A 57,671-nucleotide genomic window follows, 5' to 3' on the forward strand; every position below is an offset into this window, starting at 1 on the left:
ATGTCGATTGCCGAATTACCAAAGATAGTCATCCAGAACAGCGTGAAAGCGGTAGGGATTAACAATACACCTAATACAAATTCGCGCAGGGTTCGGCCAAAAGAAATGCGGGCAATAAATAAGCCTACAAACGGAGCCCAGGCAAGCCACCAACCCCAGTAAAAAATAGTCCAGCCGCCGATCCAGTCGGTTTTTTGATAGGCAAACAGGTTAAAGGTATTTCGCACAATATCACTCAGATAAGCGCCGGTATTTTGCAGGTAAGCCTGCAATAAAAATACCGTCGGGCCAAGCACCAGTACAAACCCCAGTAGCACGATCGCCATCACCATGTTGGTTTCAGATAAACGGCGAATGCCTTTATCGAGTCCGGTCATGACCGACACAATCGCCATGCTAACGACCAACGCCATTAATACTATTTGCGTCATGGTGGTATTCGGGATTGCGAATAAGTAACTCAGTCCAGCATTTATTTGACTCGCCCCGAGGCCAAGGGAGGTCGAAATACCAAATATGGTTGCCGTGACAGCTAAAACATCTACCACGTCTCCCTGCCAGCCATAAATTTTATCGCCGATAAGTGGGTAGAGCGTTGAGCGCAGCGTGAGAGGCAGTTGATGGCGAAAGGCGTAATAACCCAATACTAATGCCACCACCGCATAAATAGCCCAGGCGTGCAGCCCCCAGTGAAAAAACGTCATTTTCATGGCTTCGCGGACCGCTTCTACGGTGTTAGCGTCTGCCGTAGGCGGCGTCATAAAGTGCATAAGCGGTTCGGCTACGCCAAAGAACATCAAGCCTATTCCCATTCCGGCTGCAAACAACATAGAAAGCCAGGTAAGAATCGAAAATTCGGGTTTCGCATGATCAGGACCAAGACGAATGTCGCCATAGTCAGAAAAGCCAATGTAAATAACGAACAGCAAAATCACTGCAACGGTTAAAACATAAAACCAGCTGAAATTATCAACCACACTTGCTTGCATATCTGAAAACAAGGATTCAGCGGTTCCCGGCATTATTACGGCAAACAGCAGCAATATAATAATCGCCGCAGAAGCAGACAAAAATACCGGCTTATTTAACTTGGCTTGCGCGGCAACGGTGTTTTCAGGCGTATTCGAATGGCTCAAATTAATTCCTAATATCGTTATGTGTATGTCTGGACCTGAGTAGAATATACAACAAATCAGCGCGGCAAAAAACTGTCTGTCGAATAATTAGTGTATTGTGTATTTTGTGATCCTGTTGTTGTTGATTTTCGTAGAGTAATCTCGATCTGGCACAAAACTGTGTCCCGCATAATAGTTAGTGCAGAAATATAATTTTTGTTCTGTTAAACTTTAAAAAGAACAATATAGATTAATAAAAATTATTACAGCTCACTTCAAATCAAATAGGATCTTAGATCTATGAGAAAAACACACTTAAGTTGTGCAGTCATTGCTGCTTTGGCATCGAACGGCGCGTTAGCGCAATCGAGCGAATCAAAAGCGACAATTGAGACCATCGAAGTAACTGCTACTAAACGTACCGAGTCTATCCAGTCTGTCCCGGTGGCTGTGTCAGCGTTAAGCGGCAGTGCCCTTGAAAACATGGGCATCGACAACTTCCAGGACTACGTTGAGTTTTTGCCCAACGTGGTATTCCAGGGAACTGGCCCAGGCCAGAATGAAATATATATCCGTGGTGCAGCAACCACACAATCAAGCATTACGCTGTCTTCTGTACAGGCCTTGCAACCGTCTGTCGCGTTTTATCTTGATGAAATGCCTGTTTCTATGGCGGGTCGTAACCTTGACGTTTACGCTACCGACGTGGAGCGTGTTGAGGTATTGCCGGGACCACAGGGCACGCTGTTTGGTGCCAGTTCTCAGGCCGGTACCGTACGTCTAATTACCAAAAAGCCTGATCACGCCGGGTTTGCAGCTGGTTTCGATACCAGCATCTCAACCACCAAAGGTGGTGATATGAGCAACTCGGTTGAAGCTTATATTAATATTGCACCAACCGATAATTTGGCCTTCCGCGTAGTAGCTTACAACGATAAGCAAGGCGGCTGGATTGATAACATCGAAAACGATCCTAATAACGGTGGTTATATTGGCAGTGCAGTAGTTATCGACCGTATTTCTGGCGGTGCCTTACAAGGGCAGGGTATAGACCCGGTCGCCATGGATAACCAACGCGTAACTAATGGCTTAACACGCAGTGAAGCACGCGTAGTCTCTCCACGTAACAGCCAGCACGTTGAAGACAACTTTAACGATGCAGTGTATTCCGGTGCGCGTTTTGGCCTGTCTTATATCATCAACAACCAGTGGGATTTGTTGCTGCAACATACCGCGCAAACGCTGGATACCGAAGGTGTATTTGCTTACGACCCAACAGTGGCAGGTGAGAGCTCAGCAATACGTTTTCAGGCAGATGAGAACTCAGACGAGTTTGGTTTAACTACCTGGACCCTCAACGGTAGTCTGGACATGCTCGATGTGGTGTATACGGGTGGTTACCTGGATCGCGAAATCGATACCCTGACAGATTATACCGGCTACACCAACGGCGGACTTTTCTCTGCTTATTACGTTTGTACCCACTATGAGACGCCGGATAACCCCAATGACGCGCGGTGTCTGGACCCTACCAAATATTATAAAGAAGACACTACCAGTACCCGTTTAACCCACGAGCTGCGTATCGATACCACCATGGATACCGCATGGCGCTTAACTGCAGGTGTGTTCTATGATGAACAGGAAGTGGCTTCTGTAGGTCAGTTTAAGATAGCCAGCCCGGAAATTTTTGAAAACCTGGCAAGTTCGTGGAACGCGCTGGCAGGTGATAAAGGCATTAACAGTGACGGCGGTCCTTTCTCGCCGGAAATCAGCTTTGTTAACGATATTACCCATACCATTGAGCAGATTGCTGTATTTGGTCAGCTGGAATACGACTTAACCGATAGCTTAACTGCCAGCTTTGGTGCGCGTTGGTATCAGATTGATGATATCTACCGCGGCGCAACCTCTACCCGTGACGTCACCAGCCGTCTTGAAGCCTACGGTCAGGGCGTAATGGATCCGTCTGTGTATGATGGCTTTAACCTGGATGGCCAGGGCGTTGTCGATGCCATTCAAAATGGTCAGCTGGATATCAGCCTGCTCGATGATGACGGCGTACTGACCGTTGATGACACCATTCTTAAGTTTGGCCTCGACTGGACAGTGAGCGATGACGTGCTGTTGTTTGCCAACTACTCAGAAGGTTTCCGTCCGCCGGTAACAAACCGTTTAGGTGGTGATGCCGCGGCCAATCAGTCTGGTGCCTTTGAAGGTTTCCGTATTCCGGTATATTCCACCACGGATACCCTGGATAACTACGAAATTGGTATGAAGGGTGATTTCCTGGATGGCATCGTACGGATCAACGCAACCGGTTACTACTCAGAAATCTCTGACTTACAAACTTCGCGCTTTGACCCCACAAACATCAGCTTCTTAGTATTTACCGATAACGTCGGTGATGCCGAAGTCAAAGGTATTGATGCGGATATTACCTGGCTGGCCACCGATGATCTGGTAGTGAATGCAGCATTCAGTGTACTTGATACCGAATTGGTCAGTATTAACCCAGAGCTGGAAGGTATTGCACCGGGCGTTGGTAGCAGATTGCCTTACTCTGCAGAGTTCTCAGGTAACGTAAATGCGCGTTATTACTTTGAGCTTGACGGCGGTCGTCAGGGCTTTGTGAATGCGTCAGTGTCTTACACCGGCGACCGTTTAGCCGGCATGGTCATGGACGCTTACGTAATGGAAGATGCTACGCAGTTAATCTACGGCGCGGGCTCTGGTCTTAAAATCGAAGACGAAGCAGCCGTGTTTGATGGTATAGGGTATACAGACGCTAACGGCAATGCATTCCGCGGTGGACGCTATGTGCAGGAAAGTTATCTGATCAGTAATATATCCGTGGGTATGTCAGACGATAGCTGGAAAGCAGAGCTGTTCATCGACAACGTGTTCGACGAGTCAGCCATTCTGAATATCGATACCCAGCAGTTTACGCCTAAGGTTGTTACCAACCGTCCGCGTACTGTAGGTGTTCGCTTCTCGTTTGATTACTATTAATAACGAGGCTATTCACGCTTAGTTGTTAAATGAGTAAGCAATCAGATAAAACGGCAGGCTTCGGCCTGCCGTTTTTTGTGGTAATTTGGGCATAATGTTTTTAAAAACGTCACATAACAACGATACAAAACTATGACGACACAGGATTTCCAGCAACAAATTAATGCGATAAAACGCGCCGTGCAGGGCTCTCAGTTGAGCCAGGCAACCGCGATGGTTGAGCAACTCAAGGCACGGTCGCTGGTGGCAGCGCAACGCGTTGAAGTACTCTATTTAGCCGCCGTTATTAATCGCCTCAGTGGTAGTCATGCAGCGGCGATTTCCGAGCTCAACGAATTACTTGCTTTGCGTCCTGATCACGGCCGCGCTTTTCAGGAGCTGGCATATAACCATCAGGCGACTGGCGATGCTCAACAGGCCGCCAGCGCGTTCTACCGGGCAACGCACTATAACCCGGCGTTACTGGCCAGCTGGAAGCAGCTACTGGCCATTTACCGCCAGCATAACGATGCTGCGGCTGAGCAGTTGGCCAGTCAGCAGATTGACTATTTGCAAGGCTTACCGCCACCAGTGCTTGGCGCTTATGATCTGATGTACGAAAAACAGCTGGGCGCAGCTGAGCAGGTATGCCGGCAGTTTTTACAGCAAAACAAGCACCACCCTGAAGCCATGCTGCTGTTAGCCGAACTGGGTATACAGCACAAGGTGTACCACGACGCCGAGTTCCTCCTCGAGAGCTGCGTTGAGCTGTATCCGGATAACCTGCGCGCAGTGATCAGTTACTTAAGTTTGCTCGCCAAGCTGGGTAAACATCAAAAAGTGGTCACAATCAGCGACAAGCAACTGAGTCGTTTTACTGACAATCTGCAAATCATGATGGCCAGGGCCAATGCACTGCTGGGATTAAATCAAACCGCACAGGCTGTCGATATGTTTAACGCCTTACTGGCCAGTGATGCCGATCGCCCGGCCGTATGGCTGGCTCTGGGGCATGCCTATAAAACCACCGGCGATACCGATAAAGCGACCCATGCCTATTTGCAGGCCGCGCATTATCATCCGCAATTTGGCGATGCTTACTGGAGTCTGGCCAATATGAAGTCTTATCGGTTTGACGACCAGTCCCTAGCTGAAATGGTCACTATTGCGCAGCAACCCTCAATCAGCATTGAGGACAACATCCACTTATGTTTTGCCCTTGGTAAAGGCTTTGAAGACAGCCAGGACTACGAAAAATCCTTTGCCTACTACAGCAAAGGCAATCATCTGAAATTACATTCGGTGCAGTATGATATTCGCCGCGCTGAGCAGGCGATTGAGGCACAAATGAAAGCCTGTCAGCCTGAGCTGTTCAGCGCGAAAAGCGGTGGCTTTCCGGCCCCCGATCCCATTTTCATCGTGGGTATGCCCCGTGCCGGCTCCACCCTGTTAGAACAAATACTGGCGTCACACAGTGATATTGACGGCACGATGGAGCTGCATAATATTCTCAGCCTGGCCTCGTCGGTGAGTGGCCAAAAGAAGCCGTATCCGTTTTGTTTAGCCGATCTTAGCACTGAGCAGTGTTATCAGTTGGGTAAGCAATATATTGAACAAACCCGTTACTACCGGGGTACCGGGTCGTTTTTTATCGATAAAATGCCCAATAACTTTATGCACATCGGCTTTATTAAACGTATTTTACCCAATGCGAAAATTATTGATGCACGGCGCGACCCCATCGATTGCTGCTTTAGTAACTTTAAACAGTTATTTGGCGAAGGGCAGGAGTTCTCTTATGGCCTCGATGAAGTCGCACGGTATTACAAAGCCTATATAAAACTGATGGACCATTGGGAAAGCGTGTTATCCGGTGAGGTATTGCGGGTTCAGCACGAGGATGTGCTGGATGATTTGGAAGGTCAGGTAAAACGCATGCTTGATTATCTTGGGGTGCCGTTTGAACCCGGCTGCCTTAACTTTCATCAAACTGAGCGGTTAATAAAAACGCCCAGTGCCGAACAGGTGCGCCAGCCCATTAACCGCCAGGGGCAGGGGCGTTGGCAGCCGTATCAGGCACAGCTGGCGCCACTGCTAAAGCATTTTGATAATGCCTGATGGCGCGCTTCGTTTAATACTTACGCCGCTGTAAGCCGGTTTCGGCCAGTATTTTGGCCGAGATCTCTTCAATAGAAAACTTGGTACTGTTCAGGAAAGGGATTTTTTCTTTGCGGTACAGGTTTTCCACTTCCCGTAATTCCATCCGGCATTGTTGCAGCGACGCGTAGCGGCTGTTAGCCCGGCGTTCCGAACGGATCTGGCTCAGCCTCGCCGCTTCGATGGTTAAGCCAAATAACTTTGACTTAAACTGACGCAACGCTGGCGGTAGCTTTAACATGTCGCCCATATCGTCTTCGGTAAACGGGTAGTTTGCCGCTTTTATCCCGTATTGCAGGGCCAAATAAAGGCTGGTGGGGGTTTTGCCAGAACGGGAAACCCCAACTAAAATGATATCAGCCTCATGGTAATCTTTTAAATTGGAGCCATCGTCGTTTGCCAGAGCATAGTTCACCGCTTCGATACGAATATCATAGGTTTTTTCGTGAATACTGTGGGTGCGGTGTTTCTCGGGCTTTGATGGCACACCAATGACTTTTTCCAGTGGCGCTACAAATTGGTCGAGAAAATTGTAGTTAATCCCTACAGAACGGGCAACGACACGACGGACGTCAGGGTTTACTACTGTGTAAAAAACGAGCGGCCTCTCTCCGGTGTCTTGAAAACTTTCAGATATTTTCTCGATCACTGCGTAGGCTTGTTCTTCGGTTTCAACAAAAGGAATTGTCTTATGATTGAATTCTGTAGGGAAAAGTGACAGTAAAGCGTGGCCAAACACCTCTGCAGTGATGGCAGTGCCATCGGATATGTAAAATGCGGTGCGCACAACAACTCCTTAACTTTGTCGTAAATTTATTACGAAATGAAATAAAATTTTACTTTTTTATAATCAACATTTTAGAATTTCCGTATGGAAAAGCCAGTCTGAATTGATGTTTGCGATTGTCTTAACCTCTACCCTACAAGTTCACAGTAAGTGAACGCAAAAAAATGTGACAAGCTGGAGGCTTAAAAGTGCAAGAATACGTACTTTGGTATCAAGAGTTAGGCATGCACGATGTTAATCGTGTGGGCGGTAAAAACGCATCGCTCGGAGAGATGATTTCAAACCTGGCCAATGCTGGTGTAAAAGTACCCGGAGGATTTGCCACAACAGCTTATGCATTTAATGAGTTTCTCGAACAAAGCGGATTGGATGCCAAAATCCATGAGGTTCTCGACGCCCTCGATGTTGATGATGTCAGCGCCCTCGCTGAAGCCGGTAAAAACATTCGTCAGTGGATTGTGGATACGCCTTTTCAGGGCAAACTCGAAGAAGAAATCCGCAGCGCGTTTGTCGATTTACAAGGCGACGCCGGCGAACAAGCCTCCTTTGCTGTGCGGTCATCGGCCACCGCCGAAGACATGCCCGACGCGTCGTTCGCAGGTCAACAGGAAACTTTTCTTAATGTAAAAGGCTACGAAGCGGTCATCGAGGCAGTCAAGCACGTGTACGCGTCGCTGTTTAATGACCGGGCTATCTCGTATCGGGTACACCAGGGCTACGATCACAAAGGCGTGGCGTTGTCGGCTGGCATACAACGCATGGTACGCAGCGACATTGCATCCTCCGGAGTCATGTTTACCATCGATACCGAATCGGGCTTTGACGATGTGGTATTTGTCACCAGTTCACTCGGTCTTGGCGAAATGGTCGTGCAGGGAGCCGTAAACCCTGACGAATTTTATGTTCACAAGCCAACCCTCGACAAAGGTAAGCCGGCCATCGTGCGCCGAAACCTGGGCAGTAAGCTGACCAAAATGATTTACTCTGCCGACCAGAGTCATGGCAATCAGGTCACCATTGTTGATATCGACCCTGCTGAAAGTAAACAGTTTTCACTTACCGACGATGAAGTTATGGCGCTGGCGAGACAAGCGCAAATCATCGAAAAACACTATGACCGGCCGATGGATATCGAATGGGCTAAAGATGGTGTAGACGGCGAACTGTATATTGTTCAGGCGCGTCCGGAGACGGTACGCAGCCGTGAAGATGCCCAGTCTATTGAGCGCTTTCAACTTAAAGGCACTGCCGGGATTATCTGTGAGGGCCGCGCTATCGGTCATAAGATTGGTGCAGGTGTTGCCAAAGTGCTTGGCTCCATTGATGAAATGGACAAGATTCAAGCCGGTGATGTACTGGTGACCGACATGACCGATCCCGACTGGGAACCGATCATGAAAAAAGCCGCTGCTATTGTCACCAACCGTGGAGGCCGTACCTGTCACGCCGCGATCATCGCCCGTGAGCTGGGTATTCCGGCAGTAGTCGGCTGTGCCAATGCCACCGAATCGATTGCGACCGGCGACAAGGTGACAGTGTCTTGTGCTGAAGGCGATACCGGTTACATTTATAATCAGGAACTGGAGTTCGACGTGACCACATCACGCATTGACTCAATGCCGGATTTACCCCTGAAAGTCATGATGAATGTGGGCAACCCGGATCGGGCTTTCGATTTTGCCCGACTGCCCCACAAGGGCGTTGGCCTGGCACGGTTAGAATTTATTATTAACCGCATGATTGGGGTTCATCCCAAGGCGCTGCTTAATTTCGATAGTCAGCCGCCAGAGCTGCAGTCCGAAATTAACGACATGATTGCCGGTTATGAGTCGCCCACCGAATTCTATATTCAAAAACTGGTAGAGGGTATTTCTACCATTGGTGCGGCCTTCTCGCCGGAAAAAGTCATTGTGCGGATGTCAGATTTTAAGTCTAACGAGTACTTTAATCTGGTGGGCGGCTATCAATACGAGCCAGACGAAGAAAACCCCATGTTAGGCTTCCGCGGCGCCAGTCGGTATATTTCCGAGGACTTCCGCGATTGCTTTGCGCTTGAGTGCGAAGCCATTAAGCGGGTACGTAACGACATGGATTTAACCAACGTTGAAATTATGATCCCCTTTGTGCGTACCGTGGAAGAAGGTCAACAGGTTATCGAACTGCTCAAGGGGCAGGGGCTGGTGCAGGGCGAAAATGGCCTGCGCGTTATCATGATGTGTGAGCTGCCATCCAACGCGTTACTTGCTGATAAGTTCCTCGATATCTTTGACGGTTTCTCGATTGGCTCTAACGATTTAACCCAGCTCACACTGGGACTGGATCGGGATTCAGGGTTAATTGCCCATTTATTTGAAGAGCGTAACGAGGCGGTAAAAGCACTGTTGTCCATGGCTATTCAGGCCGCAAAAAGGCGTGGCAAGTACGTCGGTATTTGTGGGCAGGGGCCGTCTGATCACGAAGACTTTGCAGCGTGGTTGGTAGACGAGGGTATCGATTCGGTTTCACTCAACCCTGATACCGTGGTTGAAACCTGGTTGTATTTAGCTGAACAACACAAGTAGACACCTGAGTCGCCATTAAATACCAGTGCTGTTATAAAACTGAGGCCTGTATAGTCCTCAGTTTTTTATTTTTGCAGCGGGGGTGACCAATCAATAACCCAGAGCGAGCCTATAGCTAATTTAGCTAAAGTACGTCGTTCATAGGTAATGTTTATACTTTTGTGTTCATAAGCCCGTTGTATATTTGAATTTTAATACAGAAGTGCTCAGGTTATCGAAAGTTAGTTTTTGATGACATATTCAGATAAACTCGCATGGTCCTGTGTGAAATTGTGAACAAACCGCGTAATCAAGGCCTGGGGTCGTACAGAGTGGATGTGAAGAGAGTCGCAGAACTGGATGGTGTAAGAGGGCTCGCTGCTATTGCCGTTGTGATTTACCACTATTTTTATCGTTATGATGAACTGTACGGTCACGACTTTACATTATCGAACTTCTTTGAGCTCAGCTATTATGGCCATTTCGGTGTTCACTTATTTTTCATCGTAAGTGGGTTTGTAATTTACTGGACTATCTCGCGATCCACGAATCCATTAGATTTCATTTGGTCACGCTTTAGTCGGCTCTATCCCCCTTTTTGGGTTGCTTTAATAGTAACCTTTGTTGCTTTGGCTGTTTTTTCTCTGCCTGACAGGGAAGTTGATGTCAGCACTTTTTTGCTAAATTCACTTATGTTTCATGAGTATTTAGGCGTGAAACATGTTGATGGGGTTTATTGGACACTCACCCTGGAGCTAGCCTTTTATTTTTGGGTGTTAGTTATTTTCTGGACTGGCAACATCCAGTATATTGAAAGAATATTGATAGTTTGGATGTGCTGCGCAACGATATTAACACTGCAATACGTTGATATTCAGATTATCGGCAGAGTCAGAAAATTTCTACTCCTCGATTATATTGAGCTTTTTGCCGCTGGAATTTGTTTTTATAATTATAAGTCAAAGACATATACCCGCCTGACTCATGTTGTTATGACATTGTCTGTTATGTCATTGTATTTTAGCTACTCGGTTAAAACTGCGACTGCTTTGTGCGTTTTTTATTTGCTTTTCATGCTAATCACTATCGACAAGGCGAAGTTTCTTAAAGTTAAATTATTAACTTACTTTGGTTCTATTTCATACGCACTGTATTTAGTGCATCAGAACATTGGCTATATCGTAATCCGTAAATTCTACGCGCAGGGTTTAAATCCCTTTTTGGGGATATTGTTGGCTTTTGCCTTATCGATACTTATTGCCAGCCTTATTATGTTTTATATTGAGCGGCCAAGTTTACGCGTGCTACGAGGCTTTTATAAAAATAATGAGAAAGTACATTCATTGAGAGACAAATTTAAAAAACTGACATAGCCAAACTATGCTCACAGGCTGGTTACGCAAGCGCGACTTGCGTTGGCGAATGGTTAAGCAGAGCTTAGTAAAGCTCTCACTTGCGGCGCGTAAAAATGAGTGGGAGAGTTTTATTCTTTCGACAATGGCGACAACTATCGAATGCGCGCTTTTCGTAATTTACGGTTGAGCAGAATTTGATCCAGGCGGCGCGCTGAGCGGCTCATCTGGCGCTGAAAAAACATTAACCAGCTGCGGGCTCTGGGCCAGTCATAACTCATCAACAGGAGGCCGCCAATCACCAGTAAAATTGAGCCAGGCAAAAGTGTAAGCACCAGGCCGCCTAAAAACAGCACTGCTCCTAAGGTTAATCTCAATACTTTTAATCCATGCCCTGTCATTGTTATTCCTCGTTAATCCACGCAGTTTTCTGAGCCTATTATGATCGAATTGCGCATAAAACCAATATTAAAACTGTAAACAAAAGTAACTGAACAATGGCTGAAGCCGGTGTGCAGCGCTGATTGATACATTAATTACCGTATTTGAACTGATTATTCCAGCGTAACGGATTTTTGTTTAAAAATTATATACAAGCCCTTTAGACTCGTTAGGAGCATGGGTATACTTGGCCACCTATTGATGTGTGAGAGACCCGCTTTGAATTTACCGGTAATTCCTGTTGAATCAACTCTTTCTGACGTATATCAGGCTTATATCGATGGTCTGCGAAAGTCTTCGTTTGCTGGCGATATAGAGTATAGCTATGGTAGCCGCCTGGCAGTGGCTACCGATAACTCGGTGTATCAAAAGCTGCCGCAGGCGGTAGTGCACCCAAAAGGTGTTAACGATTTACAAACGCTGGGGGAGTTGGCCAATCAACATCCGGCGGTTAAGTTCAGCGCCCGGGGAGGCGGTACCGGAACCAACGGGCAAAGTCTTACCGATGGCATTGTGGTAGATATGTCGCGGTACATGAATAAAGTACTGGAAATAAACCCCGAAGAAGGCTGGGTAAGAGTCCAATCCGGGGTAGTGAAAGACGCATTAAACGACGCGTTACGACCGTTTGGTTACTTTTTTTCGCCGGATCTCTCTACCAGTAACCGCGCCACCATTGGCGGTATGATCAGCACCGATGCCTCAGGTCAGGGCTCACTGGTTTACGGTAAAACCAGCGATCATGTGCTGGAGCTTACCTCTGTGCTGGGCAACGGTGAAATTCTTCATACTCAACCGATCAGCGTTTCCGAAGCCGAGGAAAAGGCCACGCGCAGTGACACCTATGGCCGTATTCTGCGGCAGGTGTTAAATACTTGTCGTGGTAAACGGCAGGAAATACTGGCTAAATTTCCCCGCATGAACCGGTTTTTAACCGGCTACGATTTAGAACATGCATATGACGCTGATAATCAGCGTATCGATGTTAGCCGCTTAATTACCGGCTCTGAGGGCTCGCTGGTGATGGTGGCCGAAGCCAAATTATCGCTTACCCGGATCCCTAAACATACCGCTCTGGTTAATATTAAGTACGACTCATTTGAGTCGGCGCTGCGCCATGCGCCGCGTATGATTGCCGCTAAGGCTACATCGGTAGAAACGGTTGACAGCAAAGTGCTTAATCTGGCGCGCACCGATATTATCTGGCACTCCATTGCAGAGCTAATCACCGATGTGCCTGGCAAGGACATGCTGGGCCTGAATATGGTGGAGTACAACAGCAACGATATCAACGAGATAGAAGAGCGCATCGCCAGGCTCGAAGAAGAACTCACCGCCGCGGCCAAGAGCGGAGAATATGGTGTAATAGGCTATCAGCTTACGTTTGAACGCGCTGATATCAATAAAATTTACGCGATGCGTAAAAAGTCAGTCGGGCTGCTTGGCAATACCAAGGGTAATAAAAAACCTATCGCCTTTGCTGAGGATACCGGTGTGCCACCAGAGAACCTGGCCGATTTTATTATGGAGTTCAGGGCGCTATTAGATAGCCATGGCTTGCAGTACGGTATGTTTGGCCACGTTGATGCCGGCGTGCTGCATGTTCGACCCGCCCTGGATTTATGTGATGTTGAGCAAGAAAAGCTGATGCATCAGATCTCTGATGAAGTGGTTGCGCTGGTGGCGAAATATGGCGGCCTGATGTGGGGCGAACACGGTAAAGGCTACCGCAGCGAATATGGCCCCGCTTTCTTTGGTGAGGAGCTGTTTGCTGAATTAAGGCGCATCAAGGGCGCGTTCGACCCGGCGAATAAGATGAACCCGGGTAAAATATGCACGCCGATTGCCAGCGACGATGAGCTGGTGAAGGTCAGTGATGTGAAACGTGCCACCTTCGATCGCACTATTCCTGTTGCCTTTAAAGAGGCTTTTAAGCCTGCTATGGACTGTAACGGCAATGGCCTGTGTTTTAACTACGACACCACCTCACCCATGTGCCCTTCGAGTAAAATTACCCGTGACCGCAGGCACAGCCCCAAAGGCCGGGCAGGTATGATTCGCGAATGGTTACGCTTGCTGGCACAACAGGGTGTTGATGCTGCAAGCTTAAGCGCTGACCAGTTTAAAACCAGTTTTTACACGCGCTGGAAAAATACCCGCAGCAAGGAGCAGGACTTTTCACACGAAGTGCTGGAAGTCATGAATGGCTGTCTGGCGTGTAAATCCTGTAGCAGTCAGTGCCCGGTTAAGGTGGATGTGCCCGAATTCAGAGCGAAGTTTTTATCGATATATTACCAGCGTTATTTGCGTCCGCTCAAAGATCATTTAGTTGCCAATGTTGAAAAGCTGACGCCGATGATGGCTAAATTCCCGCGCATCACCAACCTGTTGATGGACAATCGCGTGAGTCAGTCGGCGCTTGAGAAAATCGCCGGTTATGTGGATGCGCCGCCCTTATCAGTGCCCACACTGGCAAGCCAGGCGCAAGCAGTGGCGACTACCTTTGACATGGCGAGCCTGCGCGCGATACCCGACGCTGAGCGCGGCGATTATGTGCTGATTGTGCAGGATCCCTTTACCAGTTTTTACGATGCACAGGTTGTGGCCGATTTTGCCCGGCTGATTAAAGCATTAGGTAAAACACCGGTATTGCTGCCTTTTAAACCTAACGGTAAGCCGATGCACGTGGCAGGATTTTTAGACAAGTTCGCTGAGACCGCATCGGATACCGCCAGCTTTTTAAACAGTGTTGCTGAGCTAAACATTCCTATGGTGGGCGTTGATAGCCCGTTGGTGCTGTGCTATCGCGATGAGTACAAAGCTCTGGGCGCGGCTCGCGGCGACTTTACGGTGCATACCGTGCACGAATGGCTGGCTGAAATCCTGGCCGCCGAAAAGGCCTTTGATTTGCCGGACGCTGAGAGAGCTAACAGTACTACCATGGCACTGTTTGCCCATTGCACCGAAAAGACCGCGCTGCCAAAAACCGAGCAAATCTGGCAACAGGTATTTGCTAAAGTGGGCCAGCCGGTGGATGTTATAAAAGTAGGGTGCTGCGGAATGGCAGGCAATTACGGCCACGAAGCACAAAACAAATCTAACTCATTGGGTATTTACGCCATGAGTTGGGAGCAGGCGGTATCACGCTATAAACCGGCACAGATAATGGCAACCGGCTATTCGTGTCGAAGTCAGGTTAACCGCATAGAGAATTTTAAACCGCAACATCCACTCCAGGTGTTGCTGCAATGTATAACAAAAAAGTAGCTAACTATGACAGCAAATGCATTAACAGAAGAACAAATACAGGCCTGGGCCAGAGAGCAATTTCAGCGGGCGAATAAATTTCTTGCCGAACGCGGGATCGTATACGACAGCGTGTTTGCTGAAGATTGCCGTTATCTGGTGCCGTTTGTTGCGGTATGGAAAATTAAAGCGCTGGACAAACAGGTGTACTGGGTAATAACCGGCGACGTACCGCTGGACGTAACCTATTTTGACAGTGCTGACAACGCCCGTGAGGCGATGAAGTATTTCTCCATGCACTGGCAGCTCAAAGCAGAGAACCTGGAAGTGAATAATACCGCTAACGACAGCAGCCAAACCGAATACATCGAACTGCTGCGTACCAAGGCTGAGCAACTTTATGCACTGCAAGACAACGACGCTATGTGGGGAACAGGTAGCGCGAACTAGTGGTTAACGGCGCTGATGCTCCCCGTTAATGAATGTGCCTGACATCAGGGGCGTCAAACTGTTGTCTCTGGCAAACCATTTTCTGCATGGGGATTCCCGCTTCCATAAAGACGGGGCCAACAGGTTTGAACCCTTTTTGACGGTGATATTCAACACGATCCAGTGCCGACTGAACATGGATTTGCTCAATGTTTTGGCTGGTAGCCTGTTTGAGAAGTGCGGCGAAGAGGGTGTTGTATACCGAGGTGTTACGGTGTTTTGGCAGTACCGCTATACGGCCTATTTCACCATGCTGGGTTAACCGTGCCGTGGCGATAGGGTGATCGTCCTGACTCAACAACAAAACATGAAATGCTTTGTTGTCCAGTTCGTCGAATTCGGCGCTCTCCGGTAATCGCCATTCAAGCACAAATACCGCTTTGCGCAGCGACTTAAGCTGCGCCTGTGCCTCTTGCCAAAGCACACGCTGAACCTTATACGCCATTGCAGGCCTCCTCGATAAAGCCAATACTGACACGGGACTATACAGCGTATGATATAAACTAAACCTTGGTTGACAGCAGCGTAGTCATCGTAAATTTAATTATAATCCCAGTACCCCATATTTATCAGTGTAGTGAAAGTACAAAAAATATCCAGTTTGTCCGGGGCAGACGCCATATCACTGCGACTGACGGTGCTTTGGGCCATCAAGGTACGCATTACGCCATGGTTGTCGGGTGAAAATTTAACCGGTTCGCCATTCACAAAACACCAACCCGGATAATCGTCACAAAGAATTGGCCTGCAACCCGGACGCTTGTGTATTAAGCCATCATTATCAATATGTTGCTGAAGCTGTTCAGGTAAAAGCGCGGAGTCTGAATCAGGTTCAAGACCCTGATCGCTTAATAGTTTAAGCAGGGTAAAGGTAAAGCTGTTGTCGTCAATGGCGGTGTGTAACAGTTGTTTAAGCTGTGTGATTTCATCGGTGTTAATGCAAGGAGAGTCCTCGGTGGCCGCTCTTGAAGGGTCGCTGTAACGCAGGGGATCGCTGTCTGCAGATTGCAAATGCTCAGCCAGATAACCCGCCAACTGAGACTGATCCGGGGCTCTGAATCCAATGGAGTAGGTTAGCGCCGACTCAATGGTACTGCCATCGTGGGGCCAACCCGGTGGTATATATAAAATATCACCGCTGGTAAGCTCGCAGTCGATCACCGGTTCAAAGGGTTCAACCTGACACAGCCCGGCCGCGGGCTGCGTTGCCTTACTGCTTTGTGGACTGCCTACACGCCAACGTCTGCTGCCCTTTCCCTGTACTAAAAACACATCGTATTGATCGACATGTGGGCCAACACCGGCGCCTTCTACCGCGTAGCTAATCATTAAGTCATCAACACGCCAGTTGGGTATAAAATTAAACATCGTCATTAATTCGCTGGCGTCGTCAACAAGCTTATCGACGCCCTGGACTAATAACGTCCATTTGCCCTCACAGGCCGAAAAGTCCTCGAAGGGGCCCTGCACGACACTCCATTGATTGTTATGAAAGCGCACAATTCTGCTGTCTAAGTCCGGCTCCATCGCCAGGCCAGCCAGTTCGTTTTCGTCCAGTAGATCTGTAAAGCCGGGCAGGGCAGCGCGCAATACGCAGGGCTTTTTTTGCCAGTAGTCGCGCATAAATGAATCAGGGCAAATTGCTAACACGTCGGGATTCTCACTAGTAAAATTTAATCTGATTATACGCATTTCAACTTTTGTGTGCGCGCTTGTGTGGCGGGCTTATTGCGCCAGTTCAAAGCAATGTGTCAGATTAGGATGCTTGGCACTCGTTAACGGCTTTCGTGTAAGCACTGAATGCTCAGCCAAATACGCCATGGTATTCGGGCACAGCGAAATCACCCCTTGTGGTGATACCTGCTCGAGATAGGCGGCGATGTTAACGGTTTCTCCCCATACATCAAAAAAAGGTTTTTCAATACCAATAATGCCTGCGGTAACCGGCCCTGTGGCAATACCAATGCGTACTTTACAGTCCAGTTGCTTACGGTTACCGGCTTGTGACACAACCTTGAGTAACCCTCTGGCAAAGCGCAGCATTTCGTTGCAGCACTCGGTGACTGACGCCGGTTGCATGCCACACACAGCCATATATTGATCGCCATTGGTTTTTATTTTCTCAATAGCATGGCGCGTGGTCAGCGCATCGATAGCCGAATACAGAGCATTGAGGGCCTGCACTACCTGAGCATCACCCAGTTGCCGGTTTAATGCGGTGTAGCCGTGCAGATCGGCAAACAAGACACACATATGCGAATAGCGTTTGGTGGTGCCGCTGGCCCACAGCTCCCGTGGTTTATCCGGATTGTGCGGTAATAAAGAATGCAGCGTTGCCTGTGAGGTTTTATGTGCGCTACGCAGGTGTTGCCAGCGATCCATGGCCTGACGACGCAACACCGCATAGATAGCCAGGCACAGTCCACCCAGGGTGATGTCATTGGTGACAATTAAAATACTGGCAGGCTGGTTGGGCTGGTACTGACTGGCGCTACTTAATACAAATAGCAGTATCGCGCCGAGTAATGCGATCAGTTGAGCGCTTCTTTCCTGGCGGGTAAATACAAAACCGGTAATCACCACAGCCAGTAAGTAAAAATAGTGAATGTTACTCAGATCCGGCCATAACCAGCCGGTCCAGCACAGATAGCTGTAATAGAGAGTGAACAACACCAGTTTAAGAGACCGTAAACTCAGGCGCTGTTGCCAGGCAATAAGCAAAAACAACATGCCGAAATGGGCCAGCCAGTTGCAGTAACGCGCCGACCAGGGAGTGGCAAATAACCACAGTGCAGGTAGTTGCAGCAGGAGCGCTACGGTAAATAGCGTCAGCGTGAGGTGCAGGGTTAACCTGACATGCTCGCCGGTATGGCCAGGCACTGCTGGCTGAAAAAAAGAAAAGAACATGGTAACTCCGCAGCGACGGGAGTTACCAATCTTACCAACTGTTTATTCGCCGATTAACTGATCGACAAGCCGGATCGCATCGCCAATGTAGGCTTGCGGGGTGAGTTGTTTAAGCTGCGCCTTAGCTTCCTGTGGCATGTCCAGGTTATCGATAAATTCAGCGATGACCTCAGCATTGACCTTTTTACCGCGGGTAAGCTCTTTGAGCTTTTCATAGGGTTTTTCGATGCCGTATCGACGCATAACCGTCTGGATTGGCTCAGCGAGCAGTTCCCAGTTACTGTCGAGTTCATCAAGCAGGCTTTGTTCGTTGACTTCGAGTTTACTGATCCCTTTTAATGATGCCTGATAGGCGATCACTGCATAACCGACACCCACACCCAGATTACGCAGTACGGTTGAATCGGTCAGGTCGCGCTGCCAGCGCGAGATAGGCAGTTTTGCCGCCAGATGGTCGAAAATCGCGTTGGCAATACCAAGGTTACCTTCCGAGTTTTCAAAATCGATAGGGTTAACCTTATGCGGCATGGTAGATGAGCCAATTTCGCCGGCAACGGTTTTTTGCTTAAAGTGACCCAGCGCTATGTAGCCCCATAAATCACGGTCAAAGTCGATTAAGATGGTATTAAAGCGTGCGATGGCATCGAACAGCTCGGCGATATAGTCGTGCGGCTCAATTTGCGTGGTATAGGGATTCCAGCTGATCCCCAAACTGGTCACAAACTGCTCTGATACAGCATGCCAGTCGAGCTCAGGATAGGCCGACAGGTGCGCGTTGTAGTTACCTACCGCACCGTTGATTTTACCTAACAGGCTAACCGCAGCGATTTGATCGCGCTGACGCTGCAGACGCACGGCTACATTCGCCATTTCTTTACCCATGGTGGTGGGCGAGGCCGGCTGGCCGTGGGTGCGCGCCATCATCGGAATACTGCGGTATTGGCGGGCTAAATCCTTGATGGCGTTAATGAGCTTATCGCAATAGGGTAAAATGACCGTTTCACGCGCTTCACGGCACATCAGAGCGTGCGACAGGTTGTTGATATCCTCTGATGTACACGCAAAGTGAATAAATTCACTGATGGCGTTTAGTTCGCTGTTATCAACAACTTTTTCTTTTAAAAAGTACTCTACGGCTTTAACGTCGTGATTGGTTGTTCGCTCAATTTCTTTAATACGGCGTGCGTCGTCAACAGAAAACTCCGCCACAATAGTGTCGAGTAACTTGTTCGACTGTGGAGAAAATGCCGGTACTTCGGCGATGCCTTCCAGGCTCGATAGTTTTTGTAACCATCTTACTTCTACTTCAACCCGGTACTTTAGCAGTCCGTACTCACTAAAAATGCCGCGAAGTTCGCTGCTTTTAGCGGCATACCGACCATCGACCGGAGAAATCGCCGTTAACTGGGATAGTTCCACCTTGTGCTCCTCAATCAGTTCATTAATCTCAGCGCCTGTTGGGCACTGCGCAGAATAGCTTTACGTTTAAAAATAATTTGGCGTCGTTGCCCGCCTAATTGTCGCCATAATACCGCGGCTCTGACACCGGCTAACAGTATTGCCCGTACCCGGTGCTGATTAAGCGTCTGGCTCAGGCAGGCAGAGTTGCCGGCGATCTGAATTTTGGGAGCCAGAGGGCTGACGACGTCAGAATAAATACTCGCTAAGGACGCCAGTATTTGCGGACTTTCAAAATCGGTATGAGCTAACTGACGCTGCACGTGGGAAATACGCTCGCCTAATTCGTTCATGGCTTTTTTATGGCGGGCCAGTTTACGTTCGAGGCCCAGAATACTGGCGATATACCGGGTTAGTTCGGTATCTTTTTTCGAGCTGTGATCGCCTAACTGAGTAACGATAACCTGAAAACCGGTTTTAAGGTTATCCAACTGGCCAAATATTTGTTGCGTGGTGTCCGCGTCGGTTACCAGAATACTCGATAAACTGGCTTCCACGGCTTGTTTGTCGACGTCGCCGGTACGTGCAATCAACTGAACCAACCGAGCCGCCTGGCAAACGCCGGCCAGGCCAAGCTGTTGCTCTATATCTTTGTCTAACATTATCGTATATAGCTCTCAATAATACCGCCGCCGAGGCAAATTTCGTTATTGTAAAACACCGCTGACTGCCCCGGTGTGACGGCCTTTTGTGGCGAATCGAACATCACTTCCACCTGATCGTTGTCCAGAGGTGTAACCAGACAGGCAATATCCTGCTGTCGATAGCGTGTTTTTACCGCTGCCCGAAATGGCGCCGTGGGCATCGTGCGGTCAACCCAGTGCAACTGTTTGGCGATTAATCCTTTTGAATACAGGCGCGGGTGATCGGCGCCCTGGCCAACCACCAGAACATTGCGTTTTACATCTTTGTCTACTACATACCAGGGCTCATCGCCGTAGGCTTGCAGACCACCAATGTGTAAGCCCTTACGTTGTCCGAGCGTATGATACATAAGGCCTTCATGTTTGCCGATTTCCTCACCATCCGCGGTTTCGATAACACCGGGTTGAGCAGGTAAATACTGACTTAAGAAATCTTTGAACTTACGCTCGCCAATAAAACAAATACCGGTGCTGTCTTTTTTGTCATGGGTCACCAGGCCTTGCTGCTCGGCAATTTCCCGCACCCGGGGCTTTTCGATACTGCCCACCGGAAACAGGGTTTTAGCGACATGTTCTTCACCCAGGGTGTACAAAAAGTAGCTTTGGTCTTTATTGTTGTCCAGGCCGCGCAGCATTTGCCAGTGGCCATCGACTTCGCGACGCTGCACATAGTGACCGGTGGCGATATAGTCGGCGCCTAAGTCTTCGGCGGCATACTCAAGGAAGGCTTTAAACTTGATTTCCTTGTTGCACATAATATCGGGATTGGGCGTACGTCCGGCTTTATATTCTTCCAGAAAGTACTCAAATACATTGTCCCAGTATTCGGCAGCAAAGTTGATGGTATGCAGGAATATTCCCAGCTTGTCAGCGACAGCCTGAGCGTCGGCTAAGTCTTCTGCTGCGGCGCAATATTCATCGTTGTCGTCTTCTTCCCAGTTTTTCATAAACAGGCCTTCAACTTCATAGCCTTGCTGCAAAAGCAAATAAGCTGAAACGGAAGAATCCACACCACCGGACATACCGACGATGACTTTTTGTTTATGGGGCGTTTGTGACATTGGCTGGCTGCACACTCTCATGTTATTTACGGGGCGCGGATGTTACCAGAAAATGGCCCTTTTGGCACCAATTTAAGCGTAAATGTTAGTGCAAGATGAGCTTATATATGCCAAATATGGCCGTCCGCTTTACCAGACACTCAAACGCGAATAATATTTCGCCTGTTAATTAACTGCTACTTTTGCGGCGATTATCCTTTCGTGAGTGGCTAAAAGGCGCTTTTTTGCGCCGCAGACTGGCTGCTTTGTGGCCTTTGGGGGCAGGTTTAATGGCGGGCCCATCCATACAGGTATAGTCACCACTGGCAATGCCATCCAGTGTCCAGTTACCTACCCGGTAGCGTATTAACCGCAGCGTAGGGTGGCCGACATGAGCGGTCATACGTCGCACCTGACGATTGCGCCCTTCGGTAATAGTAATGCTAAGCCAGGTGGTAGGGATATTGGCGCGTTCGCGAATGGGCGGTGTCCGCGGCCACACATCAGGCGGGTCCATGCGGGTAACCAGGGCGGGCTGTGTCGGACCATCCTTAAGTATCACGCCCTCACATAATGCGGTGATGGCCGACTCCTCGACACTGCCTTCAACCTGTACCCAGTAAGTTTTACTGGTTTTGGCTTTAGGGCTGGTGAGTTGATGTTGCAGCGCGCCGTTGTTGGTCAATACCAACAGGCCTTCAGAGTCGCGATCGAGCCTGCCGGCAGCATACACATCGGGAATATCGATGAAATCTTTGAGAGTTTTACGCCCATCGCCATCGGTAAACTGCGATAACACCATAAAGGGTTTATTAAACAAAATGATCGTCGATGTCATAGTCTGACTGCCTGAATAAAATCCGTAATCAGCTTATCAAATTTGTAGTTTAAACACAGCGACAGGGTCTGATTCACTGCTAAAGGTATTTAGTTGGGTAATTAATGTGCAAAAAGCATCGTTAATTACCCATTTTTCTGTAATTAAGACAAAGGTATGACTTGTAACTGGTACGCTTGACCCTATACTAAAAGACTAAATGATTCATGTGCATTACATGGTCACCGTCAACCTGAAAAATTAGCGAATAAATTACTCGGTAACGTGAATACTGAGGTTTAGCGTGCGTGAATCAATACTCCCTCGGGTTGGCACATGTAGGTACGTAGGAAAGTCACGAACCGGTTTCTGCGGTGAACAGGCGACCGGAATTTGTTGAATGGAAAACTGCAGCCCGCTACTGCAACAATTGAGGTATATAATGACCAATCGTAAGTCTACAATAATCTATACTAAAACTGATGAAGCGCCAATGTTGGCGACATATTCGTTTCTGCCTATTATTCGCCGCTTCGCCAGCGAAGCAGATATCGATGTAGAAGTCAGTGATATTTCTCTGGCCGCCCGTGTGCTGTCTCTTTTCCCTGATTACTTGAGCGACGATCAGAAAATGGTTGATGCATTAAGCGAGCTGGGTGAGATGACCCAGGATCCGAATGCAAACATTATTAAGCTGCCAAACATCAGTGCTTCAATTCCTCAGTTGCGTGCGGCCATTAAAGAATTAAATGCGCTGGGCTTTAACGTCCCGCAGTTCCCGGAAGCGCCCTCCAGCGACGAAGAAAAAGAAATTCGTGAACGTTATGGCAAGGTACTGGGTTCTGCCGTTAACCCGGTACTGCGTGAAGGTAATTCAGACCGTCGCGCACCCACAGCCGTTAAGAACTACGCCAAAAAACACCCGCACAGCATGGGTGCCTGGAGTCAGGCTTCACAATCTCACGTTGCGCATATGCGTGGCGGCGATTTTTACTCTGCTGAAAAGTCGTTAACCGTAGAAAAAGACGGTTACGTTAGCATCGAATTTACCGGCAAGGATGGCAGCAAGAAAACCCTTAAGCCAAAAGTAGACTTACTGGCCGGTGAAGTCATCGACGGTATGTTTATGAGCAAAAAGGCGCTGTGTCAGTTCTTCGAAGAACAAATCGAAGATGCCAAGAACACCGGCGTTCTATTCTCATTACACGTAAAAGCCACCATGATGAAGGTGTCTCACCCCATCGTTTTTGGTCACTGCGTAAAAGTATTTTACAAAGAGCTGTTTGAAAAATACGGCGAGCTGTTTGATGAGCTGGGTGTTAATCCAAACAACGGTTTGGGTAGTGTTTATGACAAAATTTCGACCCTGCCAGAATCACAGCGCTCTGAGATAGAACGTGACATCAACAAATGTTACGCCGACCGTCCGCCACTGGCGATGGTAAACTCTGACAAAGGTATTTCTAACCTGCACGTGCCAAGCGACGTCATTGTTGATGCATCAATGCCGGCAATGATCCGTAATTCAGGGCAAATGTGGGGACCGGATGGAAAGTCTCACGACACCAAAGCGGTTATTCCGGAAAGTACTTACGCGACCATTTATCAGGAATGTATTAACTTCTGTAAAACCCATGGCGCGTTTGATCCAACAACAATGGGTACCGTGCCAAACGTTGGCTTAATGGCGCAAAAAGCTGAAGAGTACGGCTCGCACGACAAGACCTTTGAAATGGAAACCGATGGTACCGTACAAATTGTTGATCAGGACGGCAACGTACTGATTGAGCATGAAGTAGAAGAAGGCGATATCTGGCGTATGTGTCAGGCTAAAGACGCACCTATTCAGGACTGGGTAAAACTGGCTGTTACCCGTGCACGCCAGTCAGGCATGCCAACCGTATTCTGGTTAGATGACGAACGTGCCCACGATGCACAACTTATCAAGAAAGTTGAGAAGTATCTGAAAGATCACGACACAGATGGCCTGGACATTTCAATTATGTCACCGGTACGCGCTATTCGTTACTCAATGGAGCGTGCTATCCGCGGTTTGGATACCATCTCGGTAACCGGTAACGTTCTGCGTGACTACCTGACTGACCTGTTCCCAATCTTAGAGCTGGGTACCAGTGCGAAAATGCTGTCAATCGTGCCGCTGATGGCCGGTGGTGGCTTGTACGAAACGGGCGCGGGTGGTTCTGCACCGAAGCACGTACAGCAGTTTGTTGAAGAAGGTCACTTACGCTGGGATTCACTGGGTGAGTTTTTGGCACTGGCGGTATCGCTGGAAGATGTTGCTATTAAACACAGCAACGCCAAAGCCAAGCAACTGGCCGTCGCGCTGGACAAAGCCACCGAAGCGTTGCTTAACAACGGTAAATCACCACTGCGTAAAGCTGGTCAGTTGGATAACCGCGGCAGCCATGTTTATCTGGCCATGTACTGGGCTGAAGAACTTGCCAAGCAAACGGAGAACCCAGAGCTGGCAGCGCAGTTTGGACCGATTTACGACAAATTAGCCGCTAACATTGATACTATCATTGAAGAAATCAATGAAACCGAAGGCAAGCCTCAGGATATTGGTGGTTACTACCTGCCTGATGAAGCGAAAACTGCAGCGGCGATGCGCCCGAGCAAAACCTTTAACGAGATACTTGAAGCGTAATTCGCAACAGGTACTGAGTTAATAAAAACCGCCATGTGCCCAATGCCAGTCAGTTAACTACTGACTGGCATTTTCATTTCTAAACAGCCACATCAACAAGCCTAACGACCCATCGGGTAGCACTTTGTGAAATGTCAGATACATGAGAAACGGCTGGAATGTATTCAGCACAAGTATTCGTGCAAATAACCGGTATGCATGGAATCTGTAAGTTTAGTTTACCGTGAGGTTCGGGCTTGTCAGCATAGGTGCTCTCGCGAGCGAGTTATTAATTTGTGGGATTAATAATAAGCTGTTGGTAAAAAACTAACCGTTGCATACTGCTGTTGTGCTACCGGTAGCATTTTTTGTATCATGCTTACCATTAATACCGGTTGCGGGTGTCGAAGCACAGTTATCTAACATACTTCTTCGTATAGCCGGCAACGCTCCAACACAGAGGAATGCAAAGTATGGCGACTAACGAGACCTACCAGCGTGACGAAAAAAGTGGCAATGTGTGGTTATCGGCCAAACAGGCTGGTAACGAGACATTGCAGGATTACGGCCTGGTGCCCACGGTACTCGACTCTGAGCTTGCGGTCGGCGAAGCCATGCTGGCAGAGTTGAAAGCCACCGCAGCGTCGAAAACCGGTGATATTAATATTGCGTTACTGGGCGGGCGGGGCGCGCAGCAACTTCATCGCCTGTTAGGTGAAAAAGCAAAAAGTGACGAACTCGACTCTTTGCTCGCTCGCCTGAACGTGTTTACCCAGGATGCGCTGGCCCCCATGAAAATGGCCAATTGCTTGAGTTTTGTGCGCGACTTTGAGCGTATTCTGGGTGAGGCATTTTTTGCTAAAATCAAAAGCTTTACGCCGATGCAAACCGATACCGATGATCTGGAAGCGGGGCTTACCGACTACTTAAGTAAGCTCGATGCCTTAGGCGGCCTGGATATCTTTTTTATTGGTCATGGCCCCGAGGCGGAGCAGGCTTCGCATTTAGCCTACATTAAACCCCATTCAGGCGCGCAACCCCACCATGTAGCAGGGCTGATCCCCATATCGAGCAGTATTCTTGCTCACCATATCAGTAAATTTAAAGCCGGTGGTACGGCGGTTGACAGCCAGGACGAAAAGGAGTGCCGTGCAGCGCAGTTTATTCTTACCCTGGGGCCGGCTGCAATTTTAAGTGCCCGCAAAGTGGTTCAGTCGGTGGTGGACGCTGACACAGCGCCAGCTAAAGTTCAAACCTATGCCAGGGTGCTTAACACCACACTAAGCAGTGATAAACATGCATTGTTAGCACAACTGGATGCAAACCCGGGCCTGTGGCTGCGGTTGCACCCCAATAAGCACTCTTTTGTGTTGCCAAATGTAGGTGCAGGCAGTTAAGTGACGGGCCAGTGGTAATGTTAAGCCGGGAGAGTTTTCAGTGTTCCCGCAGATTGCCTGCTTGTTAATAGACATGCTAAACCAGGGCTTTATATAAGGCGTGAATGGCCGACAAGATTAGAGTATAGTCTTATTAACTAAGGTATTTACTAACCCTCGTCAGCTATCGCCATAGTCACTGATAATATTTTTATGATTATCACCTAATCGATAGTCAGCAGTAAGTCGGACAGCTTGTGGACACGAGTCAATTCTTTTTGGGAGACTGGCAGGTTTCGCCCTCCAGCAACAGCTTACGTTTAGGTAAAACGGTTAGTGTTGTTGAGCCTAAAGCCATGGATGTGCTGTTGCTGCTATGCCAACAGGCCGGTGAAGTGCTCAGTGCCGACACTATTATCCAGCAGTGCTGGGGCACCACAGACGTGGGTGATAACCCCATTCATAAAGCGATAACGCAACTGCGTAAAGCGCTCGGCGACAAAGCAACCAGTCCTATTTACATTGAAACCATTCGCAAGCGTGGCTACCGCGTCATTGCCGACGTGGTATTTCCAGAGGACGACTCCAGCCGCGCACAAAAAGCGCAGTGGCAGGGCGGGTCACCCTTTTTGGGTTTGCAGGCCTACAGTGAGAAAGACGCGGGCGTCTTTTTTGGACGGCAAAAACAGATCGCCGAGCTCCTGGGCCGAATTAATCATCAAATCGAGCAGGGGCGCGCCTTTACCTTGTTACTTGGGCCGAGCGGTTCGGGTAAGTCATCGCTCATTCATGCCGGTCTGATTCCGCGCCTGACCGATCCCAAAGGGGTGAACGGTATTCGGGTAATCAGCTACGCCACGGTTGATTTTGCCGACATTGACGCCGAGCGCTTGTGGCTGGATTTAGCCAGTCATTTACTCGATTGGGACATCGAAGGCGAACCGCTATTCTTTGAGCAAAGTGCCCAGCAGTTAGCGGTTGCCCTGCAAACTGATATGGCCTCAGTGTGCGAGCATTGCCAGAGTGTACTGAGCGCCTACGCGGAATTTGCTAAAATTGCTCATCCTCGTTTTATGCTGGTGCTTGATCGCCTCGAGGTGTTGCTCGATTCGCCGCAGTTTTCAGCTGCCGACCGCGAGCAATTGCTGCAACTGGCAGAGCAATTGGCCTGCAGCAATGCGGTGATAGTGTTAAGTGCCTGCCGAAACGACTTTTACCCCAAAATTGCCAACTTCCCGGTGTTACTTAAAGATAAAGCAAAAGGTGCGCACTTTGATTTAGCGCCGCCCAGCCCCTATGAATTAAGCCAGATGATTCGCTTACCGGCGATTGCAGCAGGGTTAACCTGGTCGAAAGACAATGCGCAGGGGGTTATGCTCGATGAGCTTATTACCATGGAAACAGCGAGTCATCCCGATGCATTGCCGCTACTCCAGTACACCTTGCAAGAACTTTATGTGCAGCGTGATGGGAATGAGCTGCAAATCAGTGTGTATAAATCGCTGGGCGGTATCGAAGGAGCCATTGGTCATAAAGCGGAACAGTTGTTTAAGGCCATGGACGCTGACAAGCAAAAAAATCTGCCGCAGATATTACTGTTACTGATTACCTTAAGCCCCGATGGCAATAACCTCACCAGCCGCACGGCCCGCTGGGATGAACTCAAAAATAAGCCGCAACGGGATTTCGTTCAGACGATGGTAGAAAACCGCCTGTTTGTGTCACATCTGCAGCATGACGAGCCGTGTTTCAGAGTGGCTCATGAGGCGTTATTGCGACGCTGGCCACGGGTACAGGAGTGGATAAACGCGCATCAGGACAGTCTGGCCATTAAAACAAGTTTGTTAAACCAGGCTGAGCAATGGTGCAACGAAAAACGCAATCCCGCTTATTTGCTCGCCGACGGCAAGCCGCTGCAGCAGGCTCTGGCACTGCGTGATCATTCCGGTTTGCATTTACAAGCCCAGGAGCTGGCGCTCATTAAGGCATCCCAGGCCAGGGCCAGCAACATACGCTGGTTAAAGCGCGCCACCATGGGAATGCTTATGGTACTTACCATTATGGCGGTATTTTTTAGTTTACAGAGTCAGCATGCCCAGCAACTGGCAGAGGCAAAACGGCAGGAAGCCGAAAGCCTGTTGGGCTTTATGGTTGGCGAGTTTGCCGATAAATTGCGCAGTGTAGGTAGAATGGATTTGCTTGATGGGATCAGCAATAAAGCCATGGAATATTTTGCTACTGCAGATCAGCAGGAAAACCCTGCAAATTGGTGGCTGACAGGCTCTGCAGAGCGTAGTTTTAAGGCCCGTTTTCAGCAGGCGTTAACACTGCAGGCGCTGGCAGAAGTTGCCTATTCCCGCGATAAGTTAGATGAAGCTGCTACCGGCTTTACTGAAGCCCATGAGCAAATGCAGGCGTTGCTGGCGATTGCGCCTGAAAACGTGGAACTGGTAAAAATGCTTGGCGTTAATGCGTTCTGGCGGGGGCAATTAGATTACAATGCCAGCCGCTGGCAGGGGGCCGAAGCCGGATTTACCGATTACCTGACATACAGTCAGCAATTGTTGGCACTGGAGCCGGATAACCCTGAGGCCATTACTGAACTGTCGTATGCGCATAATTCACTTGGTTCACTGGCGCTTGAGAGACTGCAATATCAAAAGGCCCTGACTGCCTTTGAGCATTCTTTAAAACTTAAAAAACAGGTATTGACAGTTCAGCCAGATAATACCTTATTAAAAACCGACATCGCCGATACTTACTCGTGGTTGGCTACCGCGAGCAACCATCTTGGTCAGTACCGTGCGGCGCGCAAACACGCCCAACAAGGGCAAAGGATATTACAAAAATTACTCGATGCAGAGCCAACTAATCCTTACATGCTGGAAAGTCTGGCCTTCATGCTACTTCGAGAGGCTAATTTGTTGATTCGGCACAACGAATTAGCCAGTGCCGCGACTAAAGCCGTCGAGGCCCATCAACTTTTTGAGCTATTAGTTGCCCAGGACCCAGACAACACTTTGTGGCAGCGGGCTAAAGCCCGACAGCAGATGAAAATGCTTCGCATAAACCGTTTACTGCCTGCTGATGAGCGCGTTTTTACTGACAATGAAGAACAGGCATTGCTTGAAAACCTGTTGGCGGTAGCCCGTGATGACGCCCGGGTAACGGTTGATTACGCCGATTACCTGCAGTTAACCGGTAATTGGGCCATGAGCGACAAGGTTATTACCCGGCTAGGGCAACAGTTAGCCCAGCAAAATACCGCTCAGCAAAATGCCAGCAGACGGCTTTTACACAGCAAATATTACCTGTTAAAGGCAGCAGGTTTTGCCCATGATAACGAAGACACTCTGCAGCAGCAGGCCTGTGTACAGGCCGAAAAAGTGCTTGCCCCGGTGCTGGAATACAGCTTAGATTTAGAAATTCTTACCGCTTATGTTACGGCGGTAACCTGCGCTGAACTCACTGTTGATATCAGTCAATATTTAACAGTAATAGAGCGAGAAGAACTTTCTTTAAACACATACCCATTATTAACAAGACAAGGAGAATAATAACTATGTCAGTAGCCCCTGCGTTTAATTTTACGGTGGCAGTTAACATTAACGAAGTGCCGCCAGTGTTTACCATTTATGATGATAAGCACCACGTTACTAACAAACCTATTCAAGTAACTCAGCCCAATACCACCATTACCTATCAGCTTATTGATAACACCGATGAGTTGGTTTTCGTGGACCCGCTTATTAACCACGATCCGCACCATGATCTTACCTATAACATTGCCGATGATGGCCAGACGATAACCTTTACCGACAGTGATGCAGACAACGAAACCATTTGTATGCAGTTGCAGGTTATTCAGTCGACGACTCCTGCTAAGATTTATACCAGCCCGGATCCGCAGATTCGAAACCGCAAGGAGTCTTAACTGATTAGCACGGCGCATTTATATGTGCCTTTTGCGCTCCTAACGCGATGTAAATGCGTTTGCATCGCGTTACAACGGTTGTTAATTTGACTTACTGCCTCGTGTTTATCCCCTCGCAACCCACTAAATACTTTATATAAATCAGTGCCCTATAAATAGAAGATTACCGGAAGGTTATTTTTAATCTGTTTCATTATTCTTTATCCCAGTTATTGGATTAAATCACTGCTGCACTGGCCGTTAAGGAATTTTAATGAGCACTATAAATACACCGATTGAGCAAACCTGGTCACAACGCTTTACTGCACTTAAAGAAAGCTTTATCAGCCCGCACAGTGGAGACCCTAAAACCAACAACTTGACGCGCGCTGCGCACGCGCTACCGGATAACCTGGTCGACACCATTGCCAATATCGAGAGCAAAAGCTCGTTGGCCCGCATTATTAACTTTGTGAGTGAAGGGATATTCTTTGTTAACGCGCGTGGGCAGATTACCCTCATCAACCATATTGCAGCGCGCTTGCTGGGAGAGCCTAAGGAGGCATTAATAGGACGCGAGCTAACGTCTTTTTTAACGGATCAGTATGTTAATGAATATTTGCATATGTTTGCCAAAATAGCTGTGGATAGCAGTATTCAGCTTAATCACGGGCCTAAAGAAGTGGCGCTTCAGCAACGCAGCGGTGATCTGCTGCCGGCGGATTTATCGTTGTCGTCACTGCCCGATGTTGCCGATACCGACGAGGCGGTGATCATTGGTGTGTTGCATGATCTGACCGCTCATCAGGCGGAATACGGCAAGCTTCGTCGTCAGGCTCGCACAGACTATCTTACCGGCATTGCCAATCGTCATGGCTTTGCAGAGTCGTTGGAGGCCAGCTGGAAAGAAGGGAGCCGCGAAGGGTATCCCTTGAGCCTGTTAATGATTGACGTGGATGAGTTTAAAGTGTTCAACGATGAACATGGCCATCTCATTGGTGATAAGTGCTTACAACTCATTGCCAGTACTATTGAACTGTGTTTGCCTGCCAGGGACTGCGTGGCGGCGCGATTTGGCGGCGAGGAATTTGCGGTGCTATTGCCACGCTGTTCAGCGCAGGTGGTGCAACTTATTGCCATCAGAATAAAACGTCACATTGGCGAACTTAAGTTCACCGACTTAGGCCTGCCAGCTACCGTAAATGTATCGGTAAGTATCGGGATTGCCAGTCAGCGCGACGGTGTTTATAAGTCGTCTGATGAGCTTATCGCTGCCGCCGATGGCGCTTTGTATATTGCTAAAAACAGTGGCCGTAATACAATAAGTGTTGCATAGCGCCCATGGGGTAGGGGCGAGAGCGTGTTTTTAACTGCCCCTTACCACCCTAAGCGAAGTGAGGGCAACCGGCAAACAGGGCGTTAGCGCATTTTAGTTTGCGCGGGCTGCCGTTTGGACGCTTTTTTAAAAATACCCAGCCAGAATGCCAGTTCCAGCAGCACCCCTAAGGCAATAAATGCCACGGCGCCAACGACGGTGCCAACCGCAACGCAAAGTATTGCCAGACAAAGTAAAGCACTGAGCATTAAAAACTTACCGGTGGGTGTCATATATCCTCGCTTACCTGCTTATATTGCGGGTGGTATCAGTACAACATATAAACAGGCCTTACTGTTTTAACAGTAAGGCCTGTTCCGTAATCTTTTCTGGGAATGTTCTGGAAAAAGTAACTAGCGTTCTTCGTCTTCGACGAGACCAATGTTTTCTGCATGCAGGCCTTTTGGCCCCTGCTGAACTTCATAGGTAACTTCCTGACCCGCTTTTAACGAACGGTAGCCTTCCATTTGTATTGTTGAGTAGTGTGCAAAAATATCTTCGCCGCCTTCCTCGGGAACAATAAATCCAAACCCTTTCGCGTTGTTAAACCATTTAACTTTGCCAACCGCCATACTTCGACTTCCTCTTAATCCTTGAACTAACGTGAAACTGCCCCCACAATACATTAAGGCATGGGACAGATGATGTCTTGTGCGTCACTCACAAAACATATTAAAACTGTAGATATTTTAACCGCATTATGCAAGTGCAATTTATGGTTTTAGTGATAAATGAATAGTAAAAAACCGCTATTAAATGGTAAAAAAGATCTAAAATTACTTGCAGACGCACTATGATTAAATTATGAGTAAAGGTAACGCCATTAGTATCGATAAAGAACGCCTACTCGAGAAGGAACGGCAAAAAACTGAACCGCCTCCGATGTATAAGGTCTTATTGAACAACGATGACTACACGCCAATGGATTTTGTAGTAGAGATTCTGTTGCGATTTTTCCAGATGGATGCTGAGAAAGCAAACCAACTTATGCTGACCGTGCACTACCGGGGCAAAGCAGTGTGTGGCATTTATACTGCTGAAATAGCAGAGACAAAAGTCATGCAGGTCAATCAATATGCCCGCAAACATCAACACCCGTTGATGTGCACAATGGAACAGGCGTGAGTCGTAAACTTAATAAGGGGCAAATTTTATGCTGAACAAAGAACTAGAGCAGACGCTGAACGAGGCTTTTGTATTTGCCAGGGAGCATCGTCATGAGTTTATGACGGTCGAACACCTGCTGCTTGCCTTGTTAGACAATGATGCTGCTCAGGAAGCCCTCAAAGCTTGTGGCGCAGACATTGATAATATCCGTGGTGAGCTGGTGGAGTTTGTGAAAGACACCACACCGTTAATTCTGGATGACCAGGCGAGCGAGCGTGAGACGCAGCCGACGCTGGGTTTTCAGCGCGTACTGCAACGCGCAGTATTCCACGTGCAGTCCTCGGGCAAAGAAGAAGTCACCGGGGCCAATGTACTTGTGGCCATTTTTAGCGAGCAGGAAAGCCAGGCCGTTTATATTTTAAAGAAATCAGACGTAACGCGTCTTGATGTGGTGAATTATATCAGCCACGGTGTGAGTAAGTCTGACGATGAAGAGCCGGAAGCCAACGAAGCCAGCGAAGAGCTCGGCGAGGGTGAGGAAGCCGGGTCGGCGCTATCTAAGTACGCGACCAACCTTAACCGTCAGGCGCAAGAGGGTAAAATTGACCCGCTGATAGGTCGTGACAGCGAATTAGAGCGCACAATTCAGATTTTATGCCGTCGCCGCAAGAATAACCCGTTATTAGTAGGCGAAGCCGGTGTGGGTAAAACTGCCATCGCCGAAGGGCTGGCTTATCGCATTGTTGAAGAACAAGTCCCCGATGTGATCAGTGAGTGCACGGTTTATTCCCTTGATCTGGGCGGCTTGCTGGCTGGTACCAAGTATCGCGGTGATTTTGAGAAACGCTTAAAGGGCATTTTGAAAGAACTGGCTAAAGATCAAAACGCCATTTTATTTATTGATGAAATCCACACCATTATTGGTGCTGGCGCGGCTTCTGGCGGCGTTATGGATGCCTCAAACCTGCTCAAACCCAAACTGAGTTCAGGTGAGTTGCGCTGTATTGGCTCCACCACGTATCAGGAATACCAGGGCATTTTCGAAAAAGACCGCGCGTTAGCACGGCGCTTCCAGAAAGTGGATGTTGCAGAGCCGAGTGTGACCGATACAACCAAAATTTTGCAGGGATTAAAGTCGCGCTACGAAGAGCATCACAGTGTGCGCTTTACGCAAAAAGCGTTAGCGGCGGCTGCCGAACTGTCGGCTAAGTATATCAATGAACGGCATTTGCCTGATAAAGCCATTGACGTGATGGATGAAGCCGGTGCCAGCCAGCGTTTACTGCCACAGTCAAAACGCAAAAAAGTGATCAATGTCGGCGAGATTGAGCAAATCATCGCAAAAATGGCGCGGATCCCGGAGAAGTCGGTATCAGCCTCTGACAAAGAAGTGCTTAAAAACCTCGGCCGTAACCTTAAAATGGTGGTGTTTGGCCAGGATAAAGCCATTGAAACGCTCTCTGATGCGATTCACCTGTCGCGCGCAGGCCTTGGCAGCGAACAAAAGCCTATCGGTAACTTCTTATTTGCCGGTCCAACAGGGGTAGGTAAAACTGAGGTAACCCAACAACTGGCCAAAATAATGGGCGTGGAGTTGGTGCGTTTCGATATGTCTGAGTACATGGAACGCCACGCTGTGAGCCGTTTAATTGGTGCTCCTCCTGGCTATGTAGGTTTTGATCAGGGTGGCTTGCTCACCGATGCCGTTATAAAGCATCCGTATTCGGTAGTGCTGCTTGATGAAATTGAAAAGGCCCACAGCGACATTTACAACATTTTGTTGCAGGTGATGGATCACGGTACGCTGACCGACAACAACGGCCGTAAGGTTGATTTTCGTAACGTGGTACTGGTGATGACAACCAATGCCGGCGTGCAGGAAACCACCCGCACGTCGATTGGGTTTAAACAACAGGATCACAGTCACGATGCGCGGGCAGAGATCAACAAGGTATTTTCACCGGAGTTCAGAAACCGCCTTGACTCGATAATCTGGTTTAATCACCTCGACAGCGACGTTATTTTGCAGGTGGTCGATAAGTTTATTATTGAACTGCAGGCCCAGCTGGATACCAAAGGCGTATCACTCGAAGTGTCCCCGGCGGCTCGTGCCCACCTGGCCGAAAAAGGCTACGACAAGTCTATGGGCGCGCGCCCTATGGCACGAGTGATTCAGGAGTCACTGAAAAAAGAACTGGCTAATGAGCTACTGTTTGGCAAGTTAAGCAAAGGTGGTGATGTACGCATTGACCTGCAAGACGATAAGCTGGTATTTGAGTACAACTCGGAAGATACCGTGGCCTCGGCTGCAGAGTCATCTGACTAGTCTGCCTTGATAACGGACTAATCAAAGCTCATTAAAAAACCCGGGTAGCCTAAGCTACCCGGGTTTTTTATGCTTAACACATTATCGCGTAAGCTGGCGGATTTCCGCGTAGTTAATTAGCGCGCGCGATAAACAATACGACCTTTAGTCAGGTCATAAGGTGTCATTTCTACAGTCACTTTGTCGCCGGTCAGAATGCGGATATAGTTTTTACGCATTTTTCCTGAAATATGCGCTGTCACAACGTGACCGTTTTCTAATTCTACTCGGAACATGGTATTTGGCAGGGTATCTAATACCGTACCTTCCATTTCTATACAATCTTCTTTCGCCATCTAAAGCAATAACCTCAATTAGTCAAATTTTTCGCCGCGCAGACATTAACCAATTCACTGATAGTTGTAAAGCGTTAAATAGCCTTTTATCCATATACCGGGCAATATCACTGCAGATTGATGGTTCAATGAACAGTTAGCAACGCATTTGCGATGAGGCGCACCTTAACCGCTATTACTTATCGTAGCGATGCCACTCGTAATCGAAATAACGCTCGTGGGGGTAAAAACGATTCTTGTAGTTCATTTTAGCGCAGGCATCAATCTGGTACCCCAGATAGAGGTACTGCCGGCCTTGCTGTTGGGTGTGATAGATTTGCTGCAGGATCATCCAGGTACCCAGCGACGCTTCCGTGTAGTCCGGATCAAAAAAGGTATACATCGCAGAAAACCCGCCGCCATTAATCAGACTATCGATTTTATCGGTAACCGCCACCGCAATAAGGGTATCGCCATCGTAGGCTTCGATAAACAGCGGCGTGTTCCACTCACATTGTAAAAAACTTAAAAACTGCTCCTCGCTGGGCGGATACATGGTGCCATCAGCATGGCGCTGTGAAATATACTTTTCATAGAGCGGGTAATACGCAGCGTTGATGGTGTCTGCGGTGGTGGTACGAAAGTGTTTGTTTTTATTTAGTAAACGACGCTGGCTGCGGCTGGGGGTAAATTCAGCCACGGGTAATCGTATGGATTGGCAGGCGGAGCAGCTGGCGCAGTGCGGGCGGTAAATTTGCTCACCACTGCGTCTGAAACCAGCCTGAATTAGCTGCGGATAATTCACCGCCGTGGTGTTGGTTTCGTCGACATACACCAATAACTGCTCTTGCCGGTCGGGCAGATAACTACAATCGAAGGGTCGGGTGATGCCAAATTTCATGGTGGACAGAGTTCGTTTGCTTGCCAGGTACTACTGTAATCTGAACAGATATAGCCTTCCCGATCAAGGGTCTGATTATTTTCACTAAGCCTGGCGATAAATGCGTCTCTGGATATGCTGCTTGCTCCCAGGCTCGATAAGTGCTCAGTAGGCATCTGGCAATCAATAAAGGCGCCATTGTGTTGCTGCATGTGCTGCACTAAAAACGCCAGCGCCAGCTTTGACGTATTGGGCCGGCAATGAAACATAGACTCACCGCAAAACACCTTACCGACGGCTACACCATAGAGGCCGCCGACAAGCTCGTTGTTATCCCATACTTCCACTGAATGGGCCAGGCCCAGGTCATGCAGGGCCTGATAGGCCGCGATCATCTCTTTGGTGATCCAGGTGGATGTCTGGCCATACTGCAGGCGTGGAATGTGCGCGCACTGGTCAATTACGCTGGCAAAGGCATGGTTGAGGGTAACCCGGTAGCGTTGCTGTCGGATCAGCTTTTTTAAGCTGCCGCTGATATGAAAGTTGTCGAGTTCGATAATTGCCCGCGGGGTGGGGCTCCACCACAATATGGGTTCACCGTCGCTAAACCATGGAAAAATGCCCTGTGAGTAGGCGCTTAAGAGTCTGCCGGGAGATAAGTCCGCACCGTAGGCGAGCAGTCCGTTGGGATCCTCTAAGGCAATATGGGGAGGCGGAAAAGGGCTGTCATTGTCAAGAAATGGCAAGGTTAACATGAGTAATACTCAGTTTGATCGGCGGGCCGGTCCGACCCGCCGCAATGATTTACTCCAGGGCGTCGAGGAAGCGCTCTGCATCGAGCGCCGCCATACAGCCTGTGCCGGCAGAGGTGATCGCCTGACGATAGATGTGGTCTGACACATCGCCGGCCGCAAATACGCCCGGTACGCTGGTTTGAGTAGCGTTACCCTGGGTACCGCTGTTAACCGTAATGTAGCCGTCTTTCATGTCTAATTCACCGGCAAAAATGTCGGTATTGGGTTTGTGGCCAATGGCGACAAACAAGCCCATTACGTCGAGTTCCTCGGTGACATCAGAATCGGTTGCTTTGATGCGCACACCGGTAACGCCCATTTCATCGCCAAGCACTTCATCGAGCGTGCGGTTAAGGTGCAATACCACATTACCGTTTTCGGCTTTGTCACGAAGTCTGTCAGCGAGGATTTTTTCGCTGCGGAATGAATCGCGGCGATGTATAACATGCACCTCAGAGGCAATGTTAGACAAATATAATGCTTCTTCCACGGCAGTGTTACCGCCGCCAATAACGGCTACTTTTTGATTGCGGTAAAAGAAACCGTCACAGGTTGCACAGGCAGACACACCTTTACCCATAAAGGCTTGCTCAGAAGGCAGACCAAGGTATTTCGCTGACGCGCCGGTTGCAATAATCAGGGCATCACAGGTGTAGGTGCCGTTATCGCCATGCAGGGTAAACGGGCGCTTACTCAGATCGGTCTTATTAATGTGATCAAAAATTATTTCAGTATTAAACTTCTCAGCGTGCTGCTGCATGCGTACCATTAAATCCGGACCTGTCAGGCCTTCCGGGTCGCCAGGCCAGTTTTCAACTTCGGTGGTAGTGGTAAGCTGTCCACCCTGTTGCATACCTGTAATAAGGGTAGGGGCCAGGTTAGCCCGGGCCGCATAAACAGCCGCAGTATAACCTGCCGGGCCAGAGCCAAGAATGAGTAGACGAACGTGTCTGCTTTCTGCCATGTTGTTCTCCAATTTTGCTCCGGTCGCAGCAGTTAGGGACCGGTACGTCTTAAGTGGTTCGTTAATACGTTAGGATATCAGTTTTTGTTTATCAGAGGATCGAATATCTGATGAGATTAACATCCGCTGCGCAGAAATTTATTAACCAGGTAAACCTATCTACGCATTAACAATTAGTTTGATGTTAACCATTGTGCGGCCGATTCAGGTACTTTCAATACTTGGCTGTGATATTATTACCGGTATTAGTCGTATACCAATAGATTAATTATCGCAAAACTGCGATTACAGACTATTCTTAGTAAACACAGAAGGCGTCATTTATGAGATGTCGCTCACAGGCCAACGGCCGGTAATTTTGAACGAGGTGTAACATGGCCCAGTCAGTACCCACCATTCTCAGGGATGGTCAGGAATATATGAAAACCTGGCCGCTGCGACGCGAGTTGTATTCACTGTTTCCGGATTGTCGGGTGGTCGCTGCTACTCGCTTCGCGGTGAAGTTTATGCCGCCAGCCGCAGTACTGGCCTGTGCAACCATGCTTAATACCTTTGGCACCGAGTACTTACCCCAGGCGCTAGCAATAGGTGCATTCTTTTTGAGCATGCCGATGCAAGGGTTGTTATGGTTAGGCAAGCGTTCCAATGAGACGCTTCCGCCTCAATTACGCAGCTGGTATCAGGAGATCCTTACCTCAATGCGGGCACAGGGGTGTGCAGTACAAAACCCGCAGCACAAACCTCGCTACCGCGAATTAGCGCGTCTGTTAAAAACTGCCTTTGACGATCTCGATAAGGCCTTTACACAGCAGTGGTTTTAACATTTATGAATGCTGAGCGGCGCCGGTAAAGCGTGAGTGCACACCGATAAAGCGATGCTAGTTTAGTTGTTCCTGCTAAGGTTTAACCCGCCGGTTTTAGTTGCTGTCTGCATTGCCTGCAAATATATTGTTTTTGGCCGCGCAACACCGCATTGTGGCGCCTGATACTCAGGGCAATGGGTCCGCAGGCACATTCATAGTCGGCGGTGCGCAATTTGAGTGGCGATAAATCAAAATCGTGGCGCGTTTCAGGCGCACACTTAAACACCTCACGCATAACGCTCTGCCATTCCTTGCCGTGGGGTTTCACCCGACCAAATAACTGAAAGACCAGCAAGTGACTCACTTCATGAGGAAGTACGTCACCAATAAAGGCGTCGCGGTTATGCTGCAACAACACCGGATTAAGGTTTATGCGATTTTGCTGCAGAAACGCCGTGCCGGCGTGGCGACCGCTGCGCCGGTATGTGAGTTCTGGCAGGGGAAAGTGTCGTTTAAAATACGCATTCGCCTCGGTGTAGAGTTCACCGAGGCGTTGCGATAATAACGCTTTGTCGGCTGAGTCGATCAACGGCTATCCGCAACCCGACAGCTTAAGCACAGCGTATACATATGCTGCGGATCGTTAAACGACGCCAACATGTCTACCTGCGCCATTGTTTCGCGCATGATGTCGGCTAACACGCCATCGGGTTGCGCAATGTTCATTTTTATTGCATAGATCACCGCCTGGCCAAAGAACTCTCTCCAGAACTGTTCTTTAGGGCTAAGCTTACGCGTGACATAAATGGTCTTGTAATTTTCGACTTCGGCTAATTCAGCTGCGGTCTTTACCGCATCATCCAGTGTACCTAAGGCGTCGACTAATCCCAGTTCCAGCGCGTCGGTGCCAATCCAAACCCGGCCCTGAGCAATTTCATCAACGGCATCGACACTCATGTCACGCTCATAGGCGACCAGGGTCAGAAATTCCTGGTATTTGCTCTCGATACTACGCTGTATTATTTTGCCATACAGCGGATCGAGACCTCGCAGCGGCGAGAAACCGGCCATCCCGGTAGTGCTGACACCGTCAGTATCAACGCCTAAATAATCGGCCGCATTTTCAAACGTCGGTAGGGTGGCAAATACGCCGATTGAGCCTGTTATGGTACTTGGGCTGGCAATAATTTTATCGGCGCTGGCAGAAATCCAGTAGCCGCCAGAGGCTGCATAGGTGTTCATTGATGCAACCACAGGTTTACCAGCCTGGCGTAAGTTAAGTACTTCCTGGCGGATGATTTCTGACGCCGATGCACTGCCGCCGGGTGAGTCAACCTGTAACACCACAGCTTTCACCGAGTCATCCAGACGCGCCTGGCGCAGCAGTGCAGCCGTGGTGTTGCCACCAATATTACCGGCTGATTGCTCACCATCCATAATAGTGCCTTTGGCGACAACAACGGCCACTTTATCACCAAGCGGTTCGACCATGGGCAGAGGCGGATTAATGACTTTGTTATAGTCGCGGAATGCGGTGTATTTAAAGCCCAGACGGTTATCTTCAGCGCCGACCAGATCGATAATCTCCTGACGAACTTCTTCGCGGGTTTTTATCGCATCCACCCAGCCTTTCTGAATGGCGTACTGGGCGGAGTCACCACCGGCTTGTTCAAAGTTAGCCAGCATAACATCCAGATCTTCGTCAAAATTATTGATGTCGACACCACGGGCCGCCGCCACGTCGGTTTTATACTGTTGCCAGTACTGATTTAACCAGCGCAGGTTCATTTCCTTCGCCGCGTCAGACATATCTTCACGAATAAAAGGCTCTACAGCCGACTTAAAGGTGCCGACTCTGAAAATATGCATATTGACTTTAAGCTTATCCAGCGCCCGCTTGAGGTACACACCGTAGTTGGCGTAGCCATCGATTGATACCCCACCTACCGGGTTTAGGTAGATATTATCGGCATGGGCGGCAATGTAGTATTGCGATTGCGTATAGTAATCACCAATGGCGATGACAGGTTTTTCTGATGTTTTAAAGTCATCAATGGCGTCGGTGATAGTGCGCAGCTTATTTAAACCACCACCGCGTAATCCTTGTAAATTAAGCACGACGGCTTTAATGCGCTTGTCGGCTTTGGCATTTTCGAGCACTTTGACCACGTCGCGCACCAGCACTTCAGGATTCTCCGGCTGCTCGTTCAACGCTTCCTGGAGAAATTGAGTAAAGGGATCTACGGCGGTTTTCTGGATCACCAGCGTACCATTTAAGGAAAGCACCAAGGCGCTGTCAGGTGTCACTTTCGGGCCTTCTTCATCCTGGCTGGCAATAACGATAATGCCGATGAAAATAACCAAAAAGACCACATTGAAAAATAACTTTCGACAAAAATTGAGTGCGGTCCATAACCCTACGAAGAGCGATTTGGTCCAACTTTTACTTTTTTCGGCCATACCTACAACTTACCTATTTTAAGATTCACCCCTATGTTAACTAATCGGCAAATTATCGCGAACTAATTTTGTAATGAAATGTGATTTTCATTTTCTATCAGCCCGCTTTACTGCGGTGACGGGCTGTTCATCGTCTTTTAGCCAATGCTGGAGTAATTTAGCAATGGCTTTATGCTGTTCGTCAGACATGGTCATCAAGAGCTTCGCCTGCCGCTCGCGATAGCGCACTTTGGGCTGGCCACGTTGCATTAACTGTTTAAAGCGACTCATGAATATGAAAGTTTTAATCGGTGAGCTCGTTCTAACACTTTAGACACTTATTAAAAGGGAAACAACAATGGTCTCACTCATTGTCAGGCTGAATACCGTGCTTAACCAAGCAGCGGGAGGAGCGGGCGGTATATCGTTGCTGTTGCTGAGAATATATCTGATGCCTGTTTTGGCCCAGGCCGGTTGGCAAAAACTCACCAACCTCGACAGCACGGCTGACTGGTTTGGCAACCCTGATTATGGTTTGGGTTTGCCATTGCCGATGGTAATGGCCGTACTGGCAGCCGTGACCGAATTTTTTGGCGCCTGGCTGTTACTGTTTGGGCTTGGCACACGCCTTGTGGCGATACCCATGATGATTACAATGCTGGTTGCGATGTTCACCGTACACTGGAACAACGGGTGGCTGGCAATCGCTGACGCCAATAGCTGGCTGGCCGATGGCACGCTGTTGCTTAATGAGTCGGTGATGGCGTCGCCGGAAAAACTCGCTGCTGCCAAATCCCTGTTAGCTGAACATGGTCATATTGACTGGCTGACAGCCAGTGGCAACTTTGTGATACTCAATAACGGCATTGAATTTGCCTCAACCTATTTTGTGATGTTGTTCGTGTTGTTCTGTTTTGGTGGCGGACGCTACGTAAGTATTGATTATTATTTACATCAGTGGCTGCGGCAACAAGCGAGCAAAAAGAAGAGTTAAAAAAAGCATAAACTCTGTTGCTATAAGGGTGGTCTTTTTGTGAATGTATGCGTAAATTAGCAGCAAAGAGGAGAGCTTTATGGATGCATTAGAATTACTGCTTAACCGACACTCACAGCCACGTTTAACGTCACCAGCCCCCAGTGGTGAGGCATTAGACAATATTAAACAAGCAGCACTGCGAGCACCTGACCATGGCGCACTCAAGCCATGGCGGTTTCTAATTTGTCAGGGCAAAGGTCTGGATAAACTGGGCAGCCTGTTTGAGCAGTCGGCAATAGATAACGATAAGCCAGAGCGCGTTATTGAACGCGCTCCCCAGTTACCCACCCGTGCGCCCATGATTATCGTGATCACAACGCGCTATCAGGTGCACGAAAAGGTGCCTAACATCGAGCAGTTTGCATCAGCCAGTTGTGCTGCAATGGCGATGCAAATGGCTGCGGCAGCCCAGGGCTTTCAGGGCATGTGGCGTACCGGCGAATATGCCCATTGCGACATTGTAAAAAAAGGCTTAGGCGTTGATCCTGAAGACGAAATCGTCGGCTTTTTATACCTTGGTACGCCGGCACAGGATACGGTAAACAAACCTGCGCTGGCACCAGATGACTATTTTTCTGTGTGGGAATAAGTAATACCGGGCCATGGCGGTGACGCTGCGCCAAGTGCAGCGGCTCCGTGTTATGTGCTAGCGACAAATGTATCTTGAGATAATGGCCAGTGTCAGGTTTACAGCACCTGGCCGGTAATCAGGCGAACTCACTGTTGTGTGCGATTGTGCGTGCCTGAGCTTTCTTTGCGAGGGAGAAACGCGGTGATCGATCTGTCAAACTGGATTCATACAACGGTGGGCGGCGTCCATGTGTTTGCCTCTTTTGTGGGCCTGGCTACCGGCGCCTGGGTTATTGCAGGCAAGAAGGGGACGAGATTACATAAATGCATGGGCTATACGTTTGCCGGGGCGTTGTTATTGGTTAATGGTTCGGCAATGTTTATATACGGTTTTAACCAGGGCAGCCCCAGCGTGTTTCATTTGTTGGTACCGGTGTCGTTGTTCTTTTTGGCATTTGGGTTGTATCCCATGTTATTTGGCAACAAGTCTATATCGCTGAATCGCCACATCATAGGTATGACCGCCGCTGTTTACGGCCTTTATGCCGCCGGGGCGACAGAATTTTTTGTTCGGGAAATGGCGCAGGGGCTGGGGCCTGAGCAATTAATCCTCTTCTCGTTTATGATTTCTGTCCCTTTTGCTGTGGCCATTACCGTTAGCATTATTTACTTTCAAAAGAAATTTGTTCGCAAACCGCGCTAATGCGCTGCAGCTCGGTTGGTTTAGCTATGCCTGAGCAAGTTAAACCACCTGCGGCAGGTCGTTCCGCGGACGGTGCTGGATGTCATTGATAGTGCTTTAGGTGTGTTTGATTTCGTCATGTACATCTGCACAGCACGCAGCATCAATGCATCGCTTGGCGTACCGACTGTGGCGATGGTTTTTCATTGACCAATAAAAAAGCCGGATAACACTGCAGTGTTATCCGGCTTTTTTAACGTGTTGATAGCTTATTAATCTACCACAATGATCTTAATTGCATCGGTCGCACCGATGGTTTCCATGCGATCGCCGTGAGTAAGAATAATAATATCGCCGGGTTCAGCAAGTTTGTGTGACTTTACCAGTGCGACTACGTCTTTACGCAGCTCGCCAGCGGCACTTTTGCTTGAGTCGAAAAACAGTGGCTGAACGTTGCGGAACAACGCCATGGCATTCAACGTGTCGATGTGACGTGACAACGCCAGGATCGGCAGTCGAGTGGTCATTCGTGACATTAAGCGTGGCGTACTACCGCTCTCGGTTAAACCCACGATGGCCTTCACTCCGGGGAGGTGATTGGCCGCATAGACTGCAGACATGGCAATGGTTTCGCTGATAGAACCAAACATTTCGTCCATGCGGTGCTTGGAGACTTTAATGCTGGAATGCGTTTCAGCGCCTTCACACACACGCGCCATTGCTTTAACCGTCTCAACCGGGTAGCTGCCCGCTGCGGTTTCAGCCGACAGCATGACTGCATCAGTACCGTCTAAAACAGCGTTGGCCACATCCATAACTTCAGCCCGGGTTGGCATTGGGCTTTCAATCATAGATTCCATCATTTGCGTCGCGGTAATGACAACTTTGTTCAGTTGACGCGAACGGGCAATCAGTTTCTTTTGCACGCCCACCAGCTCAGCATCGCCAATTTCCACACCCAAATCACCGCGCGCTACCATAACGGCATCTGATGCACGAATGACGTCATCAATGGCTTCATCACTGGCAACCGCCTCGGCGCGCTCTACTTTTGCACAAATCATGGCCTTACAGCCTGCCGCCTCTGCCAGCTCACGTGCATAGTCAAGGTCGGCGCCACTGCGCGGGAAAGACACCGCCAGGTAGTCGACACCGATTTCAGCTGCGGTGAGGATATCTTTCTTGTCTTTTTCAGTAAGGGCTTCAGCCGATAAACCACCACCAAGACGGTTGATGCCTTTATTGTTCGACAACTTACCGCCAACAGTCACAACGGTATGTACTTTACGTCCTTCAACACTGGTGACTTCAAGTTGAATACGACCATCGTCAAGCAACAGGATGTCGCCCTTGCTGACATCGTCTGGCAGCGCTTTATAATCGATACCAACCTGTTGTTCATTTCCGGCATCGCGGTCGAGTTCAGCGTCGAGGATAAAAGGGTCGCCAATCTTCAGATAGACTTTGTCGTTGGCAAATCGTGAAACACGAATTTTAGGGCCTTGCAAATCACCTAGGATAGCAACGTATTTACCCAGCTTCTTGGCTGCAGCACGAACCCGTTGGGCACGTTCAATATGATCTTGCGCCTGACCGTGTGAAAAGTTCATTCGTACAACATTTGCACCAGCGGCAAGAATGGCTTCTATTTTCTCTTGCGTATCTGTTGCAGGTCCTAGCGTAGCCAGAATTTTCGTTCTTCTCGTCATGTGTGTTATCGCTTGTTAATTGTTAAAGTGGGACAACCCGTGATTAAATATTGCTGAAAATCTATTTCGTAATTTAATTACAAAATACTAGACGAATTTGACCAAATTGTGAATGGTTGATTAAAGATTCTTTATTAATTAATCAATTGTCACCATCAGCATAGTAAAAACAGCCAACAGTTGCCAGTGGGTGTTTTTTCTCATCTTGGCCCTGTCCATATAAAACATCGTTGGTTAACGCACAGTGCTGATGGTTTAAAAAAGAGGGCCAACGCGTTGTGCTGACAGCGAATTTGTCTTTAGTGCTAACATCCAGATGAGTGAATTGAAACACTATGTTATTCAGTTCATTGCGAGGAGGGTGGGTGCCCGCCGTTGGTGGTCTGTGGTGTTAACCTCCACGCGCCCAAATTGTATTACAAATGATGTCCGGTGGCCAGTCGAACTGGCCCGACTACCACAAGCTTTACCGCTTTTTAACTTTCGCGTTTTTCGTAACGAGAGCCGCGCAGGGTGTCTTTAACCCGTTTCAGGTTTTCTCTGAACTTGTTGCCACGACGTAAAGTAAACCCTGTGGCCAGTACATCAACCAGCGTCAACTGGGCAATGCGCGAGGCCATTGGCATGTACATATCAGTGTCCTCAGGAACTTCAAGTGACAGCACATAGGTGCACTCATTAGCCAGTGGACTGTCAGCCGACGTTATGCCGACAACTGTAGCGTCATTGGCTTTGGCGATCTGCGCTATTTCAACCAGACTTTTCGTTCTGCCGGTATGCGAGAACAACATGACCACATCGCCGGATCCACAATTCATGCAACTCATACGCTGCATAAGAATGTCTTCAAAGTAGACGACCGGTACATTAAACCGAAAAAACTTATTCAGCGCATCATGGGCCACAGAGGCCGAGGCACCCAAACCGAAAAAGGAAATGCGTTGCGCCTGAGTGAGCAAATCAACGACGCGATTAACCGTGCTAACACATACCGATTGACGGGCAACTTCGAGCGATGCCATGGTCGATTCAAATATTTTATTGGTGTACTCATCCGGGCTGTCGTTTTCGTCTACGTGACGGTTTACATAGGGTGTGCCGTTGGCGAGACTTTGCGCAAGATGCAGTTTAAAATCCGGAAACCCCTTAGTGTCCAGGCGGCGGCAAAAACGGTTAACAGTGGGTTCGCTGACATCTGACATTTTGGCCAGAGTTGCTATACTGGAATGAATTGCCGATTGAGGATTTGCCAGGATCACTTCTGCGACTTTGCGCTCCGATTTACTGAAGGCAGATTTGTGCTGCGTGATTTTTTCTAAGATATTCATATTTTTTTATAACACTGTGTGTGAAAAGTGTGTTCTCCCAATCGCTATACTACTGAATATGAAAGATCGTACAAGAAAAATGTAATTAATTAACATGATTCGCGGTATCACGTTTTGAAATAAAACATCAAAGCGCCCTGAATGCCTGAATATGGCCCTGAACCCCTGATATTAATTAATATTGTATGATTTTAGGGGGGTGGGATTTGCTGTGCTGAGGCACTCGTCATCCCGCTCAATGATGGCCGGTAAACAGACTGTTTACCGCGGTTGGGGCACGCAGAAGAAGTCAGTCTCTGAGTTGAATTGCCACCTAGTGCTAAAAAGCCTGGGACTTTTGGTTTATTTTGCCTTTGAGATTGTGTTAAAAACTGCCAGCGGTGCCTTTTTTATAAAGGGCTGACACGTATTATTAGATTTTAATTCAGATACGAAACAAAAGTTGTAATTTTACTACATTTGTTGTTAACTATACGATAACAAATAGCATCATAGCAGCCAGTTGAATGGTTGCTGTTAAAATAAATTGATATAAGGCCGATTTCATGGTGATGGATAGTTCTTTTGAAGCCTGTGACTTTGTGTTGTTTGGCACTAAAGGTGACCTTTCTCGACGCAAACTGTTACCTTCAATGTATCAGTTAGAAAAAGCAGGATTGTTGCACGCAGAGACAACAATCGTAGGTGTAGCGCGCCAGACTCTCTCAGACGAAGAGTATGTAGAGGAAGTCAGAAAGTCGCTGGAAGAGTTCTCTGGTGAGACCATTTGTGAAGCAACCTGGGAAACATTCAAAGCCAGACTTTCTTACGCACAAGTGGATATGAAAGAGATCGCCAGCTATAGCTCGCTGGAATCTCATGTCAACCCGGACCGGGTCATGGTGTGTTATCTGGCCACCCCGCCTTCTATCTATGGCGATATTTGCCGCGGTTTGCACGGGTGCAATATTATCGACTCCAGCGTTCGTCTGGTGCTTGAAAAGCCGATCGGTCACGACCTTGAGTCATCCAAAGTCATCAATGAGCAGGTTGCTGAATACTTTGGCGAATCGCAGATCTACCGTATCGACCATTACTTAGGAAAAGAAACGGTACTTAACCTGATTGCATTGCGTTTTGCTAACTCTATTTTTACGACCAACTGGGATCATAACTGTATTGATCACGTGCAAATATCGGTTGCTGAATCTGTCGGTATTGAAGGACGTTGGGGTTACTTTGACGACGCAGGCCAGATGCGTGACATGGTCCAAAATCACTTATTGCAGATACTGAGCCTGGTGGCGATGGAGCCTCCGGCGAACCTGGACGCAGACAGCATTCGTGACGAAAAGCTCAAAGTCCTTAAAGCCTTGCGCCCGATTAACGCCACCAACGTTAACGATGTCACGGTGAGAGGGCAGTACACCTCTGGTTTTGTAAAAGGCAAGGAAGTGCCTGGCTACCTTGAGGAAGACGATGCCAACACGGTCAGTAAAACAGAAACCTTCGTTGCGATTAAAGCTGAAATAGATAACTGGCGTTGGGCGGGTGTTCCGTTTTACCTGAGAACCGGCAAACGACTGCCAACCAAGGTGTCTGAAGTGGTTATCTACTTTAAGCGTCAGCCGCACAATTTGTTCACTGCTAGCTTTAACGACTTGCCGCCTAATAAGCTGGTTATTCGTTTACAGCCCGACGAAGGTGTGGAAATTACCGTAATGAACAAAGTCCCGGGGCTAACCAGTTCAGGCGCGATGGATTTGCAGAAGTCGAAACTGAACCTGAGTTTCTCTGAAGAATTCTCTGACGATCGCATCCCGGACGCTTACGAGAAATTACTGCTGGAAGTTATGCTCGGTAATCAGGCGTTATTCGTACGACGTGACGAAATTGAACAGGCCTGGACCTGGGTTGATTCGATTTTAGCCGCATGGCGTAACACCAACGAACCACCAGAGCCTTATCAGGCTGGTACCTGGGGTCCGGTTGCGTCGATTGGTTTACTGGCTCGTGCAAATCGTAGCTGGTATGAAAGTAAAGTAAAAAAGAAAAAGTAATTATGCCATTAACACAATCATTATATGAAAGTGCAGAGGCGCTTAATCAGGAATTTGCCAAAGAAATTGTTGCGTTGCTGAAGCAGGGCATTGACGAGCGTGGTCGCGCCAGCCTTATGGTAAGTGGCGGTCGCACTCCACTGCCGTTATTTAAAGCCTTGAGTGAAGCCGATTTAGATTGGTCTAGAGTGGATGTCTCGCTGGTTGACGAACGTTGGGTTGACGAAAGCAGTGATGCCAGCAATACCCGCTTAGTTAAGCAAAACCTATTGGTAGGTAAGGCCGCTGCAGCGCGCTTTATCGAAATGAAATCGCCAGAAGCGGATGCCGCCGATGCGGTGATTGATTGCGAAGGCCGACTCTCTGCCGTCTCTCAGCCATTTGATGTGCTGATACTGGGCATGGGTGAAGATGGCCATACCGCGTCACTCTTCCCGTGCAGTGAGCAACTCGCCGATGGCTTAAAGCTTGATAGTGGCAGAGTCTGTATTGCGACTCAGCCAACGACTGCGCCGCATCAGCGTATGTCATTAACGCTGCCGGCTATTGTTGCCAGCCGGAACATATTTTTGCACCTGACCGGCGATAAAAAACGTCAGGTACTCGAAGACGCAGTTGCCAATTCAACGGCCACTGAAAAGCCAATTGTTGCGGTCATTAATGCCGCATCAGTGACGTTGAAATGGGCACCGTAGGAGTCAATTATGAATACACAGGTAAACGAAGTAACGCAACGCATTATTGAGCGCAGCAAAGCATCCCGCGCCGCCTATCTGGCAAAAATTGAGCGCGCAAGGGGGCAGGGTCCGCATCGTGGTGTATTGTCATGCGGAAACCTGGCGCATGGTTTTGCCGCGTGCAACACCGATGACAAATCTGATTTGCGCAGCATGACCAAAGCAAATATTGCCATCGTATCATCGTACAACGATATGCTGTCGGCACATCAACCTTACGAAACCTACCCACAAATTATTAAAGATACGGTCCGGGAAGTGGGCAGTGTTGCTCAGTTCGCGGGTGGTGTACCGGCAATGTGTGACGGCGTAACCCAGGGTAATCCGGGTATGGAACTGAGCCTGATGAGCCGTGATGTCATTGCTCAGGCTGCCGCGGTAGCATTGTCACACAACATGTTTGACGGCGCTATGATGCTCGGTATCTGCGACAAAATTGTCCCAGGATTACTGATTGGCTCTCTTAGCTTTGGTCATTTACCAACGGTATTTGTGCCAGCAGGGCCAATGCCAAGTGGCTTGCCGAACAAAGACAAAGCGCGCGTACGGCAAGAGTATGCCGAAGGCAAAGTAGGCCGCGATAAGCTGCTTGAGGCTGAATCTCAGTCTTATCACTCTGCCGGTACCTGTACGTTTTACGGAACCGCAAACAGTAACCAGTTAGTGGTTGAAATGATGGGGCTGCATTTACCGGGTTCATCATTTGTTAATCCGGGCACTGAATTACGTGATGCACTAACGCGTGCTGCCTCACGTCAGGTAACCCGCTTAACAGCGCTGGGTGACAACTATACGCCAATTGGCCATATTGTTGATGAGAAATCCATCGTTAACGGTATTGTTGCCCTGTTAGCAACGGGTGGCTCAACTAACCATACCATGCACCTGATCGCCGTGGCGCGGGCTGCCGGTATTATTGTTAACTGGGATGACTTCTCAGAACTGTCTAATGCGGTACCGCTGTTAACCCGGATTTATCCGAATGGCTCGGCCGACATTAACCATTTCGTTGCCGCTGGTGGTATGGCGCTGTTGTTCAAACAGTTACGCGATGCCGGACTTATCCATAATGACGTGAAAACCATTGTGGGTGAAGGGCTGGATTTATACACCAAGGAACCTGCGCTGCAAGACGGTGAAGTAACCTGGCGTGATGGTCCGGTGAAATCCCACGACACTGAAGTATTCGCCAGTGTTGAAGCACCCTTTAAGCCCGATGGCGGCCTGAACGTGTTGTCAGGTAACCTGGGCCGGGCCGTGATCAAGACATCTGCTCTGCGTAATCCGCATTGTACGATTAAAGCACCAGCCGTGGTATTTGAAGATCAATACCAGCTGGACGCTGCGTTTAAGTCTGGTGAACTGGATAAAGACTGCATTGTGGTTGTACGCTTCCAGGGGCCTGCTGCGATTGGTATGCCTGAACTGCATCGTTTAACACCGCCTCTGGGTGTGCTGCAGGATCGTGGCTACAACGTAGCACTGGTGACCGATGGCCGTATGTCCGGCGCATCCGGAAAAGTACCGGCCGCCATCCATGTCACACCAGAAGCCTTTTTAGGCGGCCTGCTGGCGAAAGTTGAAACGGGCGACATTATTGAGCTGGATACCAAAACCGGTGCGCTGACGCTGCACGTTGACGAAGCAACACTGGCCGAACGTACTCCGGCTGTAGCTGATCTGACTATGCAACATGAAGGCATGGGCCGCGAACTATTTGGCGGTATGCGCGGCGTGATTTCCGGCGCAGAAGAAGGAGCCTGCACATTGTTTTATACGCAGGAGCAAAATGTATGAGTGTCCGGTTTGTCGCAGATGTCGGCGGCACTAACATTCGTGTAGCAAAAGTCACTGAGCAGGGTCTGAGTGATATTAAAAAGTACCTGTGCAAAGACTTCGCCAGTATTGATTTAGCGTTACATCGGTATTTTAGCGATGTCGGTGAGCAATTCAGTGCGGGGTGTATTGCCATCGCCTGTCCGGTTGTGGCGGATGAGGTGGTAATGACCAATCACAGCTGGTCGTTTTCGCAGCGCGCGTTAAAACAACAGTTAGGGTTAACCGATCTGTTTGTGATTAATGATTTTACCGCTGTCGCCCATTCACTGCCGGTGCTGTCTGAGTCACAACTTATTCAGGTCGGTCCCGGCACCGCCCTGCCACAAGGGAATAAAGTGGTATTCGGTGCTGGCACAGGCCTGGGTGTAGAGCATATGATGCTGACCTCCAGCGGCTGGAAAACCCTCGATGGTGAGGGCGGGCATGTTGACTTTGCGCCGGTTGATGAGACTGATATCGTCATTTGGCGGCATCTACAGTCTGAGCTGGACAGAGTATCAGCAGAAGATGTGTTGTCGGGTCGTGGTTTATTAAATATATACCGCGCCCTGGCAATTCACGATGGGCAATCGCCTGTCGTAACCGACCCCGCTCAGGTAACTGAGCAGGCGTTGGCTGGCAAATGTTCTATTTGCCTGGCAGCACTGACTCAGTTTTGTCGCATTATGGGTAATTTTGCCGGAAACCTGGCGCTTAACCTGGCAACAACTGGTGGTGTATTTATTGGTGGCGGTATTGCCACACGCTTCACCGACTTTTTGATTGATAGTGATTTTAGAGCCAGTTTTGAAGCAAAAGGACGTATGAAGCATTACGTTAAAGACATTCCGACATACCTGATTAATGAGCCGGATCATGGTTTATTAGGTGCATCAGCGTATTTACAACAACAGATTGCGAGTTGATTTTATGACAAATTGGAAAAGTTCGCCGGCAGATATTTTCGCAGCGGGCCCAGTCGTTCCGGTACTGGTTATTGAAGATGTAGAAAAAGCAGTACCTCTGGCCCATGCATTAATGGCCGGTGGTATAAAAGTACTGGAAGTGACGCTGCGTACTCCCGCTGCACTGGACGTAATCAAACGCATTGCTGATGAAGTACCTGATGCCCTCATAGGGGCAGGTACGGTGACCAATGCGCAACAGCTTAAGCAAGTTGTTGAAGCCGGCGCTAAGTTTGCGATAAGTCCGGGTATGACTGATGATTTGCTAAAAGCAGGTCTTGAATTTGATATTCCGCTTATTCCTGGTATATCGTCTACCTCAGATTTGATGAAAGCCAAAGATGCCGGTTACACGTATCTGAAGTTTTTCCCGGCTGAGGCCTCTGGCGGTGTAAAAGCCATTAAGTCTATCAGCGGGCCGTTTCCGGACACTGTATTCTGCCCAACTGGCGGTATTGGTCCGGGTAACTACAACGACTACCTTGCATTGCCAAATGTACGATGTGTTGGCGGTTCATGGTTGGCTCCGGATGATGCGATTAACTCGGGTGACTGGAATCGTATTACCGAACTGGCCAAAGAAGCGGTCGCGAACGCTATCAAGTAAGCAGCTCGCTTAGTGAGAAAAAGGGCGGTACCTAGTCAGGGCTGCCCTTTTTTATGCCTTCAAATAATAGTTTGCACAAGACGGTGAGTTTCGCCTGGCTCCAGAGTGATTCCATTGGTGACGGCTGTTTCTACACAGAGCATGTGTTTATAGCCAAATGCATCCATATCCGTTATAGACGCTGCACTTTGCCAGGGGTTCCACACCACAATGCTGTCGTGATTAGCCGATTGTATGGTAATCACCTGTTGGCCTTTTTCGATGATATGGAGTTCTGCTGGCGACTCCTGATGAATCCGATCCGTTTGCCCGCTTAAGGTATAAGGCGAGGGGGTTTGTTTTACTTCACCCTTATCAAGTTTATCTTTATATTCCCCGGTTAATCCCTGGATTTGGGCTTCATGGATATCTTGAACGGCTAAATAGCTGTGTAACGCACAATTAAAATCAAAAGCGTGTGAAGAGGTGTTGATCGTTTCCAGCGTCACTGTGAGTTGTTCGCCAATGACCAGATGCAACTTTACCTCGCTACTGAATGCGACGCCCTGGCCTTGTGTGGTATCAGGTACGAGGGTCAGCGATGTGGACCTGCCGTCATCACTGTCTGAGCTTTCAATCGTCCACTTTTGGGTACGCAGAATGCCGTGAGAGGGTAAATCTTTTGAACTACCGTGGTCGTTACCAAACCAGGGCCAGCATAGTGGAATACCGCCCCGGATGGCGCGTTCACCATTTAATATTGCAACCGGACTGAGCCATAACCTGTCGCGGTTATCCGCTTTGGGGATGAAAGACAACACATGGCCGCCGAATAAACTGATGCGGCAGATTGCAGACTTGTTCTCGATAATCAAAAACTGATTGTTATCCCTTTCGACAACTCTTAAAGATGGGTCACTCATGAGTCTAATTCCCTTAACCAGCTAAATAACTATTGACGGTTTTATAATAACCTTAAGTGTAAGCTGATTGACAGTTAGGTTTGTGAAAAACGTATGTATATCGCTATTAAAAAAAAAAGGTGAGATACCAGTTCAGTATCACACCTTTTGTTCAAACTTGATAATAGAAATTATCTAATCAACTTATCTACTTACTGATATGGGCAACCAGTTCCAGGACTTTATTCGAATAACCCCATTCGTTGTCATACCAGGAAACGACCTTAACGAATTTATCGGTAAGTGCGATACCTGCGGTGGCATCGAATATACTGGTCCGGGCATCACCAACGAAATCGTTAGAAACTACCGCGTCTTCAGTGTAGCCCAGGATGCCTTTCAATTCGCCTTCAGAAGCGGTTTTCATGGCTTCACAAATGGCTTCATAACTGGTGGCTGTGGCTAAGTTAACCGTGAGATCTACCACTGATACATTAGGCGTTGGTACGCGGAATGCCATACCGGTAAGTTTGCCATTCAGTGCCGGGATAACCTTACCTACTGCTTTGGCTGCGCCAGTAGACGATGGAATAATATTCTGACCAGCACCGCGGCCACCACGCCAGTCTTTCATCGACGGGCCGTCTACGGTCTTCTGCGTTGCAGTAGTTGCATGCACTGTCGTCATTAAACCATCAACAATACCAAACTTGTCGTTAAGTACTTTGGCGATAGGAGCCAGACAGTTAGTGGTGCACGATGCGTTTGAAACGATGGTCTCACCGGCATAGCTGTCCTGGTTCACGCCCATAACAAACATTGGGGTGTCGTCTTTTGAAGGCGCAGACATCACCACTTTCTTGGCGCCTGCTTCGATATGCTTACTGGCCGTTTCTTTAGTCAAAAACAGACCGGTTGATTCCACTACTACATCTACATCAACGTCTGACCATTTCAGTTGTGCCGGATCTTTTTCGGCGGTCACACGAATTTTGGTGCCGTCTACAATTAATTGGCCATTATCAATGCTAATATCAGCGTTGAAAATACCATGAGTTGAATCGTATTTTAGTAGGTATGCAATGTAATCAGGGTCCAACAAATCGTTGATCGCAACTACTTCAATGTCTTGTCTGCTCGCTGCTGCGCGCATTACGAGCCGGCCTATTCTGCCAAACCCATTGATCCCGACGCGTATTGTCATAACATGCCTCTGTATCGTTAGTTAATAAATTGAAAAATAATTACGTAAAGTATGGATCAAAACTACCTTTAAGGCAAAGCCTAATACATTTTTTGTTGCAAAATTACAAAACTAAACTATGCAAACGTATTCAATTTTACCTCAGAAATTCTTAAACAATAATGTACAGTATTGTTTATTGGTCAATGCCGACTCATCGTACTGGCGTTGCGTTATCTCACACACAGGAACTACTCATGACTAATCAGCTTTTACAAAAGCTTGTCGAAATGCGGGGTATCGAAACCCATTATGTTGATGCATGGGGAAACCCGGCCGTTATCTCCGAGGCCAGTCAGGCAAAACTGTTGCAGGCACTCGGTTATGAAATCGGTAACGAATCAGTGATAGCTGAACAGCTCGAAACAGAAATTGCAATGGTATGGTCAAAGCCGCTCGATCCGGTCAGCGTCATACGCACCACCGACGAACGGTATTTTCGCTTGCGTTTGCCACTACCGCAGGTGAATGAGACGTATAATGTCACCATTACCGAGGAAACCGGCGAGACGCATACCTTTAATGTTATAGCAGTTGATCATGATTTGCTCAATGTGGGTGAGGTGGACGACCTTGAGTTTCATGAATACGCAATCCCCATTACGGTGGAGTTACCGCTGGGCTATCATCAGTTGAGCGTGAGCTTTGAAACGACTGATATAGCAACAATGCGCCTTATCATGGCGCCGCCAGCGTGCTATCAACCAGACGTTGTCGAAAGTGGCAATAAACAATGGGGGTTGAGCGTACAGCTTTACTGTTTGCGCAGTGAAACCAACTGGGGCATTGGTGATTTTTCGGATCTGACCACTCTGGTGACTCAGGCGGGGGCATTGGGGGCTGGTTTTATAGGGTTAAATCCCATTCATGCGCTGTATCCGTCTAACCCCGAAGCCTGCAGTCCGTACGGCCCGTCTTCGCGTCGCTGGTTGAACTTTTTGTATATCGACGTGACTGCCATGCCGTGTTTCGACAGCGACAGCGTGCAAAAAGTGGTAAATTCTGCTGATTTTCAGGCTCGCTTACAGTACGTCAGGCAAACCGAATTTGTTGATTACAGCGCCGTAACTGAATTAAAAATGGCGGCGTTAAAGCCACTGTTCGATGCCTACTACAACGCCTATTTGACTAAAAATACCAAACAAAACAGAGCGTTTAAGTCGTTTATTAAGGTTGGCGGTGAAAGCCTGCAAATGTTGGCGACCTACGATGCGATGCAAGAGTATTTACAGGCAAGCGGTAAAGAGGCCTGGGGATGGCCTGTTTTCCCAGCCGAGTGGCAGGATTTTCACAACGATGCGGTGGCGAAGTTTGCCCGCCAGCACAAGCACCGCATTACGTTTTACCTGTTTTTGCAATGGCAGGCAGCAGAGCAACTCGACCAGGCGAATCAGGCGGCTGTTGATGCTGGAATGGGGATTGGTATTTACCGCGATCTGGCGGTTGGTGTCAGTGAGGGAAGCGCTGAAATATGGGGCAATAAAGATTTATACTGCACTGGCGCCAGCGTTGGTGCACCGCCGGATGTGTTGGGCCCGCTGGGGCAAAATTGGGGACTGCCGCCCATGGATCCTGCCATGTTATTCGAACAGGGCTATCAGCCGATCATCGATTTGTTTGATTCGAATATGCAATCTTCCGGTGCACTGCGAATTGATCATGTCATGGGGTTATTGCGACTGTGGTGGGTGAGCAAAGGCGATCACGCCAAAGCCGGTGGTTATGTCTATTATCCAATTGAGGATTTGCTGGCTATTTTAGCCCTTGAAAGTCATCGTCACCAGGCCATGGTCATTGGCGAAGATTTGGGCACGGTGCCCGAAGAAATTCGTCAGACACTGTGTGACAATGGTGTGTTTTCGTATCGGGTGTTCTTTTTTGAAAAAGCTAAAGATGGTGGTTTTTATTCGCCATCCCATTATCCTGTACAAAGTATGGCAACGTTAACCACCCATGATATGCCGACGTTAATTGGTTACTGGCACTGTCTCGATCTTGAGCTGGGTAAGCAGTTGCAGCTTTACACTGACGACGCTGTGCTGCAAACGCTGTACGACTCGCGACATGAAGATAAGCAGGCAATCCTTGACTCATTGCATGGCCATGGTCATGCTGACAACAGTATCGGCCGTCATGTAAGTGATGTCGGGATGACCAGAAACCTCAATCATGCGTTACAAACTCATATGTCGTATGGCAGTAGCACGCTGCTTAGCCTGCAACTTGAGGATTGGTTGGAAATGGATAAACCGGTGAACGTACCCGGCACCTTTAAAGAGTATCCTAACTGGCGACGCAAGCTGTCACGCAACTTAGGCGATATTTTTAAAGATCCGGATATTCAGGCATTGGCTGCCAGAATCGAGCAGGGACGGCGCGCCGCGAGCCGTTAATTTAATTTCTGTCACGGGCAGAAGAAGTAGGAGTCACCAATGCATTTTGAAGGGCAGTTAGCGCAGGCACAATGCAGCACGCCGTTTTCAGTATTAGGGCCACAGTCATCCGGCAATAACGTATTTATTCAGTGCTGGATGCCTTATGCGTCTGCGGTGAAGGTTATTCAGGCCCGTGACGGTCAGCTGTTGGGACGCTTAACGGCGAGTAACAAAAACGGCTTATTTAATGGCGTAATCCAGGGCTTGCAGGCGGGCGTTATTTATCGTTTTACGGTGACAACCGATAGCGGTGAAGTCACCTTTACCGATCCCTATCAGTTTCAGTCACAAGCCTACCATGGCGTCCATTTTATCGATCACGTGCCGCAAAATATCTACCGTCAGGCCGGTGCTCAGCGAGTGATTCTCGGTGACGGCGATTACACCGAACAGGGCGTGCGCTTTGCCGTGTTTGCGCCCAATGCCTCGGCCGTGTCTTTAGTGGGTGATTTTAATGGCTGGGATGGACGTAATCATCCCATGCAAAAAACCGATATGGGCTACTGGGTGTTAGTGGTGCCGGGACTAACAACCGGTGAGCGTTACAAGTATCAGATTAAAGATGCCAACGGCCATCAGTTACCACTGAAGTCCGATCCGGTTGGGTTTCATCACGAACAGTATCCGTCGCATGCGTCACTGGTGTACAGTCACGATGACTACCAATGGCATGACGAGCAGTGGTTATCGGCCGCCGCC

The 57,671-nt window shown here is 48.6% G+C and carries 46 protein-coding genes and 1 pseudogene (2 of these 47 only partly in view); 24 read left to right on the forward strand and 23 right to left on the reverse strand.

The window, feature by feature from the left end; translation table 11 throughout:
• Positions 1 to 1,136, reverse strand: the 5' portion of a protein-coding gene (locus OIK42_RS08635) for a BCCT family transporter (RefSeq protein WP_273639748.1). It extends 856 nt beyond the left edge of the window; only the first 1,136 of its 1,992 coding nucleotides appear in the window; its start codon is at positions 1,134 to 1,136; its stop codon lies beyond the left edge, outside the window.
• 279 nt (positions 1,137 to 1,415) lie between these two features.
• On the opposite strand from OIK42_RS08635, the gene OIK42_RS08640 reads away from it, so the two are divergent.
• Together OIK42_RS08640 and OIK42_RS08645 are read left to right on the forward strand one after the other, a co-directional pair.
• On the forward strand, positions 1,416 to 4,127 hold the full coding sequence (locus OIK42_RS08640; RefSeq protein ID WP_273639750.1) for a TonB-dependent receptor: 2,712 nt from the start codon (positions 1,416 to 1,418) through the stop codon (positions 4,125 to 4,127).
• Positions 4,128 to 4,259: 132 nt separating this feature from the next.
• On the forward strand, positions 4,260 to 6,224 hold the full coding sequence (locus tag OIK42_RS08645; protein WP_273639751.1) for a tetratricopeptide repeat-containing sulfotransferase family protein: 1,965 nt from the start codon (positions 4,260 to 4,262) through the stop codon (positions 6,222 to 6,224).
• 13 nt (positions 6,225 to 6,237) lie between these two features.
• Here OIK42_RS08645 and ppsR read toward each other — a convergent pair whose 3' ends face one another.
• The gene (gene ppsR / locus OIK42_RS08650; protein ID WP_273639753.1) at positions 6,238 to 7,050 is read right to left on the reverse strand and encodes a posphoenolpyruvate synthetase regulatory kinase/phosphorylase PpsR; all 813 of its coding nucleotides are present in this window, start codon (positions 7,048 to 7,050) and stop codon (positions 6,238 to 6,240) included.
• Positions 7,051 to 7,238: 188 nt separating this feature from the next.
• Between ppsR and ppsA the strand changes: the two genes are divergently transcribed.
• Both ppsA and OIK42_RS08660 read left to right on the forward strand, forming a co-directional pair.
• Positions 7,239 to 9,611, forward strand: coding sequence for a phosphoenolpyruvate synthase (ppsA, locus tag OIK42_RS08655; RefSeq protein WP_273639754.1), 2,373 nt, complete (start codon positions 7,239 to 7,241; stop codon positions 9,609 to 9,611).
• Positions 9,612 to 9,928: 317 nt separating this feature from the next.
• Entirely contained in the window at positions 9,929 to 10,963 is a 1,035-nt protein-coding gene (locus OIK42_RS08660) for an acyltransferase family protein (RefSeq protein ID WP_273639756.1), read from the forward strand.
• Positions 10,964 to 11,097: 134 nt separating this feature from the next.
• Here the strand turns inward: OIK42_RS08660 and OIK42_RS08665 are convergent, their stop codons facing one another.
• Entirely contained in the window at positions 11,098 to 11,343 is a 246-nt protein-coding gene (locus OIK42_RS08665; RefSeq protein ID WP_273639758.1) for a tellurium resistance protein TerC, read from the reverse strand.
• 241 nt (positions 11,344 to 11,584) lie between these two features.
• Here OIK42_RS08665 and ydiJ point away from each other — a divergent pair, with 241 nt between their 5' ends.
• Positions 11,585 to 14,650 carry a D-2-hydroxyglutarate dehydrogenase YdiJ gene (gene ydiJ / locus OIK42_RS08670; protein WP_273641458.1) on the forward strand — a complete coding sequence of 1,022 codons (3,066 nt, stop codon included), beginning with the start codon at positions 11,585 to 11,587 and terminating at the stop codon, positions 14,648 to 14,650.
• Between the two features lie 6 nt (positions 14,651 to 14,656).
• Positions 14,657 to 15,079, forward strand: a complete 423-nt coding sequence (locus tag OIK42_RS08675) for a DUF4826 family protein (RefSeq protein WP_273639760.1) — start codon at positions 14,657 to 14,659, stop codon at positions 15,077 to 15,079.
• A gap of 25 nt (positions 15,080 to 15,104) precedes the next feature.
• Here the strand turns inward: OIK42_RS08675 and OIK42_RS08680 are convergent, their stop codons facing one another.
• The 7 genes and pseudogenes from OIK42_RS08680 to OIK42_RS08710 form a co-directional block, all read right to left on the reverse strand.
• On the reverse strand, positions 15,105 to 15,563 hold the full coding sequence (locus OIK42_RS08680; protein WP_273639762.1) for a GNAT family N-acetyltransferase: 459 nt from the start codon (positions 15,561 to 15,563) through the stop codon (positions 15,105 to 15,107).
• A 95-nt stretch (positions 15,564 to 15,658) separates the two neighbouring features.
• The gene (locus tag OIK42_RS08685) at positions 15,659 to 16,768 is read right to left on the reverse strand and encodes a cupin domain-containing protein (RefSeq protein WP_273639763.1); all 1,110 of its coding nucleotides are present in this window, start codon (positions 16,766 to 16,768) and stop codon (positions 15,659 to 15,661) included.
• Positions 16,769 to 16,843: 75 nt separating this feature from the next.
• Entirely contained in the window at positions 16,844 to 18,025 is a 1,182-nt protein-coding gene (locus OIK42_RS08690; protein WP_273639764.1) for an adenylate/guanylate cyclase domain-containing protein, read from the reverse strand.
• 42 nt (positions 18,026 to 18,067) lie between these two features.
• Positions 18,068 to 19,444 (reverse strand): adenylosuccinate lyase, encoded by a 1,377-nt coding sequence (purB, locus tag OIK42_RS08695; RefSeq protein ID WP_273639766.1) that lies wholly within the window; start codon positions 19,442 to 19,444, stop codon positions 18,068 to 18,070.
• A 14-nt stretch (positions 19,445 to 19,458) separates the two neighbouring features.
• Positions 19,459 to 20,085 (reverse strand): high frequency lysogenization protein HflD, encoded by a 627-nt coding sequence (hflD, locus tag OIK42_RS08700; RefSeq protein ID WP_273639768.1) that lies wholly within the window; start codon positions 20,083 to 20,085, stop codon positions 19,459 to 19,461.
• Entirely contained in the window at positions 20,085 to 21,188 is a 1,104-nt protein-coding gene (gene mnmA, locus OIK42_RS08705; RefSeq protein WP_273639770.1) for a tRNA 2-thiouridine(34) synthase MnmA, read from the reverse strand. Before mnmA ends, hflD begins: the two co-directional genes overlap by 1 nt.
• 286 nt (positions 21,189 to 21,474) lie before the next feature.
• A pseudogene (locus OIK42_RS08710) lies at positions 21,475 to 22,005 on the reverse strand (pseudouridine synthase); the annotation flags it as partial.
• A 421-nt stretch (positions 22,006 to 22,426) separates the two neighbouring features.
• Here OIK42_RS08710 and OIK42_RS08715 point away from each other — a divergent pair.
• From OIK42_RS08715 to OIK42_RS08735, 5 genes are all read left to right on the forward strand, one after another.
• Entirely contained in the window at positions 22,427 to 24,652 is a 2,226-nt protein-coding gene (locus OIK42_RS08715; protein WP_273639772.1) for an NADP-dependent isocitrate dehydrogenase, read from the forward strand.
• 452 nt (positions 24,653 to 25,104) lie between these two features.
• On the forward strand, positions 25,105 to 26,028 hold the full coding sequence (locus OIK42_RS08720) for a hypothetical protein (RefSeq protein WP_273639774.1): 924 nt from the start codon (positions 25,105 to 25,107) through the stop codon (positions 26,026 to 26,028).
• A gap of 236 nt (positions 26,029 to 26,264) precedes the next feature.
• Positions 26,265 to 29,564, forward strand: a complete 3,300-nt coding sequence (locus tag OIK42_RS08725) for an nSTAND1 domain-containing NTPase (protein ID WP_273639776.1) — start codon at positions 26,265 to 26,267, stop codon at positions 29,562 to 29,564.
• A gap of 5 nt (positions 29,565 to 29,569) precedes the next feature.
• Positions 29,570 to 29,941, forward strand: a complete 372-nt coding sequence (locus OIK42_RS08730; RefSeq protein WP_273639778.1) for a DP-EP family protein — start codon at positions 29,570 to 29,572, stop codon at positions 29,939 to 29,941.
• Positions 29,942 to 30,194: 253 nt separating this feature from the next.
• A complete protein-coding gene (locus tag OIK42_RS08735) occupies positions 30,195 to 31,256 on the forward strand; it encodes a GGDEF domain-containing protein (protein WP_273639780.1) in 1,062 nt (353 codons plus the stop codon).
• Positions 31,257 to 31,339: 83 nt separating this feature from the next.
• On the opposite strand, the gene OIK42_RS08740 is transcribed toward OIK42_RS08735, so the two are convergent.
• Both OIK42_RS08740 and cspD read right to left on the reverse strand, forming a co-directional pair.
• On the reverse strand, positions 31,340 to 31,528 hold the full coding sequence (locus OIK42_RS08740; protein ID WP_273639782.1) for a hypothetical protein: 189 nt from the start codon (positions 31,526 to 31,528) through the stop codon (positions 31,340 to 31,342).
• A 120-nt stretch (positions 31,529 to 31,648) separates the two neighbouring features.
• Positions 31,649 to 31,867 (reverse strand): cold shock domain-containing protein CspD, encoded by a 219-nt coding sequence (gene cspD / locus OIK42_RS08745; RefSeq protein WP_273639783.1) that lies wholly within the window; start codon positions 31,865 to 31,867, stop codon positions 31,649 to 31,651.
• Between the two features lie 232 nt (positions 31,868 to 32,099).
• Here cspD and clpS point away from each other — a divergent pair, with 232 nt between their 5' ends.
• Both clpS and clpA read left to right on the forward strand, forming a co-directional pair.
• Positions 32,100 to 32,420, forward strand: coding sequence for an ATP-dependent Clp protease adapter ClpS (gene clpS, locus OIK42_RS08750; RefSeq protein ID WP_273639784.1), 321 nt, complete (start codon positions 32,100 to 32,102; stop codon positions 32,418 to 32,420).
• A gap of 28 nt (positions 32,421 to 32,448) precedes the next feature.
• Positions 32,449 to 34,728: an ATP-dependent Clp protease ATP-binding subunit ClpA gene (gene clpA, locus OIK42_RS08755; RefSeq protein ID WP_273639785.1), complete on the forward strand. Its 2,280-nt coding sequence runs from the start codon at positions 32,449 to 32,451 to the stop codon at positions 34,726 to 34,728.
• A gap of 116 nt (positions 34,729 to 34,844) precedes the next feature.
• Here clpA and infA read toward each other — a convergent pair whose 3' ends face one another.
• The 4 genes from infA to trxB all read right to left on the reverse strand — a co-directional run bounded on the left by infA (position 34,845) and on the right by trxB (position 37,680).
• A complete protein-coding gene (gene infA, locus OIK42_RS08760; RefSeq protein ID WP_014949333.1) occupies positions 34,845 to 35,063 on the reverse strand; it encodes a translation initiation factor IF-1 in 219 nt (72 codons plus the stop codon).
• A gap of 175 nt (positions 35,064 to 35,238) precedes the next feature.
• Positions 35,239 to 35,943, reverse strand: coding sequence for an arginyltransferase (locus OIK42_RS08765; protein ID WP_273639806.1), 705 nt, complete (start codon positions 35,941 to 35,943; stop codon positions 35,239 to 35,241).
• Positions 35,940 to 36,677 (reverse strand): leucyl/phenylalanyl-tRNA--protein transferase, encoded by a 738-nt coding sequence (aat, locus tag OIK42_RS08770; protein WP_273639808.1) that lies wholly within the window; start codon positions 36,675 to 36,677, stop codon positions 35,940 to 35,942. Before aat ends, OIK42_RS08765 begins: the two co-directional genes overlap by 4 nt.
• 49 nt (positions 36,678 to 36,726) lie before the next feature.
• The gene (gene trxB / locus OIK42_RS08775) at positions 36,727 to 37,680 is read right to left on the reverse strand and encodes a thioredoxin-disulfide reductase (protein WP_273639810.1); all 954 of its coding nucleotides are present in this window, start codon (positions 37,678 to 37,680) and stop codon (positions 36,727 to 36,729) included.
• 374 nt (positions 37,681 to 38,054) lie between these two features.
• Between trxB and yfbV the strand changes: the two genes are divergently transcribed.
• Entirely contained in the window at positions 38,055 to 38,501 is a 447-nt protein-coding gene (yfbV, locus tag OIK42_RS08780; protein WP_273639812.1) for a terminus macrodomain insulation protein YfbV, read from the forward strand.
• 82 nt (positions 38,502 to 38,583) lie between these two features.
• Here yfbV and OIK42_RS08785 read toward each other — a convergent pair whose 3' ends face one another.
• From OIK42_RS08785 to OIK42_RS08795, 3 genes are all read right to left on the reverse strand, one after another.
• Positions 38,584 to 39,072 carry a SprT family zinc-dependent metalloprotease gene (locus OIK42_RS08785; RefSeq protein WP_273639814.1) on the reverse strand — a complete coding sequence of 163 codons (489 nt, stop codon included), beginning with the start codon at positions 39,070 to 39,072 and terminating at the stop codon, positions 38,584 to 38,586.
• Complete coding sequence (gene sppA, locus OIK42_RS08790) at positions 39,069 to 40,943, reverse strand: signal peptide peptidase SppA (RefSeq protein ID WP_273639816.1); 1,875 nt, start codon at positions 40,941 to 40,943, stop codon at positions 39,069 to 39,071. The genes OIK42_RS08785 and sppA overlap by 4 nt, the downstream gene beginning before the upstream one ends.
• A gap of 87 nt (positions 40,944 to 41,030) precedes the next feature.
• On the reverse strand, positions 41,031 to 41,213 hold the full coding sequence (locus OIK42_RS08795) for a hypothetical protein (protein WP_273639817.1): 183 nt from the start codon (positions 41,211 to 41,213) through the stop codon (positions 41,031 to 41,033).
• A gap of 67 nt (positions 41,214 to 41,280) precedes the next feature.
• Here OIK42_RS08795 and OIK42_RS08800 point away from each other — a divergent pair, with 67 nt between their 5' ends.
• From OIK42_RS08800 to OIK42_RS08810, 3 genes are all read left to right on the forward strand, one after another.
• Positions 41,281 to 41,916 carry an HvfX family Cu-binding RiPP maturation protein gene (locus OIK42_RS08800; RefSeq protein ID WP_273639818.1) on the forward strand — a complete coding sequence of 212 codons (636 nt, stop codon included), beginning with the start codon at positions 41,281 to 41,283 and terminating at the stop codon, positions 41,914 to 41,916.
• A gap of 79 nt (positions 41,917 to 41,995) precedes the next feature.
• Complete coding sequence (locus OIK42_RS08805) at positions 41,996 to 42,547, forward strand: NAD(P)H nitroreductase (protein ID WP_273639819.1); 552 nt, start codon at positions 41,996 to 41,998, stop codon at positions 42,545 to 42,547.
• Positions 42,548 to 42,730: 183 nt separating this feature from the next.
• Positions 42,731 to 43,231: a DUF2306 domain-containing protein gene (locus OIK42_RS08810; protein WP_273639821.1), complete on the forward strand. Its 501-nt coding sequence runs from the start codon at positions 42,731 to 42,733 to the stop codon at positions 43,229 to 43,231.
• Between the two features lie 251 nt (positions 43,232 to 43,482).
• On the opposite strand, the gene pyk is transcribed toward OIK42_RS08810, so the two are convergent.
• Complete coding sequence (pyk, locus tag OIK42_RS08815; RefSeq protein ID WP_273639822.1) at positions 43,483 to 44,919, reverse strand: pyruvate kinase; 1,437 nt, start codon at positions 44,917 to 44,919, stop codon at positions 43,483 to 43,485.
• Positions 44,920 to 45,395: 476 nt separating this feature from the next.
• Complete coding sequence (locus tag OIK42_RS08820; protein WP_273639824.1) at positions 45,396 to 46,247, reverse strand: MurR/RpiR family transcriptional regulator; 852 nt, start codon at positions 46,245 to 46,247, stop codon at positions 45,396 to 45,398.
• Positions 46,248 to 46,792: 545 nt separating this feature from the next.
• Here OIK42_RS08820 and zwf point away from each other — a divergent pair.
• From zwf to OIK42_RS08845, 5 genes are read left to right on the forward strand one after another with little or no spacing between them, the layout of a single operon-like run.
• Positions 46,793 to 48,286, forward strand: coding sequence for a glucose-6-phosphate dehydrogenase (gene zwf, locus OIK42_RS08825; protein ID WP_273639826.1), 1,494 nt, complete (start codon positions 46,793 to 46,795; stop codon positions 48,284 to 48,286).
• Positions 48,287 to 48,288: 2 nt separating this feature from the next.
• Positions 48,289 to 48,981: a 6-phosphogluconolactonase gene (gene pgl, locus OIK42_RS08830; RefSeq protein WP_273639828.1), complete on the forward strand. Its 693-nt coding sequence runs from the start codon at positions 48,289 to 48,291 to the stop codon at positions 48,979 to 48,981.
• 9 nt (positions 48,982 to 48,990) lie between these two features.
• The gene (edd, locus tag OIK42_RS08835; protein ID WP_273639830.1) at positions 48,991 to 50,820 is read left to right on the forward strand and encodes a phosphogluconate dehydratase; all 1,830 of its coding nucleotides are present in this window, start codon (positions 48,991 to 48,993) and stop codon (positions 50,818 to 50,820) included.
• Positions 50,817 to 51,767, forward strand: a complete 951-nt coding sequence (gene glk, locus OIK42_RS08840) for a glucokinase (protein WP_273639832.1) — start codon at positions 50,817 to 50,819, stop codon at positions 51,765 to 51,767. The genes edd and glk overlap by 4 nt, the downstream gene beginning before the upstream one ends.
• A gap of 4 nt (positions 51,768 to 51,771) precedes the next feature.
• A complete protein-coding gene (locus tag OIK42_RS08845) occupies positions 51,772 to 52,413 on the forward strand; it encodes a bifunctional 4-hydroxy-2-oxoglutarate aldolase/2-dehydro-3-deoxy-phosphogluconate aldolase (protein ID WP_273639834.1) in 642 nt (213 codons plus the stop codon).
• A 59-nt stretch (positions 52,414 to 52,472) separates the two neighbouring features.
• Here OIK42_RS08845 and OIK42_RS08850 read toward each other — a convergent pair whose 3' ends face one another.
• Complete coding sequence (locus OIK42_RS08850; RefSeq protein ID WP_273639835.1) at positions 52,473 to 53,315, reverse strand: D-hexose-6-phosphate mutarotase; 843 nt, start codon at positions 53,313 to 53,315, stop codon at positions 52,473 to 52,475.
• A gap of 187 nt (positions 53,316 to 53,502) precedes the next feature.
• Positions 53,503 to 54,498, reverse strand: a complete 996-nt coding sequence (gene gap / locus OIK42_RS08855; RefSeq protein WP_273639837.1) for a type I glyceraldehyde-3-phosphate dehydrogenase — start codon at positions 54,496 to 54,498, stop codon at positions 53,503 to 53,505.
• 236 nt (positions 54,499 to 54,734) lie between these two features.
• Here gap and malQ point away from each other — a divergent pair, with 236 nt between their 5' ends.
• Positions 54,735 to 56,930 carry a 4-alpha-glucanotransferase gene (gene malQ, locus OIK42_RS08860; protein ID WP_273639838.1) on the forward strand — a complete coding sequence of 732 codons (2,196 nt, stop codon included), beginning with the start codon at positions 54,735 to 54,737 and terminating at the stop codon, positions 56,928 to 56,930.
• A gap of 39 nt (positions 56,931 to 56,969) precedes the next feature.
• A protein-coding gene (glgB, locus tag OIK42_RS08865) for a 1,4-alpha-glucan branching protein GlgB (RefSeq protein WP_273639839.1) crosses the window boundary here: on the forward strand, positions 56,970 to 57,671 show its beginning. The gene runs 1,485 nt beyond the window's last position; 702 of the gene's 2,187 nt are visible here — the first part of the coding sequence; it begins with the start codon at positions 56,970 to 56,972; its stop codon lies beyond the right edge, outside the window.

This window comes from Alteromonas gilva, assembly GCF_028595265.1.
In the GTDB taxonomy this organism is placed as follows: domain Bacteria; phylum Pseudomonadota; class Gammaproteobacteria; order Enterobacterales; family Alteromonadaceae; genus Alteromonas; species Alteromonas gilva.

Excerpts from the sequence above, each read along its gene's own strand:
- OIK42_RS08640 (WP_273639750.1), top strand. The coding sequence starts at position 1,416 with ATGAGAAAAACACACTTAAGTTGTGCAGTCATTGCTGCTTTGGCATCG.
- OIK42_RS08645 (WP_273639751.1), top strand. The coding sequence starts at position 4,260 with ATGACGACACAGGATTTCCAGCAACAAATTAATGCGATAAAACGCGCC.
- OIK42_RS08665 (WP_273639758.1), bottom strand. The coding sequence starts at position 11,343 with ATGACAGGGCATGGATTAAAAGTATTGAGATTAACCTTAGGAGCAGTG.
- ydiJ (WP_273641458.1), top strand. The coding sequence starts at position 11,585 with ATGTGTGAGAGACCCGCTTTGAATTTACCGGTAATTCCTGTTGAATCA.
- OIK42_RS08675 (WP_273639760.1), top strand. The coding sequence starts at position 14,657 with ATGACAGCAAATGCATTAACAGAAGAACAAATACAGGCCTGGGCCAGA.
- OIK42_RS08680 (WP_273639762.1), bottom strand. The coding sequence starts at position 15,563 with ATGGCGTATAAGGTTCAGCGTGTGCTTTGGCAAGAGGCACAGGCGCAG.
- OIK42_RS08690 (WP_273639764.1), bottom strand. The coding sequence starts at position 18,025 with ATGTTCTTTTCTTTTTTTCAGCCAGCAGTGCCTGGCCATACCGGCGAG.
- hflD (WP_273639768.1), bottom strand. The coding sequence starts at position 20,085 with ATGTTAGACAAAGATATAGAGCAACAGCTTGGCCTGGCCGGCGTTTGC.
- mnmA (WP_273639770.1), bottom strand. The coding sequence starts at position 21,188 with ATGTCACAAACGCCCCATAAACAAAAAGTCATCGTCGGTATGTCCGGT.
- OIK42_RS08715 (WP_273639772.1), top strand. The coding sequence starts at position 22,427 with ATGACCAATCGTAAGTCTACAATAATCTATACTAAAACTGATGAAGCG.
- OIK42_RS08720 (WP_273639774.1), top strand. The coding sequence starts at position 25,105 with ATGGCGACTAACGAGACCTACCAGCGTGACGAAAAAAGTGGCAATGTG.
- OIK42_RS08730 (WP_273639778.1), top strand. The coding sequence starts at position 29,570 with ATGTCAGTAGCCCCTGCGTTTAATTTTACGGTGGCAGTTAACATTAAC.
- OIK42_RS08735 (WP_273639780.1), top strand. The coding sequence starts at position 30,195 with ATGAGCACTATAAATACACCGATTGAGCAAACCTGGTCACAACGCTTT.
- OIK42_RS08740 (WP_273639782.1), bottom strand. The coding sequence starts at position 31,528 with ATGACACCCACCGGTAAGTTTTTAATGCTCAGTGCTTTACTTTGTCTG.
- cspD (WP_273639783.1), bottom strand. The coding sequence starts at position 31,867 with ATGGCGGTTGGCAAAGTTAAATGGTTTAACAACGCGAAAGGGTTTGGA.
- clpS (WP_273639784.1), top strand. The coding sequence starts at position 32,100 with ATGAGTAAAGGTAACGCCATTAGTATCGATAAAGAACGCCTACTCGAG.
- clpA (WP_273639785.1), top strand. The coding sequence starts at position 32,449 with ATGCTGAACAAAGAACTAGAGCAGACGCTGAACGAGGCTTTTGTATTT.
- infA (WP_014949333.1), bottom strand. The coding sequence starts at position 35,063 with ATGGCGAAAGAAGATTGTATAGAAATGGAAGGTACGGTATTAGATACC.
- OIK42_RS08765 (WP_273639806.1), bottom strand. The coding sequence starts at position 35,943 with ATGAAATTTGGCATCACCCGACCCTTCGATTGTAGTTATCTGCCCGAC.
- aat (WP_273639808.1), bottom strand. The coding sequence starts at position 36,677 with ATGTTAACCTTGCCATTTCTTGACAATGACAGCCCTTTTCCGCCTCCC.
- trxB (WP_273639810.1), bottom strand. The coding sequence starts at position 37,680 with ATGGCAGAAAGCAGACACGTTCGTCTACTCATTCTTGGCTCTGGCCCG.
- yfbV (WP_273639812.1), top strand. The coding sequence starts at position 38,055 with ATGGCCCAGTCAGTACCCACCATTCTCAGGGATGGTCAGGAATATATG.
- sppA (WP_273639816.1), bottom strand. The coding sequence starts at position 40,943 with ATGGCCGAAAAAAGTAAAAGTTGGACCAAATCGCTCTTCGTAGGGTTA.
- OIK42_RS08795 (WP_273639817.1), bottom strand. The coding sequence starts at position 41,213 with ATGAGTCGCTTTAAACAGTTAATGCAACGTGGCCAGCCCAAAGTGCGC.
- OIK42_RS08800 (WP_273639818.1), top strand. The coding sequence starts at position 41,281 with ATGGTCTCACTCATTGTCAGGCTGAATACCGTGCTTAACCAAGCAGCG.
- OIK42_RS08805 (WP_273639819.1), top strand. The coding sequence starts at position 41,996 with ATGGATGCATTAGAATTACTGCTTAACCGACACTCACAGCCACGTTTA.
- pyk (WP_273639822.1), bottom strand. The coding sequence starts at position 44,919 with ATGACGAGAAGAACGAAAATTCTGGCTACGCTAGGACCTGCAACAGAT.
- OIK42_RS08820 (WP_273639824.1), bottom strand. The coding sequence starts at position 46,247 with ATGAATATCTTAGAAAAAATCACGCAGCACAAATCTGCCTTCAGTAAA.
- zwf (WP_273639826.1), top strand. The coding sequence starts at position 46,793 with ATGGTGATGGATAGTTCTTTTGAAGCCTGTGACTTTGTGTTGTTTGGC.
- pgl (WP_273639828.1), top strand. The coding sequence starts at position 48,289 with ATGCCATTAACACAATCATTATATGAAAGTGCAGAGGCGCTTAATCAG.
- edd (WP_273639830.1), top strand. The coding sequence starts at position 48,991 with ATGAATACACAGGTAAACGAAGTAACGCAACGCATTATTGAGCGCAGC.
- glk (WP_273639832.1), top strand. The coding sequence starts at position 50,817 with ATGAGTGTCCGGTTTGTCGCAGATGTCGGCGGCACTAACATTCGTGTA.
- OIK42_RS08845 (WP_273639834.1), top strand. The coding sequence starts at position 51,772 with ATGACAAATTGGAAAAGTTCGCCGGCAGATATTTTCGCAGCGGGCCCA.
- OIK42_RS08850 (WP_273639835.1), bottom strand. The coding sequence starts at position 53,315 with ATGAGTGACCCATCTTTAAGAGTTGTCGAAAGGGATAACAATCAGTTT.
- gap (WP_273639837.1), bottom strand. The coding sequence starts at position 54,498 with ATGACAATACGCGTCGGGATCAATGGGTTTGGCAGAATAGGCCGGCTC.
- malQ (WP_273639838.1), top strand. The coding sequence starts at position 54,735 with ATGACTAATCAGCTTTTACAAAAGCTTGTCGAAATGCGGGGTATCGAA.